The sequence below is a fragment of the Psychromicrobium xiongbiense genome, from assembly GCF_030271165.1.
Taxonomy (GTDB): Bacteria; Actinomycetota; Actinomycetes; order Actinomycetales; family Micrococcaceae; genus Renibacterium; species Renibacterium xiongbiense.
Genome location: NZ_JASSZH010000019.1, coordinates 1 through 42,207 on the forward strand (window position 1 = coordinate 1; position 42,207 = coordinate 42,207).

Here is a 42,207-nt window from a genome sequence, read left to right on the forward strand (position 1 = left end):
AACGAAAACGGAAAGAGCACCCGCAATTGCGGGTGCTCTTTCCGTTTTCGTTCGCAAAACTGACTGGCTGCGAAACTGACTGGCTGCGGACCTGAGCCCGGCGGCAGACTTAGTCGGCCAGTTCTGCCATCCAGGCTTCGACGGCCTCGGGCGTGCGGGGCAGTGCTGCGGAGAGATTCGTGGTCCCCTCCGCAGTGACCAGCACATCATCTTCAATCCGGACGCCGATCCCGCGGTATTCCTCCGGTACCGCCAGATCATCGGCCTTGAAGTAGAGCCCGGGCTCAATGGTGAACACCATGCCCTCCTGCAGCAGGCCATCCAGGTACAGTTCTGCGCGCGCCTGCGCACAATCATGGACGTCAAGGCCCAGGTGGTGGCTGGTGCCGTGCGGCATCCAGCGGCGGTGCTGCTGGCCTTCGGGGGAGAGAATCTCCTCCACCGCAACGTCCAGCAGGCCCCATTCCACCAGACGCTCGGCCAGCACCTTCATCGCAGCAGTATGGATGTCCCGGAACCTGACCCCCGGGCGTGCCACCGCGAAGGCGGCATCGGCGGCATCAAGCACGGCCTGGTAGACCTTGCGCTGCACCGGGCTGAACGTTCCGGAGACCGGCAGCGTCCGGGTCACATCGGCGGTGTACAGCGAATCCGCCTCCACTCCGGCATCGAGTAGCAGCAGCTCGCCTTCCCGCACCTGGCCGTTGTTGGTGATCCAGTGCAGCGTCGTGGCGTGATCGCCCGCGGCAGCGATGGTCTCATAGCCCAAGCCGTTGCCCTCAGCGCGGGCATGCGCGGCAAAGGTTCCTTCCACAATCCGCTCACCTCGGTGATGGGCGATGGCGCGCGGCAGCGCCCGCACGACGTCGGCAAAACCCTCCACGGTGGCGGCCACGGCCGAGCGCATCTGCCCGACCTCCCAGGGATCCTTGACCAGCCGCAGCTCCGAGAGTGCCTCGGACAGCACGCCGTCCCGGGCGTCATCGGCGCTCAGATCCACCTCTTCGGGGTTGATCGCGGTGTTGATGCGTGCGGTGTCCACCAGTGCATCAACGGCGGGGTCGACATCGCGCACCAGCCGAATCCGGGTGCCGCCGATCGACGGCTCCCCCACATTCTTGGTCAGCGCAACCTCCAGCTCGTCCAGATCAGCGGTCGGCAGCGCCAGCTGCGCGCGCAGCTGGGCCAGCGTGGGTCGTTTGCCGATCCAGAACTCGCCGCTGCGCGAATTGGCGTAGAACTGCTCGGTATCCCGCCCGGCGAGCGGACGGAAGTAGAGGGTCGCCCGGTGGTTACCGCCGTCATCGCCGGTTCCCGGATCGACCGGTTCAAGTACCAGGACGGCATCGGGTTCGTGGTCGACGCCCAGCCCGGTCAGATGCGCGAAGGCGGAGTGCGGCCGGAACATATAGTCGGTGTCATTGGAGCGGACCTTGAGCGGGCCAGCCGGCAGCACCAGCCGCTCGCCGGGGAAGGCCTCGCTGATGGCCCGACGGCGCCCGGCGGCACAAGCTGCTACTTCATCCACGGGGGGCAGCTCCTGGCTGGCAGGGGCCCACTGGCTGGACATGAAAGCTTTGAAGGCGTCGGAGGAGGGACGCTGGGAACGGTTGTTCACGCGGTCTTCCAGGGGTTGCCCGGAGGATGTGGCGGCGGTTTCTGGTGTCATGGTGGGCTCAGTCACGCCCTCCATCCTGCCACTGGCCACCTCAACTGGCCAACGGTCGCCGTTTCCGCCGGTGGGATTGTGCCGGTAAGGGGTCACCGCGGGTCAAAGTCACTATTCTGGAAGGATGCGCATTGACCTGCACACGCATTCGCACGTTTCCGATGGCACTGAAGCCCCCGCGGAACTGATCCGGGCTGCGCGCAGGGCAGGGCTAGACGTCGTGGCGCTGACCGATCACGACTCCACAGCAGGCTGGGTGGAGGCGAGCGCGGCGGCCCGTGCCTATGACGTGGCGCTGGTTCCGGGGATGGAGGTCTCCTGTCAGACCTCAGAGGGCATCACCGTTCACCTTCTCAGCTATCTGCATGATCCCTCTGCGCCGGGCCTGCTCCAGGAGGTCACGGCTTCCCGGGAATCCCGCCTGCACCGGGCCAAACACATGGTGGCAAAAATCTCCCAGGATTATCCGCTGACCTGGGGCGATGTTCTGGCGCAGGTCACCCCTGGCGCAACGGTAGGGCGTCCTCATGTGGCCGACGCCCTGGTGGCGGCGGGACTGGTCCGGGATCGGGGCGAAGCCTTCGCCGGCATCCTGGCCTCGCGCGGAAAATACTGGGTCTCACACCACGCCCCGGAGCCGGCGCACGCTGTGGAGTTGGTGCGGGCTGCAGGCGGCGTGCCGGTCTTTGCGCATCCGATGGCGATTGAGCGCGGCCGGGTGGTGGGGCCGGAGACGATCCACCAGATGATCGATGCCGGTCTGGCAGGCTTCGAGGTCGACCATCGGGACAATCCGCAACAGGGGCGCGAATACCTCTACCGGCTGGCCGCGGAGCACGGATTGTTCGTCACGGGCTCCTCCGATTACCACGGCAGTGGCAAACCCAATCGGCTCGGTGAGAATCTGACCAGTCCGGAGGCACTCGCTGAGATTGAGGCTCAGGGCTGGGGCGGCATCGTCCGCGCCTGAGGCGCTTCGCGAATCGCACCGCTTAAAGCAGGTCAGAGCCGGGGTGCTCTTCCCGGTGCGATTCGCGTTTCTGGATGATTCTGGACCTGCGGCCTCAGAGACACCTCAAAGACGAACGACCTGTGCGGCCTGGCTCAGCCGGCTCTCCATAATGTCCACGGCAGCGGGATTCTGGTCCACGCAGACAAAACGGCGATCCGTGGAGGCGGCCACCGCCCCGAAGGTGCCCGAGCCTGCGAAGAAGTCCAGCAGCCAGTCGCCCGGGCGGGACGATGCCGCCACCATCCGGCGCAGCAGCCCTTCCGGTTTCTGCGTCGGGTAGCCGGTTTTTTCCTTGCCGGTGGGGGAGACGATGGTGTGCCACCAGACATCGGTGGGCAACTTGCCCAGCGCTGCCTTCTCCGCCGTGACTAGACCTGGTGCCATGTAGGGTTCGCGATCCACCGTGGCACTGTCAAAGTGATAGGCCGCGGGATTCTTCACGTAGACCAGGATGTTGTCATGTTTGGTGGGCCAGCGGCTTCTGGACCGTGCTCCGTAGTCGTAGGCCCAGATGATCTCGTTGAGGAAGCAATCCCGGCCGAAGATGGCGTCCAGCATGACCTTGGCGTAATGCACTTCCCGGTAATCCAGGTGCAGATACAGCGTGCCGTCCTCCGCGAGTAGCCGCCAGGCTTCCATCAGCCGTGGTTCCAGAAAACTCCAGTAGTCGGTGAAGGCGTCATCGTAGCGGTGTAGTTCGCCCTTGATGGCCTGGTAGCTGCGTCCTCCGAATCCGGATCGGGTCCCGGCGCCTCCCGTGGCACTGCGCACCGAGGTGGTGTTCTGCCGGGTCTGGGCCCGCCCCGTGTTGAAGGGCGGGTCCAGATAGATCACGGTGAACGCAGCATCGGGCAGCTGCCCCAGGAAGTCCAGGTTTTCTGCCTGGATCACCAGATTGGGGCCGTCCGCTCTCCAGAGAGCAGCGTCGTCAGGCGAGGGGCCAGCGAGTGATCCCATGACGGGCGTCCTCAGTCGTTCGACACGGCTGGCTCATTCGAGCCTGACGACTGAGCCTCAGAGGTAGTGCGTTGAACCGGCTGGCCGTTGCGGCTGCGGGTACGGTTCCGGGTCCGCGAGGACCTGGCGGGTGCCTCGCCCGCAGCATGCTGCGGGGTGTCTGTTCCCTGCGGGGAGGCAGCGGCGGAACCTTCGGTGGCACGGCCACCGGAGCGCCGACGATTGCGGCTGCGCCCTTCTCCGGCCTCTCCGGAACGAGGTTCCTCAGCACGCGAATGGCCTCCGGAGCGGGAATCGCCCGAGCGCGATCCACCCGAGCGCGATCCGCCGGATCGGGAGTCGCCCGAGCGACCACCCGCAGCGGAGCCCGAACGGGAGGGCTGACGCTTACCGGTCTCGCCCAGATCCTCGATCTCTTCTGCAGCAAGCCCGGCGTGGGTGCGCTGGCTGCGTGGCAGGCGGCCCTTGGTACCCTCCGGGATGTCCAGGTCACTGTAGAGATGCGGAGAGGATGAGTACGTTTCCACTGGCTCCGGCACATCCAGGCCCAGAGCCTTGTTGATCAGCGACCAACGGGGCACATCATCCCAGTCCACAAAGGTCACCGCGGTGCCCTTGTTCCCGGCGCGGCCGGTGCGGCCCACGCGGTGCAGATAGGTCTTCTCGTCCTCAGGGCACTGGAAGTTGATCACGTGCGTCACGTCATCGACGTCGATGCCGCGCGCCGCGACATCGGTGGCGACCAGCACATCGACCTTGTTGTTGCGGAAAGCGCGCAGAGCCTGCTCGCGGGCACCCTGGCCCAGATCGCCATGGATGGGGGCCGCAGCGAATCCACGGTCCATCAACTCATGCGCCAGCTTGTCCGCAGTGCGCTTGGTCTTGGTGAAGATGATGGTGCGGCCACGTCCACGGGCCTGCAGAATGCGGGCCACCACCTCGTCCTTGTCCAGGTTGTGAGCGCGGTAAATGACCTGACGGATGTCCTTTTTGGTGATGCCTTCGTCGTCCGGATCGGCTGCGCGGATATGCGTGGGCTGCGTCATGTAGCGGCGCGCCATGGCGACGATCGGTCCTGGCATGGTGGCGGAGAACAGCATGGTCTGACGGACGGCCGGGGTGGCTGCGATCAACGTCTCGACGTCGGGCAGGAAGCCCAGATCCAGCATCTCATCGGCCTCGTCGAGGACGACGATCCGCACGTTTTTGAGGTTGAGGTGACGTTGACGGTGCAGGTCGATCAGACGACCGGGAGTGCCGACCACCACCTCGACGCCCTGGCTGAGCGACTCGACCTGGGGTTCAAAGGCGCGGCCACCGTAGATCGTGGTGATCCGTGCGCCGCGCTGCCGGGCGGCAACCTGCAGGTCATTGGCCACCTGAACCGCTAGTTCGCGGGTCGGCACCACGACGAGAGCCTGAGGCGCGCCGGGGGCTGCCAGCTTGGCGAAGTCGGCGTCGAGCGGGGTGACCACGCGCTGCAGTACAGGAATGCCGAAGCCCAGCGTTTTGCCGGTGCCGGTTTTGGCCTGGCCGATGATGTCGTGTCCAGAGAGCGCGACCGGCAGGGTCATGGACTGGATGGGGAAGGGGTGGGTGATACCGGCTGCGGAAAGCGAGGCGACGATATCCGGGTGTACCGAGAGGTCGGCGAAAGTGGGTTGGGGGACGTCCACCGAGGATTCGGCGGCGGAGAGATCGTGATCGACTGTCACACGTGTTCTTCCATACAGGTGCCTTCGCGGCTCGACGTCGACCGGAAGGTGGACGGAGCCGGGCGGAAGCACGGCCAGAGGATGCCGACCACGTCGACATGCGTGCGGTCCATGACCGCGGAAAGATTCACCAACGCGTCAATTTCTGAAACAGCTGTTGCGCAATGCCCGGACATCCAGTTCTACAGTATCCAGTCTAACTGATCGCTCCTGATTTCCGAGCGAACCCCGGATTCCGCAGGGCGACAGGCTCAGGAAGCCTCAGGACCAGAAGTTGATCTCCGGCGAGCGGTCCACGTACTCGACCGGACGACGGTAGCCCAGGAGGTTGCGGATGTGCGGCAGCACTCTCTGGAGCCTGAACCGGATCACGCTCAGCACCGCGATGCCGACCAGCCAGGTCAGCACCGGTATCAGCGGATTGAGCTCCAGCCAAGGGTAGTCGGCGGACTCCACCGGCTGGGCCGGGAGGGGAAAAGGGATTGCCTGGCCCAGATAGGTGCCGAGCAGAACGATGCCGAGCCCGAACCACAACTGGAGGATCAGGTCATTGCCCTGCGGCAGCACCTCAGTGACCTGCCGCCGGGCCAGCCTGTTCTCGGTCTGCTGCGTCGTGCCCTGCTGCGTCGTGCCCTGCCGGGCCGATGCGAGAATCCGGCGGCTTCGGATCGACGTGGCGGCAATCTCCACGACCATCCCGATCGCGCATGCGGCGGCACCCAGCACGGTGGCCACGGTCAGGATGCTCTCCACCGTATCGTCGTACTGGATCGTCGCCGCGTAGCGCCCGGGCTTGTGCATGAAGACGGTGGCCAGGAACAACAGTGCACCAGCCACCAGCAGAAACCGTGCCGCGAATTCCAGCCGGTCCTCTCCGGATCGTTTGCGAGGACGGTCCTTGAAGTTCTGTGGATCGACCCGCAGGCTGGGTGGCTCTCCCTTCATCGCCCCCAGGGCCTGAGGCAGCTCTTTCCAGACGTTCTCCACCCAGCGTCGCTGCCTGCGCACCAGCATGACGGTCAGGATGGTGCAGAGCGGGACCAACAGAATGAGGATGCCGGTCGCCACGAGAACTCCGACGTTCTCCTGTACAAACTGACCGGAGTCGTCGTAGCGGGACTGTTCGCCGAGCGCCAGCGCAAAGACGATCCCGACCAGCAGTGCGGCGCTGCCCAGAACCACCGTCGACGCCAGGGCGGCACTGAAGGGAGCTTGCCCCACCGGCCCGCGCACTTCCACCGTGTCGCGGAGCTCGGGTGAGCGTGCCGGGAGTCCGGCATCGAGCGCCTGAGAGTACAGGCGGACCTTGGCCAGTTGCAGCCAGGTCGCCACCGGGCCAAGGAGCAGCGGCAACGCCGCCAGGCTGAGCGCGGAACTGAGAAGGATGCCCATGACGAGGCGGTAGCCCGGCGAATAAGTGAACGATCCCGAAGATACCTGCGTCAGGGTGATAGCGGCCACGAGATTGAACAGAAAGATGCAGGTGGAGGCCAGAATGCCGGCCACCAGGACGGCGTGCACGGTCTCGGCCTGCAGCAGGCCGACGGTGGCGGGGAGTTCATGCCTGGTGGGAGTCATGGTTCCTTCCGTGAGTGTCGAGACGATGCGCGAACCTCGCCGCGGTGCGGCCACCGCATTATCTCAACACTCGATGGCTTAAGTCGCCTCGGCGAGGGCAAACGTGACGGATCGGCGCGCGATGTCGGCGCTGAGCAGCCGGACTCGCACCGGGTCACCTGCCTGCGGGCCAGTGTGCGGACCGGGCTCGGGACTGGCCTCTGGGTCGGCGGGATCTAGGGGAACATCCAGTGGCGCGGTGACCGCCGGGTCCAGTAACTGGACGGTGCATCGCACCACGCCCGAACCGTTGGGCTCCTTGCGCGCGATGATGACGGCCTCGAACACCTGACCCACCTGATCGCTGAGCACGGCTGCTTCGATGAGATCGACCGCAGCCCGGTCCACCCGACCGGCCAGCTGGTCTGAAGCCGCCATCAGCGCGGGCAGTTGCGGCAGGGCGGTTCTGGCCCAGCCCGGAATGGCCTCCCCGGCACAATGCGCCGCGCAGACGGCCAGGACAAACCGGTCCACGAGGCGTCGCAGGGGAGCGGTGGTGTGGCTGTAGGGTGCCGCCACGGCGGCCTGCTGCCTCTGGGCAGGAGGCTCGCCGTCGAAGGCTGTGTAGCCAGCACCGCGAAACAGGGAGGTGGCCGCGTGCAGCAGGGCCAGGTGCCGGGGTTGACGGGAATCGAGGGTGCGCAGGAACTCGCCATAGGGCTGATCCGCCGGCCACGGCGCCTGCAGTGCTTCGGCCTGATGGCGGAAGCGGGCGATGGCGGAGGGATCCGGCGGTGGCATGGTGCGCAGGATCCCCACCCCGGCCTCCAGCATCATCGAGGCGGCAGCCATCCCGGTCATGAGCGAGAGCTGGGCGTTCCAGTCCTCCAACGGTTCGGCGGGCCGGAAGACCAGGCGGTAGCCGCCGTCATCGTGCTCAATTTCCTGTTGTGGAGCATTCAGGCTGGCTCCGCCGCGCTCGCGCTCCAGGACGATCCGCTTCTGGCCGATCTCGCGCAGCAACTCCAGCGTGGGCAGATAATCAGAGGGCTGAGCGGCATCCAGCTCGGCCTGGGCCTGGTGGTAGCCCAGTTTGGCGCGGGATATCAGGGTGGCGCGGTAGACCGTGACACTGCGAACTTCCGCCCGCGCATCGAGCCGGAACTCCCAGATGTAGCCACCGCGTTCCTGCTGGGGAAGCAGGCTGGCGGCGTCCTCGCTGAGCATGGCCGGGTGGAGCGGAATCCGGCCGTCCGGAAGATACATACTCTGGCCGCGTGTGCGGGTCTGGGCATCCAGCGCACCGCCGGGAGGGACAAAAGCGGGGACGTCGGCGATGGCGTACCGAACCAGATAGCCGGCGCCGGGACCCTCCGGAAGAGTGACCTCGCTCTCCGGCAGGCGCTCCAGGCACATCGCCTGATCCAGATCGAGTGAGGTGGGTGGATCGATGGTCACAAAATAAGCGGAGCGGAGGTCTCTTTCCGGCAGTTGATAGCCGGCGATGCTGCGCTCCAACTCGGCCAGGGCGTCCGCCGGGAAGTCTACGGGCAGGGCGAACTCGGTGCGCAGGGCGGCCAGCGCCGCCTGGAGTCTGCTGGCATCGGTTTCCGCGAACGATGGCGACCACGGGCTGAACGGCGACTTGGGCACGGCCCTAAGCCTAGCGCGCGGGGCCCCAGATGAGCGTGCGAATCCGGGGAGGAGTGGAGGATGGGCTCGGCGAAAATTTACTCGCCGAGCGGGCGGCCTGAATGCGCGCTGAAATGCCCGATGACGGCCACAGCGGTGACGATGACTCCCGGCACGATCAGCCCCGCGGCAAGTCCGCCGTGCAGGATCGCGGCACCGACGGTCGCACCGGCAAGGATCAGCACGACGGCGAGGACCCGGCGGACCCATCGCGTCCCCTTACCTCCGGCCAGTCGGGAATCGGCGGCGAGGCCGGTGAGCGTCGAGGTGACGACGACGGTGGTCACATCCGCCACGGCCAGTCGTCGTGCGGTGGCCGCCTGGATTCCCATCAGAAGGGCCAGGCCTGCGGTGACCGCATAGCCCCAGACCGTCGCCGAGACCGGGGGTTCGACGGCACAGGCCAGCCCCAGCACCAGAATGCCGAGGCCGGTCACCAGAAACATGGTGGTGGTCCGGCCCGTCCAACCAGCGGGCGCGCGGTGCAGACGGCGGCCGGCCAGCGCGGCTCCGAGCATAAAAGCGAACAAGGCGATCAGCGGCCCGATGACCGGGAGGGCGTGCCCTCCGCCGCCAGGGGGCTGTCCGCCCACGAGTGCCATGCCGAGAATGACCACGTTGCCGGTCATATTGGCCGTGAAGACATAGTCCAGGCCCAGGTAACCGACCGCGTCCGCGATTCCGGTGGTGAAGGTCAGGGCGAGCAGAAGCACGAGATGGATACGAGCCTGCTGCTCTGCTGTGCGAAGGGGCATCAGAAAGGTTCCTTCTTCGATGAGGGGAGTGATCTGGTGGGGGTGATCAGGGGCGATGCTCGGCGGCCAGGTGAAGGACCGCCTCGGCGAGGGCGCGAATTCCGCGGGCTGTATCAGCTGAACTTACGGATTCGTCGGGATGGTGACTGACGCCGCCCGGATTTCGCAGGAAGAGCATCCCCACATCGGCGATGCTGCCGATCGCCATACCGTCATGTCCCGCCCTGCTGAACAAGGTCAGGGGATCCGCAGCCACAGAACGGTAGGCGCCGCCGATGCCCTCCCTGATGACGTCCTGCAGGAGTGGTGCGCATTGCACGGCCGCGGCCCGGTGCGTCTCGGTCCACCGCCAGCGCAGCCCTCGGCGCCGCATGATCAGGTCGAGATCGCTGGAGATGGTGTCCCAGACACTGTCCCGGGTGTCATCGAATTCGCCGCGCAGGTCCAGAGAGAAGCGCGTTTCACCGGGGATCACATTCACACCCCCCGGGAACGCCTCGAACTGGCCGACGGTGCCGACGATGTGGTGCTCATTGCGGCATACCCGCTCGACCGTCAGAGCGGCTTCGCTGGCACCGAGCAGCGCATCCCGGCGCATGTCATACGGTGTCCCTCCAGCATGCCGGGCTTCGCCCTCCACCACGATCTGGAAGCGGCGGGCGCTGGCGATGGAGGAGACCACGGCCAGCGGCTCGCCGAGCCGGTCGAGTTCGGGTCCCTGTTCAATATGTGCCTCGAGGTAGCCGATGAGCTCCTCCGGCCGACGGGCTGCCTCACCGATGCGGGCAGGGTCGAGGCCGAATTCAAGGAAGGCCTGTCGAAGCGTGGTGCCGTCGGCATCGGTGAGCGCCCACCACTCGTTCTGCCAGGTGCCTGCCACAGCGGAGGATCCAAGCAGCGCCTTGCCGAATCGGGTGCCCTCCTCGTCGGAGAAGGCGGCGACTTCCACGGCGAAGGGAAGCGGTTCCACCGCCCCGTTTGGTCCGGGAGTGGACAGCAGACGGACCACTTCGAGGGCCATCAGCACGCCGGCGATGCCGTCATAGCGGCCGGCATCGGGCACCGTGTCCAGATGGGAGCCCAGCATCAGGGCTGGCGCATCCAGGAGCGGAATACCGTTCGCTCCGCGGGCTTCGAGCCGGCCGATCTGGTTTCCCGCAGCATCCTGGCGAGGAGACAGCCCCACCTCACGCATCCACTGGGCTGCGAGACGATTGACCCGTGCATGCTCGGGCGAGAGGTAGACCCGCTCGATCTGGCCCGGTACCGCCGAGACCCGAGCCAGTTCGTCACAACGGCGCATCACGCGATCAGCAGCCTGGGCGATTTGTTCAGGATGGGCAAGGAGCCTCTGTCTCACCGCGCGGCCACCTCGGCATCAGGAGTCCGGGCATCGGCAGTATCGGCAGTCCTGCTGGCAAAAATCGCAGTCGCGGCCTCCACCCCGCCGCCTGCTGGAACCGGTACCCCGAACTGTCGCAGTACCGACTCCAGAGCCGCGAGGGTGGTCAGCACGGCATCGGGCCGGGCGTTGTACCCCATGGTGCCGATCCGCCAGACGCGACCGTGCAGCGGGCCGAAGGAGGTCCCGATCTCGATGCTGAAGTCACTGAGCAAGGCCCCACGGGCTTCGTCCCCCGGAACGCCCTCCGGGATCTCCACCGCGACGACGTTGTTCATCTTGTGCGCGAGGTCGCCGAAGGTGCTCAGCCCCAGGCCCTGCACGCCGGCGAGCATCGCCTCGCCGGAGATCCGGTGGCGTTCGATGACGTTCTCCCGCCCCTCGAGCAGCAGCACCCGGGCGCATTCACGCGCCGCGTAGAGCATGGAGGTGGCTTCGGTGTGGTGGTTGAGCCGTCGCGGGCCCCAGTAGTCGAGGATCATCCCGAGGTCGAAGTAGTTGGAGCGGATGAATTCTTCGTTCTCCACATCCCCCTCTTCCCTGATTCCGGCCTCGATCCGCCCGCGTGAGCGAATGACCGATACCGCACGCTCGGAGAGGCTGATCGGCGAGGATCCGGAAGGCCCGCTGAGGCACTTCTGCAGTCCCGCGGTTGCCGCATCGACTCCCCAGGCATCCATCTCGAAAGGATTGCCGCCCAGAGAAGCGGTGACGTCGGTGTAGAACAGCACGCCGTGTCTGGCACACAGGGCGCCGATGTCCTCCAGCGGCTGGTTCATCGTGGTGGAGGTATCGCCCTGGACCAGCGCCAGCAGGGTGGGTTTCACCCGGATGATCGCCTCCTCGATGGCCGAGGGCGCAAAGACCTGCCCCCAGGTGGTCTCAATGGTGTGGACCTCGGCGAGGGCGCGCTCTGCGATCTCCGCAAGAAGATGCCCGAAGCGGCCGAAAATCGGTACCAGGACGCGGTCTCCGGGCGTGATCAGCGAGATGAGTGCGGCTTCAATGCCTGCGCGCGAGGTGCCATCGATCAGCAGAGTCGCCTCGTTCCCGGTGGAGAAGACTCCCCGGTACAGCTCCTGGGTCTCGACCATGGTGCTCGTCATGAAGGGGTCATACTGTCCGACGAGCGGTGCCGACATCGCCGTGAGCACGCTCGGGTAGGCAGAGACCGGCCCCGGCCCCATGAGCAGGCGCGCGGGCGGATTGATGGGGCCGGGAATGGCGGAATTGCTGGTCACTGGGGCTCCTTCAGAGGATGGACATGATCTGCCAGGCGACGTGCCAGGCGCACAAGAGCGACATCGGTTCCGGCGCGTGAGATCAGGCTCACACCGACGGGTGCCGGACCCAGTGCTGAGGGCACCCGCAGCAGGGGTGCGGAGAGACTCGGGAGGCCGGCGATGGCGGCCGGCGTCGTCATCGCCAAGGTGGCGACCCGAACCGCGTTGACCCGCTCGCTGGCTGCTGTGCGCAACGGTGCCGGGCCGGGCACCGTCGGCAGAATCAGCACAGTATCCCGGGTCAGATCCGTCATCCGACGGCGCAGCTGAACCAGTGCCGCACGCGCAGCGCTCTCCTGCTCCGCCGTGATCTCAGCGGCGAGGCGGAATCGTTCGGCGACGGCCGCTCCGACGGCTCCGGGATGGCTGGTCACCCAGTCGCCGTTGTTGCGCCAGGCCTCCGCGGCCTGCACCACGCGGAACGGTGCGTAGAACTCGTCCAGATCGCCGACTGAGACCTCTTCCACGGCAGGCGCATCCGACCCTTCCGCCAGCGAGGCCAGTAGCTCGCTGAAGGCTGCGCTGGTGTCCGGCTCGGCGGCATCGAGCGCTTCCCGCATGACGGCGAAACGCCAGGGCAAATCGATCGTCGACTCGCCGAAGACGTTCTCGGTGGAGTCGGAACCGTCATAGCTCAGACACCAGTCGACGACCCTCTGGAGCGTCTGACCATCACGAGTCAGCCAGCCGATGGTGTCGAAGGACTGAGCCAGCGGCAGCAGGCCCTGGCGTGGTACCAGCCCGTGCGTCGTCCGCAGACCCCACAGCCCCTGGTAAGAGGCGGGCACCCGAATGGACCCGGCGGTGTCGGTGGCCAGAGCAACCTCTGCCTGCCCCGTCGCCACTGCGGAGGCCGGGCCGCTGGAGGACCCGCCGGGCAGTGCGCCGGGCAGCGCGCCGTTGGGTGGCGTGCCATAGTGTGGGTTGTCCCCGGCAATGCTGTAGGCGAACTCATCGGTGCGGGCGATGCCCCGCAAGGACGCACCACCATGGAGAAGATCGCTCACCGCCGGGGCAGTGGTCGGCTCCGGCCGGGCATCATCGAGGAAGGTCGGATTCCCGGCCCCGATCCGGTACCCCTTGATCGCAAAGAGGTCTTTCACCGCCACGGTCAGGCCAACGAGCGGCCCCTCCCAGGCACCCTGAAACAGCGGGTCGCCCACCGTGCGCCAGACCGATCGGTCCAGGGCCTGCGCACGGGCCGTGACGTGTGCGGCGGTGATCAGCCAGCGCCCCCCGATGCGCTGCCACAGCTGCGTCTGCAGCCCGGATCCGCCCTGGCGGTAGTGCGAGACGGAGATCAGCAACGCGCAGTCTTCAGCGAGTGGCCGGTATTCGAGGCGTTCGATGACGCGCGGCGGTACCCCCCCGCGCACGCCGCGGAAGGCGCTGATCGCCTCGTGGCTGACGAGGAGGCCCGCGGCATCGCCCCGCATGGTCTGGGGGCCCGGGGCGAAGGCGGCATCGAGCGCTTCCAGATCATTGGCCATGAGAGCCTGCTCATAGGACTCGAAGGCCTCCCGCAGATCGCCCGGAATGAGCTGTTCAGCCCCGATCTTGTCCGTCATGGTCTGTTCAGACATGGTGCACCTCCTGGAAGTCGCTGATCCGGATGCGCGCGTGTACACCGCACACCAGATCTACCACCTGCGAGATATTGAAGTCAGTTGCGGCCGAAAGATACGCGTAGGCGAGGTGCTCGTCCATGCCCCAGCGGGCCTGAAGGAGCGACAGGGCGGAACGCACGCAGTTGCGCATCGCCTCGGTCAGATCCTCGGACAGTCCGGTGGGAGCCAGGAAGTTTGCGGTTTCCACCAGCGGCCCACCGAGCTGGCCGAAGGCCGCCATGGCCTGATCCTGGGGTATCACCTCGAAGCGGAGGGTGGCCCGCAGCGAGGCTTCCAGCGCTGTGAGCGCCACCTCGCCGTCGCCCTGGGCGAAGTGTGGATCTCCGACGTAGGCGAGTGCGCCCTCGACCTGGACCGGCAGGTACAGGATGCTGCCTTCGGTGAGGAGGTTGATGTCGATGTTCCCGCCGTAGGAGCCCGGTGGCACCGAGTGCGGGCGCACCGAGGACGCTGTTGCCACGCCCATCGTGCCAAGAAACGGGGCCAGCGGGAAGGAGACGGTGGGCACAGCGCCCTCCACTACGGGAAGGAACCCGTGAAGGGCACCGTTCTTTTCGCGCGCTGAGGCGAAGACGCTGACCGTGTGCTCGCCGCGGGGAAGCTCACCGGGCAGCGCCCCACGGCCATGGCGATTGGAGATGATGCCGTAGGGAACTCGCGGAAGCAGGGATACGACCGTGATTTTCAGCAGATCGCCCGGACGGGCCCCGAGGATCTCGATAGGACGGTTGACCAGGTGCGGTCCATCCTGAAGCGGGTCACGATGCAGAGAGGAGGCGACGGCGATCGCATCATGGAGAACCTCGGCTCGCGATACGCCGTGTTCACCGAAGAACTCGATCGGATCCTGGCCCTGATCTTCCAGAACTCCTTCGTGGCTGATCGTGTCAATAGTCACCGTCTGGCCAGGCTCAATGGTCAGTGCTGGCGCATCGCTCGCACAGGGCAGCCGACCCCAGAGTACGGTGTCGGGGCGGGCCTCAAGATAATGCTCGCCGTCGATCCGGCCCATACGTGGCTGCAGGATAGGCATCGTCATGATGTGGTCCTTTCGCTGGCCTTCATGAAGGGATCATCAGCGGAGCTGACCCGTCGTCCGCCCAGAATCTCCCGACCGGTTCCCGCCATGACCTCGGTCCCGTGCCGGTAGATGCGCTGTCCGGCCAGGTAGGTCTCGGTCACCAGTCCATGGAGGACCTGACCGTTCCAGGGGGAGACCGGATGGCGATAGTGGAGCCGCTCAGCGTTCACCGCGAAGGGTAGCTCGGGCCGGAAGACGGCAAGATGAGCGGGATCTCCGATCCGGATGGTCCCGGCATGCTGCAGGCCGGCGATCCTCGCCGGGCCGACGGACATGAGATGGACCACCGACTCCAGAGGGATATTGCGCTTGCGGGCCTCGGTCCACACCGTGGAAAGCCCTGTTTCCAGCCCTGAAATGCCACCCCAGGCCAGGCCGAAGTCTCCGTCGCCTCGGGCTTTCAGTTCTGGGGTGGAGGGGGAGTGATCGCTGACGATAGCGTCGATCGTCCCGTCGACGATGCCTTCCCACAGCAGGTCCTGGTTGGCACCGGAGCGGATCGGCGGGCAGCACTTGAACTGCGCCGCGCCATCGGGAACCTCTTCACCACGCAACGTCAGATAGTGCGGACAGGTCTCCACGGTCAGTCGCACACCAGCGGCTTTGGCCTGGCGGATCAGGTCCAGAGCGGATCCGTCGGAGAGGTGCACGATGTGGGCGCGCGCTCCGGTGCGGGCGGCGGTGGCGATGACCAGCTCGATGGCGGCGCGCTCAGCGGCGGGGGGACGGGAGCGTTCAAAGACGTCGTAGTGCTGGCCCAGCGGCCCATCCTCGGGCAGATGCTGCGGATGTTCGGCGTGCACCAGCAGCAGGCCATCGAAGACGGCCAGTTCTGCCATGACCCGTTCAAGTTGCACTGCATCGAGATGGCCGAACTCATCGATTCCGGAGGGGGCCAGGAAGCATTTCACGCCGGCCACCCCCTGATCGTGGAGGGGAGCGAGCGATCGCAGATTGCCCGGCACCGCCCCGCCCCAGTAACCGACATCAACGCTGATCCGCCCGGCTGCTGCGCGGCGCTTGGCCTGGAGAGCCTCGGGCGTGGTGGTCACCGGCAGGCTGTTCAGCGGCATGTCCACCACGGTGGTCACACCACCGGCAGCCGCCGCAGCGGTCCCCGTCCCGAACCCCTCCCACTCCTCGCGCCCCGGGTCATCCAAGTGCACATGAGAGTCCACCAGGCCGGGAAGAAGGACCGCCTCGTCATCGAGCACCAGCTCTGCCTGCCGGTCAAAGCCATCGATGTCGGTGACGATTCCCCGCGAGATGCGTATGGTCGCGGGCACAAAGGTGCCCCCGATCAGGACGCGGCGCGCGGCGATCGCCTCTGGTGCGTAGTCGTGTAAACCCATCACTTAACAGAGTGTAGGAGCGATTGATTTCCCGGATGTTTCGTCGTCGTGATGTTGCATAGCGGAAGCGCCTGAGTGAGCATCGTTGGATGCTGCTCAGTGCGTCGGGATGGCTCCGGCATTGCGCAGGGTCAGCCAGAGCGCCACGGCGGGGGTGTCCGGTGAGCTGTTCACCACCCGATGAGGCCGGGTGGCCCAGAACGAGAGCGATTCGCCGGAACCGAGTTCCACGCTGCCCTCGCCGAATTCAAAGGTCAGGCTGCCCTCCAGCACACGCCCAGCCTCGTACCCTTCGTGCACCAGCATGGCCCCATCGATACTCGAGGAGGCCAGGGGAGGGTACGTGGTCTCATAAAGGTCGATGCCGTCCAGCTGGACCGGGGTGAGGCGGCGGTAGACGACGCCCTGGCCGAGCGTGGTGATGGAGTCGGCGTTGCGAGTGGCGACCAGGACGCCGGGAAATGGCTCCGCCACTGCCTCCGGGGCAAGATTGACCGGCCTGAGAACCTCGTGGTCGTCAAAGATGGCGGACACGGGCACCTGAAGCACGGTCACGATCTCGATCAGGCGGTTGACGGAAGGCTGCATCACGCCGGTTTCAATCTGGGACAGGGCGCTGGGGGAGATGCCGATCGCCTCTGCCACTGAACGGAGCGAGCGACCCGAGCCGGTGCGAAGATGCCGCAGTCTGGCACCGATCGTCGGACTGGCTTGCTCCGTCATTCTGCCCTTTCCCTGATAGGTGTGGCTCAGTCAGTGACCCTAACACACGCCTAAGGAACGGGCCTTCGGGCCGAATTTTCCGCGCGAATCTGATTTTCACGCCGATGTAACGTATCCGAAACCGGCCGCCGATTGTAAAGCTATAGCTTTACGTCTACCCACTCCAGAGATCCGTTTCGGGCAGTTCCCCCGCTGTCGGCTCCACAGCAACGATCCCTGGATCTCAGGGCAGATCAGGAAGGTTTTCCTCATGGCACACAGTGAAAGTCGGGACGCGGTCAATCCGCCCACTCTTCCGCACGACATCGTCGAGGCGGCCGGTATGCCCGTCGGCGCCGGCAACATGAAACCCGAATACGACCACCGGCTCGCCAATGAAGATCTGGCGCCGCTTCGGAAGCAGGGCTGGTCTTCCTACAACATCTTTGCGTTCTGGATGTCGGATGTGCACTCGGTCGGCGGCTACGTGACCGCGGGCTCTTTGTTTGCGCTCGGCATCGCCAGCTGGCAGGTGCTGCTCGCCCTGCTCATCGGCATCATCATCGTCCAGGTGTTCACGAACCTCGTCGCCAAGCCCAGCCAGAAGACCGGTGTGCCGTACCCGGTGGTCAACCGCGCGATCTTCGGCATCAAGGGCGCCAACATCCCCGCCATCATCCGCGGACTGATCGCGATCGCCTGGTACGGCGTGCAGACCTTCCTTGCGGCCGAGTCGATGAACATCGTCATCCTCAAGTTCTTCCCGGGCAGTGAATCGCTGGTTCACATGAGCTTCCTCGGGTTGTCGGCACTGGGCTGGATCTCCTACGCGATCCTCTGGGTCGCCCAGGCAGCGCTGTTCTGGCGGGGCATGGAGGTCATTCGGAAGTTCATCGACTTCGCCGGACCGGCTGTTTACGTGGTCATGATCATCCTCGCGATCTACCTCGTCTGGACAGCCGGCTGGGACAAGATCAGCCTGGACCTGTCGGTCGGCAAGCCGCTGGACTTCTGGGCCTCGATCCCCGTGATGCTCACCGCCATTGCGATCGTCGTCTCGTACTTCTCCGGCCCGATGCTGAACTTCGGCGACTTTGCCCGCTACGGCAAGTCCTTCGCAGCGGTGAAGAAGGGTAACTTCCTCGGCCTGCCGGTGAACTTCCTGTTCTTCTCGCTGCTGGTCGTCATCACGGCCTCCGCCACGGTGCCCGTGTTCGGCAAACTCATCACGGACCCGATCCAGACCGTGCAGCAGATCGACACAGTGTTTGCGGTACTGCTCGGCGGGCTGACCTTTGTCATCGCGACCATCGGTATCAACATTGTGGCCAACTTCATTTCCCCGGCCTTCGACTTCTCCAACGTCGCACCGCACCGGATCTCCTGGCGGATGGGCGGCATGATCGCGGCGGTCGGCTCGGTCATCCTGACTCCGTGGAACTGGTACGGCAATGACACCGCGATTCACTACACTCTGGGGTTGCTCGGTGCCCTGATCGGCCCGCTGTTCGGCATTCTGATTGCCGGCTACTACGTTGCCGCGCACCAGCGAATCAAGACCGACGCCATGTTCACCATGGATGAGAAAGGTCCGTACTGGTACAAGAAGGGCTACAACCCCAATGCCGTCAACGCGATTCTGCTTGCCGGCATCCCGACCGTGATCCTGGGCGTCTTCCCCAAGATGTTCGCGGACCTGGGCATCTTCGATATTTCCTGGATCGGCAACTACACCTGGTTCATCGGCTGCGGCCTCGGCTACCTGTGCTTCACCCTGCTGGAGCGGCGGAACCCGATGGTCCCGCGCTTTGAAGGAGAGACCGTCGGTATCTCCGATGGCAACGTTGATGGCGCAGCCTCCACCGTTGCTTCCGAGCCGCCGGCCATTTCCGGAGCGATTCCGGTCCAGGCGGGACCTGTCACGGCTCCCGTAGAGGACCCGGCTCGCCGATGAAAATCACGCTCGTCAATCCGAATACCTCCCGGGCAATGACCGAAAAGATCGCGGTCGCTGCCCGGGAGGTGGCGGGTCCCGGGATCGAGATCGTTGCGCTCTGCCCCGAAGAAGGCCCCGCAGCGATCGAGACTCACCGCGATGAGGTTTTTGCCGCCGTCGCCGTCGTGGACCTGATCGAAAAAGACCTGGCTGCAGGTGGCAGCGACGCGTACATCGTGGCCTGCTTCGGTGATCCGGGGCTCGATGCCGCGCGGCAGCTGGTGGAGGTTCCGGTGGTCGGAATAGCCGAGGCTGCAATGCACCTCGCGACGCTGTCCGGCCGGTCCTTCGGCATCGTGACCACGCTCAGCCGAACGCTGGGACAGGCAGCTGACCTGGTGGAACGCTATGGAATGTCGAAGGCCTGCGTATCGATGGATGCCACTGGCATTCCGGTTCTCGATCTGGAGGACACCTCTTCCGCTGCCATCGAGACCATCGCGGAACTCGCCGCCGGCGCCATCGCCGATCACCGCGCCGATGTCATTGTGCTCGGTTGCGCCGGGATGGCGGATCTGTGCCACCTGCTGACCGGCCGTCTGGGTGTTCCTGTGGTCGACGGCGTCGCCGCCGCCGTCGGCCTGGTCTCCGGCATGGTGCGGATGGGCCTGGGCACCAGCAAGCGGGACGAATACGCGCCCTGAGATGCGGGGTTCCCAGCAGCTCATCGTGCTGCGTTCTCCGGAGAGCGGCGTCCCGCGGACGTGCGCGGGTCGGTAGGCTGGGACTCGAGATCGTGGGAAGGACTCGACATGGATGACGACACCGGCGGCATGTCCGCGCGAGATCGCGCGGGCACGAGCGTGCTCCTCCTCTGCATCGTGATCGGGATGGGCGCCGGAGCGCTCATCGGCACCGTTTTCGGACAGCCCGCCATCGGCTTCGGCATTGGCAGCATCGTGGGGATCCTCTGCGGCGTCGTGCTTGCCGTGTTGAACGGACCCCGACGCCGCCGCTAGGCCAGCCATGCCGCTCGCGGGAACCGCATGCTCCGTCGTCCCCGCCCCGACCAGAGGTGAGCATTGTGGGCACCTCGGTTAGCTCAGCGGTGGCAGCTGCGCAAGGAGGTGTGCGGCGGCGGCCGTAGGGTTGCTGGCCTCGGTCAGCGCGCGGACCACGACGATGCGCTGTGCCCCGGCCTCCGCGATCTCTGCGACAGTGTGCTGATCGATGCCGCCGATGGCGAACCAGGGCAGGGCCTGGCCGGCCGCCTGGCTGGCGGTTGCCTTGCTGGCCGCATAGCGCACCAGCGAAGTTCCGACGGCGGCCCGGTCCGGTTTCGTCGGGGTGGCCCAGACCGGCCCGACGCAGAAATAGTCCAGGGGTGCTGGGGCACTGGGCGGGGTCGTTGCCCCTGCGAGCAGGGCGGCATCGATCTGCTCGGTGCTGTGCGTTGACAGGCCCACCAGGGTGTGCGGAAGCAACTGCCGGACGGCATCCAGTGGTAGATCACCCTGGCCGACATGGAGCACGGGTGCGTCACTGAGCGCCGCAATATCCGCCCGGTCATTGACGGAGAAAAGTTTCCCGTGGCGCTCCGCGACCTCGCGCAGCACCTCGAGCGCGTCCAGTTCTGCGGACGCCTCAAGATTCTTATCGCGCAGCTGAATCACGTCCACCCCGCCGGCATAGGCGGCATCGACGAAGTCGGCGAAATCGCCGCGTCCGGCCCGTGAATCGGTGCACAGATACAGCCTGGCCTGGGCCAGTTGCGCCCGGAGGGCGGTATGAGATGCAGCGCTGGGGGCCGGGCTGGCAGCCGGGTTGGTGGCAGGAGACGTTGCAGTGGTGGCGGGCTGTATGACCATGGACTTCAGCGTACCCAGTCTGCCAGCGCTACGATGGTACGTACCGCGGGAGCCGAATGTCAGAACCGGCTGAGAGGGCGTCTTTGACCAGATGCCGACCGTATTACCTGATCCGGGTCATTCCGGCGTAGGGAAGGAAATCCATGAGTGCATCATCCTCAGTTCCCGAGGCGGAGCCTGCAACCTCCCGGCCCCAGAGTCGGCGCGTCGAGATCGCCGTGGTGGGTGGCGGCATCGTGGGTCTGGGCATTGCCGAGGAATTGCAGCGAGCAGGCCACGAGGTCCTGCTGATCGATCCGGATCCCGCAGGGGGCGCAAGCTTCGCGGCCGCGGGGATGCTGGCGCCGGTCACCGAATTCCATTTCGAAGAAGAGTCGCTGCAGCAGCAGTTGCTTGCCTCAGCAGCACTCTGGCCCGCTTTTGCGGAGCGTCTATGTGGTGCCTCAGAGACCGCAGAGAAGACCTCCGTCGGCTACCGCACGGAGGGCACTCTGCTGGTCGGTTTTGACCCCGCGGATGCGCAGGAGATCGACCAGCTCACCCAGGCGCAGGCCCTGGGTGGCCTACCCGTGGAGCGGCTGAGTCGACAGGACGCCATGCAGCGCGAACCCCTGCTGGCAGACGGCTTTCGCCGCGCCTACTGGGATCCGCACGATCATCAGGTCGATCCCCGGCAGGTGACCCGGGCGCTGCTGGAGCGGGTACCGGTGCATCGGGCCAGGGTCCAGGCATTGGACACCACGGACGATGCCGTCCGCCTGCTCACCGACAGCGGTGAGCTCAGCGCGGAGCAGGTGGTGGTTGCCGCCGGACTCGGCTCTGCCGGCATCGCGGGCCTGCCGGTGACGCTTCCGCTGCGTCCTGTCTACGGCGACATCCTGCGTCTGAGTGTGCCGGTGCATCTGCGCCCGCTGCTGACTCATGTGGTCCGCGCCGTGGTGCGCGGACGCCCGGTCTATCTGGTTCCTCGCGAGGATGACACCGTGGTGATCGGTGCGACCCAGCGTGAGGACGGAGCTGCTTCTCCCTCTGCCGGAGGGGTGTATCAACTGCTCCGCGACGCGCAGCTACTGGTGCCCGCGGTGGCCGAGCTGGGCCTGGACGAGGTCACCGCCCGGGCGCGCCCCGGCACCCCGGACAATATGCCGCTGCTGGGACGGATCGCCGGGCGGCTGGTCGTCGCGACCGGATTCTTCCGCCACGGGGTATTGCTGACCCCGCTGGCGGCCAGCTGGTGCCGCGAGGTGGTGGAGGGCCGCGAGCCAGACGGCCTGCGCGCCTGGGATCCTTTCCGGTTCAGCCGGGCAGAGGGCACCGACCAGTCAGACACACCATCCACCGCACGATTCGAACCCCGTTTCAACACACGAGGAGTCAGCGCGTGAACATTACCGTCAACGGCGAGGCAACCGAGCTGCCGGACGGGCTCAGCGTGCTCGAGCTCGTGGCCCGGCACACCGGGCGCGCCCTGGAATCCGACGGTACCGCGAGCGACGGCGGTCGGCTAGGCGTCGCCATCGCGCTCGCCGGGGACGTGGTGCCGCGGGTCCGCTGGGCCAGTACCGTGCTGAGCGCGGGCTCGGACGTGGATCTGGTGACCGCCGTTCAGGGCGGCTGAGCGATGGGCAACGCGATGGAAACGACACACAAGGAGCAGCAGCGGATGCGGGACAGCTGGAGTATTGACGGGATCACGATGGATTCCCGGCTCATCATGGGTACCGGTGGGGCGCCCAGCCTGAGCGGGCTGGGGGAGGCCCTGACGGCATCGGGCACGGAACTGACCACCGTGGCCATGCGCCGCTACCAGGCGGGGCAGGGGGACTCGCTGTTCCAGCTTTTGCTCGATGCCGGCATCCGGGTGCTGCCTAACACGGCTGGTTGCTTCACCGCCCGCGAGGCCGTGCTGACAGCCGAGCTGGCCCGGGAGGCGCTGGAGACCAACTGGATCAAACTGGAAGTGATCGCCGATGAGGAGACCTTGCTTCCCGATGCCCCGGAGCTTCTGGTAGCGACCGAACAACTGGTGGATCGCGGGTTCACCGTGTTCGCCTACACCAATGACGACCCGGTACTGGCCCTGCGCCTGGAGCGACTTGGCGCAGCAGCCGTCATGCCGCTGGGTGCACCGATCGGAACCGGTCTTGGCTTGCTGAATCCGCATAATATTGAGTTGATCGTCTCCCGAGCCGGGGTTCCAGTGGTGCTCGATGCCGGGATCGGCACCGCCTCCGATGCCGCGCTGGCGATGGAACTGGGCTGCGACGCTGTTCTGCTGGCGACTGCGGTGACCAGGGCGCAGCATCCGGTTCAGATGGCGGAGGCATTCAACCATGCCGTGCAGGCCGGGCGACTGGCCAGGCTGGCGGGTCGGATTCCCCAGCGCAAACATGCCCAGGCATCGAGTGCCATGGAAGGCCGCCCGGATCTCTGAGCCATCACAGCACCGTCACAGGGCTGAGCACTACGAAAAGCACTACGAAAACGCGAACGTTAACGGAAAAAGCACCCGCAATCGCGGGTGCTTTTTCCGTTAACGTTCGCGTTTTCCAGCGGATCAGCCAGCCGGGGCATCAGGCGCGCTTGAGCACCTCGGTGAGCTGGGCGACATCGTGCTGTTCCCGGCTACGTCCCAACACAGCCGAGACCAGCACCGGGAGCACCACGGCGGCAGCGAGCGGGGCCAGCCAGGTCAACCAGGTCCAGTTGGTGTCTGCGGCGAGCCCGGTAGCCGAGAGGATGATCCAGGTCAGCACGGCGGCGACGACGGCGACTCCCGCGGGCACAGCGGAGCCGTACCGGGTGTGACGGCGGTCCGCAGCCCAGACGATCAGACCGATCCCGATGGCCAGCAGGGCCAGTACGATGACCTGAACCATCAGAGTGCGCCGAAGCCCACGCGGCGGAGTTCCTCGGCGCCGATCTCGACATAGCCGATCGCGTTGCCCGGCACGATCACGGTGCGGCCCTTGTCATCGGAAAGTCGCAGTTCCTGGCCGCTGCTCAGGGCTTCGCTGACCAGTTTGCTGACGGCATCGGCATCCTGAGCGGATTCGAGGACGATTTCGCGTCCGACATTCTGGACGCCGATCTTGATTTCCATCGCAGGGACTCCTTATGGCTTCGAATAGCTTCATCGACCGGAGTGCGCCCGGCGGATGTTTCCTGCAGCAGTCTAATGCGTGGCGGGTGCGGATTCCTTGGGGAAGCGGCTGATTCCGCGCCAAGCTAAACGGTAGATCAGATCGATGGCGGTGGACATCGGAATCTCGTCATCGTTTTCCACCCAGTAGCGGGCGCTCACATGGGAAATTCCAGCCAGGCCGCGACCCAGCAGGGTGGCTTCGACCGGGCTCAACGCCGTGTCGTGGCTGATGATCTCAGCGATGGCGCTGGCATAGGTGGCGTTGAAGGCCTCGATTCTGGCGGAGACCTCCAGATCGTTGACCAGATCCGATTCGAAGATCAGCCGGTGCGCCTGATCGTCCTTGGAGACGAACTCAAAGTAGGTACGGATGGTTGCCTGCACGCGCAGACGATTGTCATCCGTGGACGCGAGAGCCTGGAGCATCTGCGCGGTCAGCTCGCCGATCTGCTGGTCCAGCAGGGCCAGATACAGCTCGCGTTTGGAGGGAAAATGCTGGTAGAGCACCGGTTTGGAGACTTGAGCGGCCTCGGCGATCTCGTCCATGGCGGCCCCGTGGTACCCGTTGGCCACAAAGACCTCCTGTGCTGCAGCCAGCAGCTGGGCGCGGCGGGCGTCGCGGGGAAGCCGAGAAGGCTTGTTGATGCTCTCGTCAGACATGGACAACTCCTTCGTGCAAGGACCATCCTACTGGCGAGTACGGGCTGCTGAATGCATGCAATAGCGCATTTTCATAGCGGCCCTCGGGCGTTGGGACGGTGTGTGCGGTACACCGCTGGGTGAAGCGTACATTGGAGAGGTGCCTGCACCATCATCGTCACCATCCACTCGTTCACTCTCCCCGGTTCCCACTCCGGCAAAGGAACCCGCACTCGATGTCGAGGGCCTTTCCCGCTACGCCCGGCAGATCATGCTCCCAGGCTTCGGAGTGGCTGGACAACACAGCCTGACGGCAGCCTCGGTGCTGGTTGTCGGGGCTGGCGGGCTGGGCTCCCCGGTGATCGAATACCTGGCTGCGGCCGGGGTGGGCAGGCTGGGCCTGGTGGACGATGACGTGGTGGACGTCTCCAACCTGCAACGCCAGGTGGTGCATGGCCAGGGGCAGCTGGGCGTTCTGAAAGTGGACTCTGCGCGGGCGCGGGTCGCCGAGCTGAATCCCGGCGTGCAGGTGGAAACGATCTCGGTGCGGCTGGAGGCCGGGAATGCGCTGGAGATGCTGCGCGGATACGACCTGGTGGTCGACGGCAGCGACAACTTCGCCACCCGGTACCTGGTGACCGATGCCTGCGAAATGCTGGGAATTCCGCTGGTCTGGGGGGCGGTGCTCCGCTTCAGTGGCCAGGTGTGTACGTTCTGGCCCGGCCGCGGACCGGGCTACCGGGATCTGTTCCCGGAGCCGCCGGATGCTGAGGCGGCGCCATCGTGCGCTGAAGTGGGCGTGCTGGGCCCGCTGTGCGGGGTCATCGGATCCACCATGGCGGTGGAGGCGCTCAAGCTGCTGGCCGGGGTCGGGGAGCCGTTGCTGGGCAGACTGCAGAATTACGATGCGCTGAGCGGGCAGTGGCGGACGGTGCGGTTTGCGCAGGATCCGGACCGCGCGCCAGCGACGGAGTTGAGCGACGATTATGCGGAGATCTGTGCGGCGCCTGGGCCGAAGCCGGTGGGGATCCGCCTGGAGGACCTGACCCCCGGCAGCTACCGGCTGGTGGATATCCGCCCGGATGCTGTGGAGTCATCGATTCAGGGAGCCCTGGTGGTCCCACGGAGTGAGGTGGAGTCGCTGCTTTCTGAGGATTCCCTGCTGGGGTTCGACGTGGTGTTGGTGTGTGCCACCGGGAGCCGGTCCGCCGCGGCAGCGCTGGCGCTCCGGGCGGCCGGCAATGACCGGGTATTCAGCCTCGAGGGTGGCGCCCGGAACCTCTGAGCGGCTTCCTCCGCATCAAATGCCGCGGGGTGCCGAAAATTGGCGGCCGAAAACAGCACATAATGCAGCACTCGACGGCGGGGAGGCGCGTCAGGCGGACACCCAGTCAATTCTCGCTCAACGCTCAGCTTATACTCAGAAATAGTTGAGAATGGCCTTGCGGTTGACCATGTGTCGCCCTGGGCAATGAGCAGGGGAGCAGAATGTCCGCAGGTTTGATCTCTCGTTGTGCTGGGCGCGTCATCGTGGGTGCGCTTGCTGCGGCCCTGAGCGTGGGGACTCTGGCGTCCTGTGGCTCCGATGGTTCGGTTCAGGCCAAGGTGGTGCGCGTGATTGACGGTGACACCTTTGAAGCAGAGTTCGAGGGTGCCACTAAGTCGGTGCGCTTGCTCAACGTCGACACTCCGGAGACCAAGCATCCCAATAAAATCGTGGAGTGCCAGGGGCCGGAGGCCACCCAATTTCTGCAGAAAAAATTGCCGGTCGGCTCGGCTGTGACTTTGCGTTTCGACCAGGAGAAGACCGACAGGGACGACCGCGTGCTGGCTGCAGTCTTTGTCAAGGAGGAGCTCGTCAATGCCTCGATTGCTCGAACTGGTCTGGGGATTGCCAAGCAATCTGGTAGCAATGCGAAGTATTTTTACCAGGTAAAGGCGGCTCAAGATGAGGCGTTGGCTGCCAAGAGGGGACTGTTTCAGGAGAATCTTTCCTGCAGTCCTGAAGCTGTAGCTGCAGCAGAACTGAGTGCTCTTGCAGCGCCGGCGGAGCCTGCGGCGGGGGCGAGTTCGGCGCAGATTGGTGCGACCGCAGGCCTAGTCTTCACCGCGGTCATCGCTGCCAAGACGGCGCAGGTTCTGCTCGGAGAGTCCAAGGATTCCGTGCTGGCCCTGGCTCGAGGGGTGCAGACCGTGACAGCCGCTGTTGACCGGATTGGCTCCGCCGTCGCCGTGGCGACCGCCCGTCACGACGATCTGAAGATACGGGCGGCTGCGGCTCAGGTGGAGGAAGAGCGGAAGGCCTCGGAGGTCAAGGCAGCGGAAGCCAAGGCGGCCGAAGACAAGCGGACGGCTGACGAGGCCGCAGCAAAGGCAGCTTCGGAAGCGGCCGCGGCAGCCGGAGCTGCCGCCCAGCAGCCGTACATCCCGTACGTTCCGGCTCCGCAACCGCAGCCCGTTGCTCCACAACAGCCAGCTCCGGCGCCCGTCCAGCAGAGTCCCTATCCCGGATATACCGGACCCCGTTGCTATGCGCCCGGCGGCAAGACCTGGACGCCCTGCAAACGCTAACCCTTGGGGTGTTGCTGCCAGCGGCGGAGGCGTCCAGCCCTATTCTTGCGGTGATGCATAAAACCTCCTCAGAGTCGGAATGGAAGCCTCAGGTGAGCGCTTCTGCTGAGAAGAGTAGGACCTCTACGAGGTAGTTGTTGGCCCCGGCTCGGTGCGTGCCCGGACCTCGGCGGCAAACTGTGACAGGCCAATCTTCTGGTAGGCATCGAGCAGCGACGACTGGGTGATCTGTGGGTTGGCGTAGTCCGAGGCTTGATTCTGAATACACGTCAAAGTCATCTCGGGGTAGAGATCCAGCTGATCGAGAAGGAAGTCATCCGGGTCGACAACATCAATATCGAAGGGCTCGACTGCGGCCTGAGGGAAATCTCTGATATTGAAAGTCACGATGAGTTTGGCGGAAGAACGCACTGCAGCAGCAAGCACGTGGCGGTCTTTGGGATCGCAGGTCATGGCCGGTATCAGCGATTGGTAGTCGCGAACCAGCGCATCGGGGAGTGCACGGCTCATAGCGTCGACCCTATGGCGCGCTTTAAGGGCCGGAAGGCTCGAGCTTCAGCAAGTCTCAGGAGCAGATCAGCGAGGTACATAGGGAACAATGCACAGGTATCCAGAACGGCGGGGAAGAGCAACCTACCTCATTTCGTGGTCCTGGCTCGCGGTTGCTTCCAGTGAACCATTGAGGACCGACGCTCTGGCTATCCCGGCCAAAGAGGATCGTCGCTCGGTGCGCGCTCGTGCGTCGTATTCGGTGAGATCTCTCAACATGACCCTGCGATGCCGACCCACTGTGCTGAAAGGGATTGCCCCTTCTTCAAGGAAGGCGACGAGCGTTGGTCGGGAAACGCCCAGAAAGTCTGCGGCCTGTTGCGTGGTGAGCTGGCTGTCTGTCGGAATGACCGTCACGCCCTGTCCGCTGGCGAGCGACTGAGCCACCTGGAGAAGTACAGCGAAGATGTCATGCGGAATATCCATGGCTGCACCATCCGGACCGACCAGGCGCGGCACTCCGACGCTTGGTGCATCAAACTGGGCTGCCAATCGAGCAAACTGAGCTGCTTCCTTCGAGTTTTCAGGCGAGGGAACGAGCGTCCGGCGATTGCGGAAATCTGTGGTGTTCACGGGAGTCCTTTCACGACCACCATAATCGAAATATTCGAAAACCACTAGAGGCGGCGCCCGATGACGGGGAGGCGCGTCAGGCGGACTGTTCGTGTCCGAGGCGCTCGACGGGGCAGGATTCCGGCCCAGACGATTCGGACGATTCAGATTCGGAGGGCACCGCAGAGTCCGCCAGTCCGCGGACAGATTCGCCGATGCCGTACAGCGCTTCCAGTGCGGCGTTGAATTCCTCGCCCCGGCCCTCGGCAGCCAACTGCTTGGCCCGGACGGTCGGCACATGCAGCAGCTGCTTCACCATCCTGCGCAGAGCGAACTCCACTTCCTCCGCCGCCGCAGTGCAACCGTGCTGCGTGCGCACCCGCTCCAGTTCGACATCGAGCACAGCCAGGGTGTGCTGGCGCAGGGCCACGATGGCGCTGTCCATGCTGCGCTTGGCCTGTTCCAGATCGAAGTCGGCGGCGGCATCGGAGACGATGCTTCGAGCCTGCTCTACCGTGGCTTCCTGTTCCGCGGGCGCGGCGAGCCGCACCGATTCCAGGCTCAGCAATTCCACTCCGGGCAGCTCGCCGATGGCGGGATCAAAGTCATGCGTCAAGGCCAGGTCGATCACGGTCAGCGGCTCGTCCCCAGCCAGGCTTCGGCGTCGCGCGTCACGGACCACTTCCAGCGACACCCGCTGTTCCGAGCCGCTACAACCCACCGCCAGGGTGGCCCAGGCCAGGGCATCGGTCAGCGACTCCACGGCGGTCAGACCGCGGGCAGCGGCAAATTCAGGAGCGCGACCGGAGGGGGAGTAGACCGCAATCTCCCGCACGCCGCGTTCCTTCAGCAGCGCCACGGTGGCCCCGGCGTACGCGCCTGTGCCATGCACCACGGCACGCTGATCGGTCCATTTGGTCCTGCCGGTCATCTCCAGCGCCACGGACACCACGGAGCGGCCCTGGCTTCCCAGTGCAGTATCTGATCCAACCTTCTTGGCGGTTCGGGAGGCCACCTGGAACAACTTGGCGGTCGGGCCAGGGACGGCGAACCTGCTCTGCGCCTCAATCAGCGCCCGGCGCACCTGCCCGGCGATTTCGCGCTCGCCCACGACGGCGGAGTCCAGGCCAGCCGCAACGGCGAAGAGGTGGCGCGGCACGGCTGATCCGTGCAGCAGTCGGAAATGCGACTCCAGCGTGGCCTGTTCCATCCCGGTGGATTCTGCCAGGCTCTCCAGGAGCCCGATGGCGGCCGCCGCCGGATCGGTACTGCTTCCGTACAGTTCAAAGCGGTTGCAGGTGGCCAGAACCACGGCGTTTCCGTGAACGCCGGAGGCACCACCGCTCAGTCGGGCGACGGTTTCCAGATCATTGTCGGCATGAGTTGCGACGAGTGCAAAGAGGACCACAGCTTGCTCATCCTACGATTTCGGCGGCTTGTAGAAAAGCGAGGCTGACCTCACCTGAAAATTGACAGGCTGTCGCTATCGGAGCCTGAAATGACGGGCAGAATCGATGCTATGACCCTGCCCGAAGGCCATCCGCTCCGCGATGGACGCACCACCCATTCGCCCCTGATCGCAGCCTATCGGTCTCAGGTCCCCAGCCGTCAGCCGGTGTGGTTCATGCGTCAGGCGGGGCGTTCGCTGCCCGAATACCGGGCGCTGCGCCGGGGTGTGAGCATGCTGGATTCCTGTCTGCGACCGGATCTGGCTGCGGAGATCACGCTGCAGCCCGTGCGCCGTCACGATACTGACGCCGCCATCTTCTTCTCCGACATCGTGATTCCACTCAAGCTGGCTGGTGTGGATGTCGATATTGTGCCCGGCGTCGGACCCGTGCTCAGCGAGCCGATCCGCACCCTCGCCCAGGTTCGGGCTCTGCCGGAGCTGACTGACTCTGCCTTCGAGCCGATCCGGGAGGCGGTCCGGCTCACCGTGGCGGAACTCGGCAGCACGCCGCTGATCGGTTTTGCCGGGGCGCCCTTCACCGTCGCCGCATACATGGTCGAAGGCCGTCCGTCCAGAGATCACCTGGGTCCGCGCACCATGATGCACTCTGCCCCAGAGGCCTGGGATGCGCTGGCTCACTGGGCTGCCCGCGCCTCGGGGGCGTTCCTCCGAGCCCAGGTGGAGGCGGGGGCAAGCGCCGTTCAGCTTTTCGACTCCTGGGCCGGTTCGCTCGGACTGGAGGACTACCGTCAGCGGGTGGCGCCGGCTTCCGCTCTGGCTTTCGACGCCGTCCGCGAGCTGGACGTACCCCGGGTCCACTTCGGTACCGGGACCTCGGAGCTGCTGCCTGCGATGCTCGAGGCCGGTGCGGACGTGATGGGCATCGATTACCGGCTGCCGCTCGATGAGGCCAACCGCAGGCTGGGTGGGCGCACCCCCTTGCAGGGCAATATTGACCCCGCCTATCTTGAGGCGCCGTGGGAGGTGTTGGAAGCCCATGTTCGCGAGGTGCTCAAGCGCGGCTCGGCAGCGCCCGGCCACGTACTGAATCTGGGCCACGGGGTGCCGCCGGAGACCGATCCGTCGGTGCTGAGCCGTATCGTGGAACTAGCGCATTCCCTGGAGCCGGGAAGCGCCCACCGCGATCCAGGAGTTGAGCCATGACCGAGCCGATGAGTGTGGATAAACCGCTGCCCGAGCCGGGAACGACGGCGATCGTCGTCGGCGGTGGAATGGCGGGTCTGGTCGCTGCCCGGGAGCTGGCACACGCCGGAGTGTCCGTCACGGTGATCGAGGCCAGCGCCCATATCGGTGGCGCGGTGGCGCCCCACGAGGTGGGCGGTCTGGTGCTCGATGCCGGCGCGGAGAGCTATGCCACGCGCACCCCGGTGTTCGCCCGGCTGGCTGAAGCACTGGGGCTCGGTGAACAACTGGTGGAACCCAGTGCGGCCGGTGCCTGGCTGCACTTTCTGGACGGTCGTGGACAGCCAAAGTCCACGCCGCTGCCGAAGGGCGCACTGCTGGGCATCCCCGGTTCCCTCGACGAGCCCGTTCTGCGGGAGATTCTGGGCCGCACCGGCCTGCTGCGCGCCAAGCTGGATGTGAACCTGCCCAGGGGCGTGGGGGCGAAAGCCCGGAGTCTGGCAGACCTGGTGCGTGCCCGGATGGGGCAGGCGGTGCTGGACCGGCTGGTCGCGCCCGTGGTCGGCGGGGTGTACTCGGTGAGTCCGGAGGACCTTGACCCCGAAGAGGCGATCCCTGGTCTGCGTGCCGCGATCGCCGAACACGGTTCGCTCTCCGCTGCTATTGCTGCCCTGCGTGGTAAGGCGACCAAACCCGGCTCCGCCGTGGGTGGTCTGCGTGGCGGCGTCTTCCAGATTGCCCGCGCCCTGCGGACCGAACTGGAGGAGCTGGGCGTGACCCTGCTTCTGGATACCAGCGTCCAGACCCTCAAGCGCACGGGAACGGCATGGCATGTCGGAACCCCTGCGGCGCAGTTGGAAGCACAGCGCGTCGTAGTGGCCACCGAGGCGCACGGTGCGGTGGAGCTGCTTGCACCGCTGCTGGATGAGGCAAGTGCTTTCGGTGAGGCCTTTGGCGCAGAGATCTCCCTGGTGACCCTTGTGGTGGACCTTCCGGAGCTCGATGCCGCACCGCGGGGCACCGGGGTTCTGGTGGCGCCTCAGGTGAGTGCGGCGCATCCCACCGCCGAGGGTCAGGTGGTTCGGGCAAAAGCTCTTACCCACGCCACCGCCAAATGGCCGTGGCTGGCCGACGAAGAGGGGCCCGGAACGCATGTTCTGCGCCTTTCCTATGCTCTTCCCCTGGTGGGCGGGGCAGAAACAGCTGATGGGGGCCAGCCGTCCCTGGAGCTGGCCCTGGCCGATGCGAGTGCCTTGTTGGGCCTGACTATCCGCGCGGAAGATGTGGTTGATTCCGATGTGCTGACCTGGCGGTCGGCGCTCTCCGCCGCGGGTCTGGGTCAGAAAGCGAAAATTGCCGCACTGCGGGCAGCTGTGGAGCAGATTGACGGCCTGGCCGTCACGGGTGCCTGGCTGGCAGGCAATGGTATGGCCGCTGTGATTGCGGATGCGCAGGCTCAGGCACAGCGCATTCTATGAGTTATTGAACCTGAGCTGACTCTTCTACAGGTTTTCTACCGATCGTAGAATAGTCAACTCGACTGATGTACTGCTGAAGGAGCAGACTGTTTTCTATGACCGACACTTTGGGACAATCTGTCACTAAATCGCATGATCCATCGACCACACCCTTCACTCTGTGGACGGTCTTCCAGCGTACGGGCCTGCCTGCTGCGGGCAACGGCAAGCAGGGGGCGTTCGAGGAGGTGCTGGCGGTGCTCGCCGAGCGCGGCATCCAGCTGCGCGGTGCCTATGATGTGTCCGCCATGCGCTCGAACGCGGATCTCATGCTCTGGCTGATCGGCCCCGAGGCCGACGGTCTGCAGCAGGCCATCCGGGATCTGCGACGGACCGATCTGCTGGCCAATACCGAGATCAGCTGGTCCGCCATGGGCGTGCACCGCGAAGCGGAGTTCGCCAAGAACCATGTGCCCTCCTATATGCGGGCCGGTCTTGAGCCGAAGCAGTGGGTCTGCGTCTACCCCTTCGTGCGCTCCTATGAGTGGTACCTGCTGCCCGATGCCGAGCGCGGTGCCATGCTCCGCGACCACGGCATGCTGGGTCGTGACTTCCCCCAGGTGCTGGCCAACACCGTCTCCGCTTTCGCCCTGGGTGACTGGGAATGGTTGCTGGGGCTGGAAGCGGACAGCGTCGTCGACCTCGTGGACCTGATGCGCCATCTGCGCTCCACCGATGCCCGGATGCATGTCCGTGAGGAAGTCCCGTTCTATACCGGTCGCCGACTGGAGATCGCGGAGATCGCCGAGGTTCTGCGGTGAGTGCTCCTGCAGCGGCCCAGACCGCATCCTCAGCGGCGCTGACCGCGCTCAATCCCGTCACCGAGGCCGGGCGGGCTGCCCCCGCCGACTACGACGCCATCCTTCTGGCCTCCTTTGGTGGCCCGGAAGGCCAGGACGACGTCATTCCCTTCCTGCGCAATGTCACCCGTGGTAGGGGGATCCCGGATGAGCGGCTCGAAGAGGTCAGCCACCACTACCGGGCCAACGGCGGCGTGAGCCCGATCAACGCCCAGAACCGCGCGCTCAAGGCCGCGCTGGAGGCTGAGCTGGCCGCCCGCGGCATCGAGCTTCCCGTGCTCTGGGGCAACCGCAACTGGGATCCGTACATCGCCCCGACTCTGCAGGAGGCGTACGATGCCGGTCACCGCCGCCTGCTGATGGTCACCACGAGTGCCTACAGCTGCTATTCCAGTGATCGGCAGTACCGCGAGGATATCGGCATCGCGCTGACCGACACCGCCCTGGACGGCAAACTGGCGGTTGACAAGGTTCGTCAGTACTTCGATCATCCGGGCTTCGTTCGGCCGTTCATCGAGGGAACTGCGGCCTCGCTGGCTACCGTTCGGGCCGAGTTGGAGGCTGCCGGGACGCCGGATGCTCCCGTGCACGTGCTCTTTTCCACCCACTCCATTCCCACCCGGGATGCGGAGGCAGCAGGCCGGGCCGAGGCTGAGCCCCGCGTCTTCCAGGGTGGCTCCGCCTACGTGGCGCAGCACCTGGCGGTGGCACGGGTCGTGATGGACGCCGTCGCACCCGGGACCGACTGGTCGCTGGTGTACCAGTCGCGTTCCGGTGCACCGCATATTCCGTGGCTGGAACCGGATATCAACGATGCTCTGGCCGAGTTGGCGGCCGCTGGTGTCAAGGGCGTGGTCGTGGTGCCCCTGGGTTTCGTCAGTGATCACATGGAGGTCCTCTGGGACCTGGACACCGAGGCGAAGGAGACAGCCGCGGAACTGGGCCTGGCCTTCCATCGTGCCCCCACTCCGGGCACGCACCCGCTCTTCGTGGCCGGTCTGGTGGACCTGCTTTGCGAGCGGATGACGGCACACCAGGTGGTGGATCGTCCACATCTGACCGAGTTGGGTCCCTGGTACGACGTGGTCCCCGCCGGTGACTGTGCGAATTTCCGTGGCGAGGTTCCCGCGATTGCCGAGGTCGGAAGCGTCGTGGGGCTGATTGCTGAGGCTGCGCAATGACCGAGACTTTCAGGCTCGGCACCCGGGGCTCCGCCCTGGCCCGGACCCAGTCCCAGCAGATCGCCGATCGGCTCAGCGCCGTGGGTGGCTTTGACGTCGAACTCGTGGAAATCCGGACCGACGGCGATGTGCTGACCGGTCCGCTGTCGCAGCTGGCGGGTGGAAGCAGCACCGGGCTGTTTGTGGCCCGGCTGCGCGAGGCGCTGATGGATGGCACGGTGGATCTGGCCGTGCATTCGCTCAAGGATCTTCCCACTGCCGCAGCCGTGGGGCTGAGCACGGTGGCTATTCCGCTCCGCGCCGATCCCCGGGATGCGCTGTGTACGGCCTCCGGCGCAGGTCTCGATGGGCTTGCTGAGGGGGCCAGTGTGGGCACTGGATCGCCTCGGCGGGCCGCACAGTTGCGCGCCCTGCGGCCGGATCTGGAGATTGTGGACGTCCGCGGCAATGTCGACACCCGGCTCGCGCGGCTGACTCCGGCCGCCGACGATTCTGAAACCGAGCCTCGCACCCTCGATGCGGTGGTACTTGCCGCTGCCGGTCTGGAACGGCTGGACCGCAGCGAGGCCATCTCCGAATACTTTGAACCCGCCACCATGCTTCCGGCACCGGGGCAGGGCGCGCTCTCGGTGGAGTTGGCTCAGAACGTGGCACCGGCGCTTCGCGAAGCAGTGGCCGCGCTCGATGACGAGGACACCCGGCTGGCAGTCACCGCCGAGCGCGCGCTGCTCGCCCGGTTGGAGGCGGGGTGCAGCGCCCCGGTGGGTGCTCTGGCGCAGCGGAAGGGCAGCATGCTGCGCCTGGAGGCCTGCGTGGTCTCCCCTGATGGTCAGACCGTGATCCGGCAGGCCCGCGCCACCGATGGGCTGACCGAGGTCGGCGCGACGCTGCTGGGCATCGAACTGGCCGAGGCCATGCTGGCCGATGGTGCTGATGCGCTCCTCTGAGCCAGCTGCATCGGCCGGCACCCGGCCCGCTGAACAGTTTTCGTCAGGGTTTTCTTCAGAGAAGGTGCGTCCCGGAGTACGGCTGGTTCTGACCCGCAGCCCGGACCGGGTGGGAGCGTGGGCCACTGCCTTCCAGGCCGCGGGGGCGCAGGTTCTGCTCTGCCCGCTGATCGACTTCGAATCCGTGCCGGTGGCCGGTGGCAGCACCGGGGCTTCGGATGAGGGGTTCTCCCTCGAACCGCTCCGGGCAGGTCGCTATGACTGGCTGGTGATCTCCTCGATCACCACAGTGCGCGCTCTCAAAGCTGCTGCTGCCGGAGCCCCTCTGACCGAGCTGATTCCTCCGACCACGCGCATCGCCACGATCGGCCCATCCTCGCGCCGCGTGCTGGAGGCCGAAGGGCTCCAGGTGGACCTTGCTCCGGACGGCGAACAGAGCGCGGAAGGGCTGGTCGCTGTGCTCCCCGCGCTGGAGGGGCAATGCGTCTGGCTGCCGCAGTCCGATCTGGCGGCACCGCTGCTCGCCGAAGGACTTGCTGCCCGGGGCGCCACCGTGGAAGCCAGCACGGTGTACCGGACCGTTGACTATCCTGCCGCCGTCGAGCGCCGCCTGGTGGAGCCGCTGGCAGTCAGTCATACTTCGGACCCCGAGGCTCCCAGCCTGCCGCTGCTCAGCGTCGCGGAGCTGCGCAGCCTGATGCGCGCGGGCGGGGCAGAGGCCATTCTGGCGGCGTCGCCGAGCGCAGCGCAGCGGTTGGCCCAGGTCATCGCGCCGCTGGGTGGTGCAGCCCTGGGTGGTACGGCCCTGATCGCCATCGGCAGCCCCACCGCGCGGGCCGCCCACACAGCCGGACTGCACGTCGCCGCCACCGCGTCGCAGCCCACCGCAGAAGGCGTACTGGACGCGCTGGCCCGGCTGTTCCCGGCAGATCCCGAGATTTCTGCTGCTACGCAGGCCTCCGAGCGTGAGATCCACCCGAAAGGAACCCCGTGAGCTACCCTCAGCACCGCCCGCGCCGACTGCGCACCACCCCCGCCATGCGGCGGCTGACAGCCGAGACCCGACTTCACCCGGCGGATCTGATCCTGCCGATGTTTGTCCGCGAAGGACTCGACGCGCCGCAGCCGATCACCTCGATGCCCGGCGTGGTCCAGCACACCTTCGATTCGCTGCGCCGGGCCGCCGTTGAGGCTGCCGAACGCGGGCTGGGTGGCCTGATGCTCTTTGGTATTCCGGAGCAGCGCGACGCTGTGGGGAGTGCCGGACTGGACCCGGAGGGCGTGCTGAACCGCGCGATCCGGGAGGTGCATGCGGAGGTGGGTGAGGACCTGGTCGTGATGAGCGATCTCTGCCTGGACGAATTCACCGATCACGGTCACTGCGGCGTCCTCGACGCACAGGGGCGGGTGGACAACGACGCCACTAACGAGATCTACGCGCAGATGGCGGTGGCTCAGGCGGAAGCCGGTTCCGCAATGGTAGGCCCCTCCGGCATGATGGACGGCCAGATCGCCGTGATCCGCCAGGCGCTCGATACCGCCGGTTTCCAGGACACAGCCGTACTGGCCTATGCGGCTAAATACGCCTCGGCCTTCTACGGGCCGTTCCGCGAGGCCGTCGACTCTCAGCTGGTGGGCGACCGCCGGACCTACCAGATGGATGCCGCCAACCGGCGGGAGGCTCTGCGTGAGGTGGAACTGGATCTGGCCGAGGGCGCGGATCTGGTGATGGTCAAGCCAGCCATGAGCTATCTGGACATTCTGGCCGATGTCGCCGAGATCTCCACAGTGCCGGTGGCGGCGTACCAGATCTCGGGGGAGTACGCCATGATCGAGGCGGCCGCTGCCCAGGGCTGGATCAACCGCCGCGCGGCCATTGAGGAATCGGTGTTGAGCATCAAGCGTGCCGGGGCGGACTCGATTCTGACCTACTGGGCCGTGGAACTGGCTGACTGGATGGCCGAGAAGCAGGGATCACGTCGATGAGCACCTCAGAAGAACTGTTTGACCGTTCGCGGACCCTGATGCCAGGCGGGGTGAACTCCCCGGTGCGCGCCTTCGGCTCGGTGGGCGGCACCCCGCGTTTCATCGTCTCCGCGAAGGGGGCCTACCTGCAGGATGCCGATGGGCGCGAGTACGTGGATCTGGTCTCCTCCTGGGGCCCGGCACTGCTCGGACACGCGCACCCGGAGGTTCTTGCCGCTGTTCATCGGGCCGTCGACCGGGGGCTCTCCTTCGGCGCCTCCACTCCGGCAGAGGCGGAACTGGCCGAGCTGGTGATCGACCGGGTGCCCGCCGTCGAGCGTCTTCGCATGGTCTCCACCGGCACCGAGGCGACCATGACTGCCATCCGCTTGGCACGCGGGTTCACCGGGCGGAACCTGCTGGTGAAGTTTGCCGGCTGCTATCACGGGCACTCCGATGGGTTGCTGGCTGAGGCCGGTTCCGGTCTGGCCACGCTTGCGATGCCGGGTTCGGCGGGTGTCACCGAGGCGACGGCGGCCCAGACGCTCGTGCTGCCCTACAACGATCTGGACGCCGTGCGGGAGGTCTTTGCCGTGCACGGGGCGGATATCGCTGCGGTGATCACTGAGGCTGCTCCGGCGAATATGGGCGTGGTGGAGCCGGGCGAGGGCTTCAATGCCGGGTTGCGCGCCATCACCGCCGAGTACGGCGCTCTGTTGATTCTCGATGAGGTGCTGACCGGTTTCCGGGTGGGACCGGGTGGCTACTGGGGTCTCACCGGCTCAGATGAGGGCTGGGCACCTGATCTGTTCACCTTCGGCAAGGTGATCGGCGGGGGGCTCCCGGCAGCGGCACTGGGCGGCCGCGCCGAGGTGATGGACTATCTGGCGCCGATCGGCCCCGTGTACCAGGCCGGAACTCTGTCCGGGAACCCGGTGGCGATGGCCGCCGGGGTGGCTACGCTCCGCGCCGCGACGGCAGAGGTGTATGAGGCAGTGGATGCGCGTTCAGTGGAGCTCTCCACGGCTCTGTCCGAGGCTCTGGGCCGGGCCGGAGTGCAGCACTCGATCCAGCACGCCGGGAACCTGTTCTCCGTGGCCTTCGGGGTGGACCGGGTGACGAACTACGCGCAGGCGCAGTCACAGGAAGTCTTCCGTTACGCCCCGTTCTTCCACTCCATGCTGGATTCCGGGATTTACCTGCCGCCCTCGGTGTTTGAGGCGTGGTTCCTCTCCGCCGCGCACGATGACGCCGCGATGGAGAAGATTGCCCAGGCTCTCCCGGCTGCCGCACGGGCGGCGGCGGAGGCGCAGGCCACGCCGAGCTGACAGAGTGCCTTGATAGCATGGTTCTGAACTGAATGGTTCACTACCGTTGTGTGTGGTGCTGCGTGTGTGGTGCTGATCGGAGGAATCATGGCTAAAACGCTGGAGGATCCGCTGAGTCGGACCTTCGCAGCCTTGGCGGACCCCACGAGGCGGGCGATTCTTGCGCGTCTCACCCAGGGCACGGCCAATGTGGGGGACCTCGCTGAGCCATTCGAGATGAGTGTCACCGCCGTCTCCAAGCACCTGCGGGTTCTGGAGGGGGCTGGTCTCGTGTCCCGTGGCCGGGATGCGCAGTACCGCCCGGCCATGCTGGATGCGCGGCCTCTTGCGATGGCGTCCCAGTGGATCGATGGCTACCGTGGTTTCTGGGGTGACAGCTTCGATGCCCTGGATGATTTCCTGGTGGGCGCGACGACGGTCCCGCCGCTCACTGCAAGCATCCCAGCCGACGATGTCGCTGGAAAACCTGACGAGAAGAGTGCGGAATGACGGGCATCACCGCAGAGGGCATTGAGATCGATCGTGAATTTGCCGCCTCGCCGGCTGCGGTGTTCAGTGCCTGGACGGCACCGGAATCGTTCGCGCGCTGGTTTGGCGGACGTGAGGTGCACGTTCCCCTTGATGGTCTTGACTACCGGGCTGAGGTGGGGCGGGCCTGGTCCGCAATGATGGTCCTCCCTGATGGGAATACCATCGACTGGGCAGGAGAATTCCTGGAGGTCGATCCGCCTACCCGCCTGGTCATGACGCTCACGGACCGGCCCGCGGAGGGCGAGCGCGCCGTGTTGACCCTCGACCTCACGCCGACGGCGAGTGGGACCCGGATGCGGATGACGCAACAGACGCCGGGCTTCTCTCCGGAACAGCGGCAGGGAACCATTGCCGGTTGGCAGACCTTCTTCGAGGTGCTCGCGGAGATCGCGGAGAGCTGACCATGGTGATTCGGCCTTGGCTGAGTCTTGTTCCGGTCGTATTCCTCTCTTGTTCCGGTCCTGGAACTGAGTTACGCTCATACTGAACCAAATGGTTTAGAACCAAAAGGTTGAATGCCTCACGGGTAGTCAACTCGTCTCGAAAGGAACTCATCATGCGAGAACTGATCGTCTCTGCTTTCGTCTCTGCCGACGGCGTCGCCCAGGATCCCGGGGGCAACGACGGATACCGGAACGCCGGCTGGAGCTTTACCAGCGTCGAATTTGATCCAGCAGCATTTGAGATCAAGGGTCGTGAGCAGGAAGAAGCTGCCGCAGTCCTCCTTGGTCGACGCAGCTACGAGCTGTTCGCTCCAGTCTGGCCATCGATGGCGGAGTTTGCGGGCTACAACGCGATGCCGCACTATGTGGTGTCCACGACGCTGGAGCACGACGATGAGCGCTGGCCTGCCAGCATTCTGCGCTCTCTCGATGACGTGGCCGCACTCAAAGAAGATGAGGGTGGCCCGATCATCGTCCACGGCAGCCTTGAGCTTGGTCAAGCGCTGGCCGATGCCGGCCTGGTGGACCGGTACCACCTTCTCGTTTTCCCCATCCTCCTGGGTGAGGGGGAACGACTCTTCAGTGGTTCGGAGCACGCCACCATCAAGCTTGCGGTGGCCGAGCAGGAGACCTACAGCAATGGCGTGCAGAAGCTCGTCTACGACGTTATTCGCTGAGACTGCTCGGAGTTCATGGCTCCACACTCCTCGATTGAGCTACCATAGTGATTAATTAGTCGCCAGGTTGATAGAGGGGTTGTCATGGTCGAACCAGCAGACGTTCCGGAGTCGGTTACAGCTGAGGATTCCGCTGAGCCTGAGGCGACAGCCGACGTCCCGAGGACTAGTGGTTCAGTCGCGGCGGACGTTATCGGCTCGGCTGTACTCTTCTTGCTCTGTCTCGTTTTTTCCGGAGTAGTCATGTACGCCACGGCCTTCGTGGGTATGGCGACGGATCACTGTGCACCATCGAGCTGCTCCCACAGTGGCGTCAGCTGGGCCGGACCTCTGGGGGCTTACGGACCCTGGGTGGTGATGGCCCTCGTCGTCGTGGGCATGCTGATGCAGGGCGCGCGCGGAAAGATGGTGGCGCTCGCTCCGATGTGCGGACTCGGCGCGCTGTTCATCCTGTTTATGGTGGTCTCGGCCGGAGTGAGCGCTCCCTGAAGCCTCTGGAATGGCTTCTTCCCCTAGTGCGGGCGTGCCCAGTTCAGAGCACGTCGGAGAGGAAGCGCTTGAGGCGGTCCGTGCGCGGTGCATCGAAGAGTTGCTCCGGTGTGCCGGTTTCCACCACCAGGCCAGCGTCCATGAAGAGCACCTGATCCGAGACGCTGCGGGAGAAGCCCATTTCGTGAGTGACCACGACCATCGTCATGCCGTGGTGAGCCAGATCCGTCATCAGCGCCAGGACGCCCTTGACCAGCTCGGGGTCCAGGGCGGAGGTCGCCTCATCGAAGAACATCACCTCGGGCTTCATGGCCAGAGCGCGGGCGATGGCGACGCGTTGCTGCTGACCGCCTGAAAGATTGCCCGGGCGGGCTTCGGAGCGGTGTCTGAGTCCCACCAGGTCAAGCTGTGCCAGAGCCTGTTCCCGGGCCTGATCGGCAGGAATCTTGCGGATCTTGCGCAGTGCCAGCGAGACGTTGTCCACCACGGTCTTGTGTGGGAAGAGGTTGAACTGCTGGAACACCATGCCAATGCGCTGCCGCAAGTGGTTCGGGTCATCCTTGAGAACCGAACGCCCATCGAGCAGGATGTCGCCCTGGTCGGGCTCGTTGAGCCGATTGAGCACGCGGAGCAGGGTTGACTTGCCGGAACCGGAAGGGCCGATGACGGAGGTTGTGGTGCCGCCCTGGACCGTCAGATTGATGCCGCGCAGCACCTTGTTGGCGCCAAAAGCGAGGTGCAGATCGCGGCCTTCGAGCGAGCCACCGGTGTAATTGGCTTCGGAAATGGGGGAGACGGTGCTCATGCGCTGGCCTTTCCAATGGAGGTGCTGGCGTCCTCGGCATCGAGGTCTTCTGTCGCCGGGGGCTGGTTCTGCTCTGATTTACCGGTCCGCATGCGGTTGTCAATGTAGTTGACCAGGTGCGTCAGGGGAATGGTCAGCACCAGATAGAGGATGCCGGCTGCGACCAGGGGGGAGAGGTTTCCGCTGTTGGAGTTGGCGTCCTGCCCGATCCGGAAAATTTCCCGTTGGCCGGCTGTGAGCCCGATCAGGAAGACCAGAGAAGAGTCCTTGATCAGAACGATGCCCTGGTTCATCAGGGCGGGCAGCACCCGGCGGATGCCCTGCGGGATGACGATCAGGCGCATGGCCGGGCCGTAGCCAAAGCCGAGTGCACGGGTCGCTTCCATCTGGCCCTTGTCGACGCTCTGGATGCCGGAGCGGAAGATCTCGCCAATGTAGGCCGCGGCCATCAGGGTGAGCGCCAGGATGCCCAGCGGGTAGGGGCTGCGGCCGAAGATTGGGCGGAGCACCGGGCCCAGGCCGATGCTGATGATGAGGATGATGAGGGCTGCGGGAAGCCCGCGGAAGATGTCCGTGTAGATGCGAGCGATCCAGCGCGGCACCGGATGACGCGAGATGCCCATGGTGGCGAGCAACAGGCCCAGCAGTGTACCCAGAACTCCCGAGGACAGCGCCAGGATCAGCGTATTGGGCAGGCCCACGAAAAGCAGGTCCGGCACCACCTCTGCCATGTACTTAAAGTTGAAGAAGGAATCGAGGAATTGCTGAAAACCGTCCATACGGGGTTCCTGTTCGTTCGGTGTCCGTGAAGAACTCTCAGAGGCTCATGACGTGCAATGGCGTTGGGGGGGCAACACAGTAGTGGG

42 protein-coding genes are annotated in these 42,207 nt (G+C 65.6%); 21 read left to right on the forward strand and 21 right to left on the reverse strand.

Annotation, left to right across the window (positions count from 1 at the left end):
* Nucleotides 1–109: 109 nt before the first annotated feature.
* Complete coding sequence (locus QQM37_RS07185; protein ID WP_420030137.1) at nucleotides 110–1,693, reverse strand: aminopeptidase P family protein; 1,584 nt, start codon at nucleotides 1,691–1,693, stop codon at nucleotides 110–112.
* A gap of 100 nt (nucleotides 1,694–1,793) precedes the next feature.
* On the opposite strand from QQM37_RS07185, the gene QQM37_RS07190 reads away from it, so the two are divergent.
* A complete protein-coding gene (locus tag QQM37_RS07190) occupies nucleotides 1,794–2,639 on the forward strand; it encodes a PHP domain-containing protein (protein ID WP_285726020.1) in 846 nt (281 codons plus the stop codon).
* A 105-nt stretch (nucleotides 2,640–2,744) separates the two neighbouring features.
* On the opposite strand, the gene QQM37_RS07195 is transcribed toward QQM37_RS07190, so the two are convergent.
* The 11 genes from QQM37_RS07195 to QQM37_RS07245 all read right to left on the reverse strand — a co-directional run bounded on the left by QQM37_RS07195 (nucleotide 2,745) and on the right by QQM37_RS07245 (nucleotide 16,826).
* Nucleotides 2,745–3,638 (reverse strand): DNA-methyltransferase, encoded by an 894-nt coding sequence (locus QQM37_RS07195; RefSeq protein WP_285726022.1) that lies wholly within the window; start codon nucleotides 3,636–3,638, stop codon nucleotides 2,745–2,747.
* An 11-nt stretch (nucleotides 3,639–3,649) separates the two neighbouring features.
* Nucleotides 3,650–5,353 carry a DEAD/DEAH box helicase gene (locus QQM37_RS07200; protein WP_285726023.1) on the reverse strand — a complete coding sequence of 568 codons (1,704 nt, stop codon included), beginning with the start codon at nucleotides 5,351–5,353 and terminating at the stop codon, nucleotides 3,650–3,652.
* Between the two features lie 261 nt (nucleotides 5,354–5,614).
* Complete coding sequence (locus QQM37_RS07205; RefSeq protein ID WP_285726026.1) at nucleotides 5,615–6,931, reverse strand: hypothetical protein; 1,317 nt, start codon at nucleotides 6,929–6,931, stop codon at nucleotides 5,615–5,617.
* A gap of 78 nt (nucleotides 6,932–7,009) precedes the next feature.
* Nucleotides 7,010–8,563: an RNB domain-containing ribonuclease gene (locus QQM37_RS07210; protein ID WP_285726028.1), complete on the reverse strand. Its 1,554-nt coding sequence runs from the start codon at nucleotides 8,561–8,563 to the stop codon at nucleotides 7,010–7,012.
* Between the two features lie 77 nt (nucleotides 8,564–8,640).
* On the reverse strand, nucleotides 8,641–9,357 hold the full coding sequence (locus QQM37_RS07215; protein WP_285726030.1) for a YoaK family protein: 717 nt from the start codon (nucleotides 9,355–9,357) through the stop codon (nucleotides 8,641–8,643).
* Between the two features lie 46 nt (nucleotides 9,358–9,403).
* Entirely contained in the window at nucleotides 9,404–10,717 is a 1,314-nt protein-coding gene (locus QQM37_RS07220; RefSeq protein WP_285726032.1) for an allantoate amidohydrolase, read from the reverse strand.
* A complete protein-coding gene (locus tag QQM37_RS07225) occupies nucleotides 10,714–11,946 on the reverse strand; it encodes a pyridoxal-phosphate-dependent aminotransferase family protein (RefSeq protein ID WP_285726097.1) in 1,233 nt (410 codons plus the stop codon). Before QQM37_RS07225 ends, QQM37_RS07220 begins: the two co-directional genes overlap by 4 nt.
* 50 nt (nucleotides 11,947–11,996) lie before the next feature.
* Nucleotides 11,997–13,625, reverse strand: a complete 1,629-nt coding sequence (locus QQM37_RS07230) for an AtzH-like domain-containing protein (RefSeq protein ID WP_285726033.1) — start codon at nucleotides 13,623–13,625, stop codon at nucleotides 11,997–11,999.
* The gene (locus QQM37_RS07235; protein WP_285726035.1) at nucleotides 13,618–14,709 is read right to left on the reverse strand and encodes an acetamidase/formamidase family protein; all 1,092 of its coding nucleotides are present in this window, start codon (nucleotides 14,707–14,709) and stop codon (nucleotides 13,618–13,620) included. The genes QQM37_RS07230 and QQM37_RS07235 overlap by 8 nt, the downstream gene beginning before the upstream one ends.
* Nucleotides 14,706–16,103, reverse strand: a complete 1,398-nt coding sequence (allB, locus tag QQM37_RS07240; RefSeq protein WP_285726099.1) for an allantoinase AllB — start codon at nucleotides 16,101–16,103, stop codon at nucleotides 14,706–14,708. Before allB ends, QQM37_RS07235 begins: the two co-directional genes overlap by 4 nt.
* 96 nt (nucleotides 16,104–16,199) lie before the next feature.
* A complete protein-coding gene (locus tag QQM37_RS07245) occupies nucleotides 16,200–16,826 on the reverse strand; it encodes a helix-turn-helix domain-containing protein (protein WP_285726037.1) in 627 nt (208 codons plus the stop codon).
* A 250-nt stretch (nucleotides 16,827–17,076) separates the two neighbouring features.
* Between QQM37_RS07245 and QQM37_RS07250 the strand changes: the two genes are divergently transcribed.
* The 3 genes from QQM37_RS07250 to QQM37_RS07260 all read left to right on the forward strand — a co-directional run bounded on the left by QQM37_RS07250 (nucleotide 17,077) and on the right by QQM37_RS07260 (nucleotide 19,760).
* The gene (locus QQM37_RS07250) at nucleotides 17,077–18,759 is read left to right on the forward strand and encodes an NCS1 family nucleobase:cation symporter-1 (protein WP_285726039.1); all 1,683 of its coding nucleotides are present in this window, start codon (nucleotides 17,077–17,079) and stop codon (nucleotides 18,757–18,759) included.
* The gene (locus QQM37_RS07255) at nucleotides 18,756–19,445 is read left to right on the forward strand and encodes an aspartate/glutamate racemase family protein (protein WP_285726041.1); all 690 of its coding nucleotides are present in this window, start codon (nucleotides 18,756–18,758) and stop codon (nucleotides 19,443–19,445) included. The genes QQM37_RS07250 and QQM37_RS07255 overlap by 4 nt, the downstream gene beginning before the upstream one ends.
* A 108-nt stretch (nucleotides 19,446–19,553) precedes the next feature.
* The gene (locus QQM37_RS07260; RefSeq protein WP_285726043.1) at nucleotides 19,554–19,760 is read left to right on the forward strand and encodes a hypothetical protein; all 207 of its coding nucleotides are present in this window, start codon (nucleotides 19,554–19,556) and stop codon (nucleotides 19,758–19,760) included.
* 78 nt (nucleotides 19,761–19,838) lie between these two features.
* On the opposite strand, the gene thiE is transcribed toward QQM37_RS07260, so the two are convergent.
* Nucleotides 19,839–20,609, reverse strand: a complete 771-nt coding sequence (gene thiE / locus QQM37_RS07265; RefSeq protein WP_285726045.1) for a thiamine phosphate synthase — start codon at nucleotides 20,607–20,609, stop codon at nucleotides 19,839–19,841.
* A 143-nt stretch (nucleotides 20,610–20,752) separates the two neighbouring features.
* On the opposite strand from thiE, the gene thiO reads away from it, so the two are divergent.
* The 3 genes from thiO to QQM37_RS07280 are packed head-to-tail and all read left to right on the forward strand — an operon-like array spanning nucleotide 20,753 to nucleotide 23,043.
* Nucleotides 20,753–21,994 (forward strand): glycine oxidase ThiO, encoded by a 1,242-nt coding sequence (gene thiO, locus QQM37_RS07270; RefSeq protein WP_285726047.1) that lies wholly within the window; start codon nucleotides 20,753–20,755, stop codon nucleotides 21,992–21,994.
* On the forward strand, nucleotides 21,991–22,227 hold the full coding sequence (gene thiS, locus QQM37_RS07275; protein WP_285726049.1) for a sulfur carrier protein ThiS: 237 nt from the start codon (nucleotides 21,991–21,993) through the stop codon (nucleotides 22,225–22,227). Before thiO ends, thiS begins: the two co-directional genes overlap by 4 nt.
* A gap of 15 nt (nucleotides 22,228–22,242) precedes the next feature.
* Entirely contained in the window at nucleotides 22,243–23,043 is an 801-nt protein-coding gene (locus QQM37_RS07280; RefSeq protein WP_285726051.1) for a thiazole synthase, read from the forward strand.
* Between the two features lie 139 nt (nucleotides 23,044–23,182).
* On the opposite strand, the gene QQM37_RS07285 is transcribed toward QQM37_RS07280, so the two are convergent.
* From QQM37_RS07285 to QQM37_RS07295, 3 genes are all read right to left on the reverse strand, one after another.
* Nucleotides 23,183–23,488, reverse strand: a complete 306-nt coding sequence (locus QQM37_RS07285; RefSeq protein WP_285726053.1) for a hypothetical protein — start codon at nucleotides 23,486–23,488, stop codon at nucleotides 23,183–23,185.
* Nucleotides 23,488–23,712: a DUF3107 domain-containing protein gene (locus QQM37_RS07290; RefSeq protein WP_285726055.1), complete on the reverse strand. Its 225-nt coding sequence runs from the start codon at nucleotides 23,710–23,712 to the stop codon at nucleotides 23,488–23,490. The genes QQM37_RS07285 and QQM37_RS07290 overlap by 1 nt, the downstream gene beginning before the upstream one ends.
* Before the next feature lie 72 nt (nucleotides 23,713–23,784).
* Nucleotides 23,785–24,414, reverse strand: coding sequence for a TetR/AcrR family transcriptional regulator (locus QQM37_RS07295; RefSeq protein WP_285726057.1), 630 nt, complete (start codon nucleotides 24,412–24,414; stop codon nucleotides 23,785–23,787).
* Nucleotides 24,415–24,553: 139 nt separating this feature from the next.
* Between QQM37_RS07295 and moeB the strand changes: the two genes are divergently transcribed.
* Together moeB and QQM37_RS07305 are read left to right on the forward strand one after the other, a co-directional pair.
* Nucleotides 24,554–25,678 carry a HesA/MoeB/ThiF family protein gene (moeB, locus tag QQM37_RS07300; RefSeq protein ID WP_285726059.1) on the forward strand — a complete coding sequence of 375 codons (1,125 nt, stop codon included), beginning with the start codon at nucleotides 24,554–24,556 and terminating at the stop codon, nucleotides 25,676–25,678.
* A 203-nt stretch (nucleotides 25,679–25,881) separates the two neighbouring features.
* Entirely contained in the window at nucleotides 25,882–26,964 is a 1,083-nt protein-coding gene (locus QQM37_RS07305) for a thermonuclease family protein (RefSeq protein WP_285726061.1), read from the forward strand.
* 123 nt (nucleotides 26,965–27,087) lie between these two features.
* Here the strand turns inward: QQM37_RS07305 and QQM37_RS07310 are convergent, their stop codons facing one another.
* From QQM37_RS07310 to QQM37_RS07320, 3 genes are all read right to left on the reverse strand, one after another.
* On the reverse strand, nucleotides 27,088–27,474 hold the full coding sequence (locus QQM37_RS07310) for a VapC50 family PIN domain-containing toxin (RefSeq protein WP_285726063.1): 387 nt from the start codon (nucleotides 27,472–27,474) through the stop codon (nucleotides 27,088–27,090).
* 123 nt (nucleotides 27,475–27,597) lie between these two features.
* Complete coding sequence (locus tag QQM37_RS07315; RefSeq protein ID WP_285726065.1) at nucleotides 27,598–28,086, reverse strand: excisionase family DNA-binding protein; 489 nt, start codon at nucleotides 28,084–28,086, stop codon at nucleotides 27,598–27,600.
* A gap of 76 nt (nucleotides 28,087–28,162) precedes the next feature.
* Nucleotides 28,163–29,473: a glutamyl-tRNA reductase gene (locus QQM37_RS07320; protein WP_285726067.1), complete on the reverse strand. Its 1,311-nt coding sequence runs from the start codon at nucleotides 29,471–29,473 to the stop codon at nucleotides 28,163–28,165.
* 111 nt (nucleotides 29,474–29,584) lie between these two features.
* On the opposite strand from QQM37_RS07320, the gene hemE reads away from it, so the two are divergent.
* From hemE to QQM37_RS07380, 12 genes are all read left to right on the forward strand, one after another.
* The gene (gene hemE, locus QQM37_RS07325; RefSeq protein WP_285726069.1) at nucleotides 29,585–30,679 is read left to right on the forward strand and encodes a uroporphyrinogen decarboxylase; all 1,095 of its coding nucleotides are present in this window, start codon (nucleotides 29,585–29,587) and stop codon (nucleotides 30,677–30,679) included.
* Complete coding sequence (hemG, locus tag QQM37_RS07330; protein WP_285726071.1) at nucleotides 30,676–32,136, forward strand: protoporphyrinogen oxidase; 1,461 nt, start codon at nucleotides 30,676–30,678, stop codon at nucleotides 32,134–32,136. Before hemE ends, hemG begins: the two co-directional genes overlap by 4 nt.
* A gap of 95 nt (nucleotides 32,137–32,231) precedes the next feature.
* A complete protein-coding gene (gene hemQ, locus QQM37_RS07335) occupies nucleotides 32,232–32,936 on the forward strand; it encodes a hydrogen peroxide-dependent heme synthase (RefSeq protein ID WP_285726073.1) in 705 nt (234 codons plus the stop codon).
* Nucleotides 32,933–34,156, forward strand: coding sequence for a ferrochelatase (locus QQM37_RS07340; RefSeq protein WP_420030136.1), 1,224 nt, complete (start codon nucleotides 32,933–32,935; stop codon nucleotides 34,154–34,156). The genes hemQ and QQM37_RS07340 overlap by 4 nt, the downstream gene beginning before the upstream one ends.
* A complete protein-coding gene (gene hemC / locus QQM37_RS07345; protein WP_285726075.1) occupies nucleotides 34,153–35,103 on the forward strand; it encodes a hydroxymethylbilane synthase in 951 nt (316 codons plus the stop codon). Before QQM37_RS07340 ends, hemC begins: the two co-directional genes overlap by 4 nt.
* 64 nt (nucleotides 35,104–35,167) lie before the next feature.
* Nucleotides 35,168–36,097 carry a uroporphyrinogen-III synthase gene (locus QQM37_RS07350; RefSeq protein ID WP_285726077.1) on the forward strand — a complete coding sequence of 310 codons (930 nt, stop codon included), beginning with the start codon at nucleotides 35,168–35,170 and terminating at the stop codon, nucleotides 36,095–36,097.
* The gene (hemB, locus tag QQM37_RS07355; RefSeq protein ID WP_285726079.1) at nucleotides 36,094–37,089 is read left to right on the forward strand and encodes a porphobilinogen synthase; all 996 of its coding nucleotides are present in this window, start codon (nucleotides 36,094–36,096) and stop codon (nucleotides 37,087–37,089) included. Before QQM37_RS07350 ends, hemB begins: the two co-directional genes overlap by 4 nt.
* Complete coding sequence (hemL, locus tag QQM37_RS07360) at nucleotides 37,086–38,396, forward strand: glutamate-1-semialdehyde 2,1-aminomutase (RefSeq protein WP_285726081.1); 1,311 nt, start codon at nucleotides 37,086–37,088, stop codon at nucleotides 38,394–38,396. Before hemB ends, hemL begins: the two co-directional genes overlap by 4 nt.
* Before the next feature lie 87 nt (nucleotides 38,397–38,483).
* Nucleotides 38,484–38,885 (forward strand): ArsR/SmtB family transcription factor, encoded by a 402-nt coding sequence (locus QQM37_RS07365; RefSeq protein WP_285726084.1) that lies wholly within the window; start codon nucleotides 38,484–38,486, stop codon nucleotides 38,883–38,885.
* A complete protein-coding gene (locus tag QQM37_RS07370) occupies nucleotides 38,882–39,328 on the forward strand; it encodes an SRPBCC family protein (RefSeq protein ID WP_285726086.1) in 447 nt (148 codons plus the stop codon). The genes QQM37_RS07365 and QQM37_RS07370 overlap by 4 nt, the downstream gene beginning before the upstream one ends.
* A gap of 155 nt (nucleotides 39,329–39,483) precedes the next feature.
* Complete coding sequence (locus QQM37_RS07375) at nucleotides 39,484–40,047, forward strand: dihydrofolate reductase family protein (RefSeq protein ID WP_285726087.1); 564 nt, start codon at nucleotides 39,484–39,486, stop codon at nucleotides 40,045–40,047.
* Between the two features lie 243 nt (nucleotides 40,048–40,290).
* Entirely contained in the window at nucleotides 40,291–40,536 is a 246-nt protein-coding gene (locus tag QQM37_RS07380; RefSeq protein ID WP_285726089.1) for a hypothetical protein, read from the forward strand.
* Between the two features lie 43 nt (nucleotides 40,537–40,579).
* On the opposite strand, the gene QQM37_RS07385 is transcribed toward QQM37_RS07380, so the two are convergent.
* On the reverse strand, nucleotides 40,580–41,341 hold the full coding sequence (locus tag QQM37_RS07385; RefSeq protein WP_285726091.1) for an amino acid ABC transporter ATP-binding protein: 762 nt from the start codon (nucleotides 41,339–41,341) through the stop codon (nucleotides 40,580–40,582).
* Nucleotides 41,338–42,120: an amino acid ABC transporter permease gene (locus tag QQM37_RS07390; protein ID WP_285726093.1), complete on the reverse strand. Its 783-nt coding sequence runs from the start codon at nucleotides 42,118–42,120 to the stop codon at nucleotides 41,338–41,340. Before QQM37_RS07390 ends, QQM37_RS07385 begins: the two co-directional genes overlap by 4 nt.
* Nucleotides 42,121–42,207: the final 87 nt, after the last annotated feature.

Excerpts from the sequence above, each read along its gene's own strand:
- QQM37_RS07235 (WP_285726035.1), bottom strand. The coding sequence starts at position 14,709 with ATGACGATGCCTATCCTGCAGCCACGTATGGGCCGGATCGACGGCGAG.
- QQM37_RS07190 (WP_285726020.1), top strand. The coding sequence starts at position 1,794 with ATGCGCATTGACCTGCACACGCATTCGCACGTTTCCGATGGCACTGAA.
- hemQ (WP_285726073.1), top strand. The coding sequence starts at position 32,232 with ATGACCGACACTTTGGGACAATCTGTCACTAAATCGCATGATCCATCG.
- QQM37_RS07195 (WP_285726022.1), bottom strand. The coding sequence starts at position 3,638 with ATGGGATCACTCGCTGGCCCCTCGCCTGACGACGCTGCTCTCTGGAGA.
- QQM37_RS07280 (WP_285726051.1), top strand. The coding sequence starts at position 22,243 with ATGGAAACGACACACAAGGAGCAGCAGCGGATGCGGGACAGCTGGAGT.
- allB (WP_285726099.1), bottom strand. The coding sequence starts at position 16,103 with ATGGGTTTACACGACTACGCACCAGAGGCGATCGCCGCGCGCCGCGTC.
- QQM37_RS07205 (WP_285726026.1), bottom strand. The coding sequence starts at position 6,931 with ATGACTCCCACCAGGCATGAACTCCCCGCCACCGTCGGCCTGCTGCAG.
- QQM37_RS07250 (WP_285726039.1), top strand. The coding sequence starts at position 17,077 with ATGGCACACAGTGAAAGTCGGGACGCGGTCAATCCGCCCACTCTTCCG.
- hemL (WP_285726081.1), top strand. The coding sequence starts at position 37,086 with ATGAGCACCTCAGAAGAACTGTTTGACCGTTCGCGGACCCTGATGCCA.
- thiO (WP_285726047.1), top strand. The coding sequence starts at position 20,753 with ATGAGTGCATCATCCTCAGTTCCCGAGGCGGAGCCTGCAACCTCCCGG.
- QQM37_RS07290 (WP_285726055.1), bottom strand. The coding sequence starts at position 23,712 with ATGGAAATCAAGATCGGCGTCCAGAATGTCGGACGCGAAATCGTCCTC.
- QQM37_RS07245 (WP_285726037.1), bottom strand. The coding sequence starts at position 16,826 with ATGACGGAGCAAGCCAGTCCGACGATCGGTGCCAGACTGCGGCATCTT.
- hemC (WP_285726075.1), top strand. The coding sequence starts at position 34,153 with ATGACCGAGACTTTCAGGCTCGGCACCCGGGGCTCCGCCCTGGCCCGG.
- QQM37_RS07305 (WP_285726061.1), top strand. The coding sequence starts at position 25,882 with ATGTCCGCAGGTTTGATCTCTCGTTGTGCTGGGCGCGTCATCGTGGGT.
- QQM37_RS07285 (WP_285726053.1), bottom strand. The coding sequence starts at position 23,488 with ATGGTTCAGGTCATCGTACTGGCCCTGCTGGCCATCGGGATCGGTCTG.
- thiE (WP_285726045.1), bottom strand. The coding sequence starts at position 20,609 with ATGGTCATACAGCCCGCCACCACTGCAACGTCTCCTGCCACCAACCCG.
- QQM37_RS07295 (WP_285726057.1), bottom strand. The coding sequence starts at position 24,414 with ATGTCTGACGAGAGCATCAACAAGCCTTCTCGGCTTCCCCGCGACGCC.
- QQM37_RS07255 (WP_285726041.1), top strand. The coding sequence starts at position 18,756 with ATGAAAATCACGCTCGTCAATCCGAATACCTCCCGGGCAATGACCGAA.
- QQM37_RS07365 (WP_285726084.1), top strand. The coding sequence starts at position 38,484 with ATGGCTAAAACGCTGGAGGATCCGCTGAGTCGGACCTTCGCAGCCTTG.
- QQM37_RS07225 (WP_285726097.1), bottom strand. The coding sequence starts at position 11,946 with ATGGGGCCGGGGCCGGTCTCTGCCTACCCGAGCGTGCTCACGGCGATG.
- QQM37_RS07215 (WP_285726030.1), bottom strand. The coding sequence starts at position 9,357 with ATGCCCCTTCGCACAGCAGAGCAGCAGGCTCGTATCCATCTCGTGCTT.
- QQM37_RS07185 (WP_420030137.1), bottom strand. The coding sequence starts at position 1,693 with ATGGAGGGCGTGACTGAGCCCACCATGACACCAGAAACCGCCGCCACA.
- QQM37_RS07375 (WP_285726087.1), top strand. The coding sequence starts at position 39,484 with ATGCGAGAACTGATCGTCTCTGCTTTCGTCTCTGCCGACGGCGTCGCC.
- QQM37_RS07370 (WP_285726086.1), top strand. The coding sequence starts at position 38,882 with ATGACGGGCATCACCGCAGAGGGCATTGAGATCGATCGTGAATTTGCC.
- QQM37_RS07310 (WP_285726063.1), bottom strand. The coding sequence starts at position 27,474 with ATGAGCCGTGCACTCCCCGATGCGCTGGTTCGCGACTACCAATCGCTG.
- QQM37_RS07380 (WP_285726089.1), top strand. The coding sequence starts at position 40,291 with ATGTACGCCACGGCCTTCGTGGGTATGGCGACGGATCACTGTGCACCA.
- hemG (WP_285726071.1), top strand. The coding sequence starts at position 30,676 with ATGACCGAGCCGATGAGTGTGGATAAACCGCTGCCCGAGCCGGGAACG.
- hemE (WP_285726069.1), top strand. The coding sequence starts at position 29,585 with ATGACCCTGCCCGAAGGCCATCCGCTCCGCGATGGACGCACCACCCAT.
- QQM37_RS07230 (WP_285726033.1), bottom strand. The coding sequence starts at position 13,625 with ATGTCTGAACAGACCATGACGGACAAGATCGGGGCTGAACAGCTCATT.
- QQM37_RS07390 (WP_285726093.1), bottom strand. The coding sequence starts at position 42,120 with ATGGACGGTTTTCAGCAATTCCTCGATTCCTTCTTCAACTTTAAGTAC.
- QQM37_RS07260 (WP_285726043.1), top strand. The coding sequence starts at position 19,554 with ATGGATGACGACACCGGCGGCATGTCCGCGCGAGATCGCGCGGGCACG.
- QQM37_RS07385 (WP_285726091.1), bottom strand. The coding sequence starts at position 41,341 with ATGAGCACCGTCTCCCCCATTTCCGAAGCCAATTACACCGGTGGCTCG.